Below are 43,412 nucleotides of genomic sequence, written 5' to 3' on the forward strand. Positions count from 1 at the left end.
GCGGGCGTGGAAATGGTCATGCCTGGCGACAACATCAAGATGACGGTGGAGCTGATCGCGCCGATCGCGATGGAAGAAGGCCTGCGCTTCGCCATCCGTGAAGGCGGCAAGACGGTCGGCGCCGGCGTGGTCGCCAAGATCATCAAGTAAGGTACTGGGTATGAGCGGGCCCCTACCGGGGCCCGCAGCTTTGTCGGGACGCAACTGCAGCTCCCGGAAAGAGCGTTAGTGAACTAACCGACAGAGATATCTGAGAGCAAGCAAATGGCAACGAACCAGAACATCCGCATCCGCCTGAAAGCGTTCGATCACCGCCTGATCGACAACTCGGCGCGCGAAATCGTCGAGACGGCCAAGCGCACCGGCGCCACCGTCAAGGGCCCGGTCCCGCTGCCGACCAAGATGGAGCGCTTCACGCTGCTGGTCTCCCCGCACGGCGACAAGGACGCGCGCGACCAGTACGAGATCCGCACGCACAAGCGCCTGATGGACATCCTGAACCCGACGGACAAGACCGTCGATGCGCTGATGAAGCTGGAGTTGCCGGCCGGCGTCGACGTTCAGATCAAGCTGAACTGAGAAAGTGGTTGGCGGTTAGCGGTTGGTGGTTAGTCAGAATCAGGGAGCCACGGCTCTTCGTCTTGAACTAACCGCTAACCGCTAACCGCTAACCGCTAACCGCTTAATTCCGCGAGGTGCTTGCAAAGTCAGTCCACCTGACTATAATTCGCGCCTCTTTTGCGCCGAGGTCTGGCCCTGACGGGGTACCGCTCGAGCGGCATGACCGCCAGCAAGTAAGCCGGCCGGTCGTTCCTCTCGAATTCCTGTCGCCGATTTCACTGCATTGAAGTTTTTGCCGCTCGTGGCCAATCGAAGTCGCGGGCGTGGATCAGGGCGATGCCGGACCGGATCAGCTACGAGCTGGCACGGACGGGATCGCTGTAATTAATGAGGAATCACGATGAGCGCTGCCAAGACCCCGGGTCTGGTCGGTCGTAAGGCGGGTATGACGCGCGTCTTCACGGAAGCGGGCGAGACCGTGCCGGTGACCGTCATCGAAGCCCTGCCGAACCGCGTTACGCAGGTTCGCACGGTCGAAACCGATGGCTATCGCGCGTTGCAGGTCGCCGTGGGCGAACGCAAGGCGTCGCATACCAACAAGCCCCTCGCGGGCCATTACGCCAAAGTCAAAGTCGCCCCGGGCCGCTCCCTGGTCGAGTTTCGCCTCAACGGCGAGGATCTGAAGGACATCGCCGCCGGCGCCGAGCTCAAGGTCGACAACTTCGAAGTGGGCCAGGTCGTCGACGTGACCGGCACCACTATCGGCAAGGGCTTCGCCGGCACCATGAAGCGCCATAACTTCGGCGGTCTGCCGGCCACGCACGGCGTGTCCGTGTCGCACCGCTCGCCGGGCTCCATCGGCCAGCGCCAGACCCCGGGCCGCGTGTTCAAGGGCAAGCGCATGTCCGGCCACATGGGCCAGGTCCGCCGCACCATCGAGAACCTGAGCGTCGTGCGCATCGACGCCGAACGCAACCTGATCCTGATCCGTGGCGCCGTTCCGGGCGCACCGGGTAGCCAGGTGATCGTGCGTCCCTCGGTGAAGGCTGCCGCGCAGCTGCGCCGTAAGCGCATCGCTCCGGCGAAGAAGTAAGAGTAGTCGCCCATGAACCTCAAACTCATCAGCAAAGGCGCTCAGCCGCAGGACGTCCAGGTCTCCGACGCGACGTTCGCCCGCGAGTACAACGAATCCCTGGTGCACCAGATCATCGTCGCCTACATGGCGGCGGGTCGGGCCGGCACCAAAGCCCAGAAGACCAAGGCCGAAGTGCGCGGCGGCGGCATCAAGCCGTGGCGCCAGAAGGGCACCGGTCAGGCGCGTTCCGGCTCCATCCGCAGCCCGATCTGGGTCGGCGGTGGCCGTGCGTTCGCCGCCAAGCCGCGTGACTTCTCGCAGAAGGTCAATCGCAAGATGTATCGCGCCGCGCTGCAGGCCATGTTGTCGCAGCTGGCCCGCACCGAGCGCTTGCAGGTGGTGAACGGCATCGAGCTGGAAGCCCCCAAGACCAAGCTGCTGGTGCAGAAGCTCAAGGACCTGAACCTGGGCGACAACGTCCTGGTGCTGGTGGAGGCGTTCGACGAGAAGCTCGAGCTGGCTTCGCGCAACCTGCCATACGTCGACGTATTGCCGGTGAGCGCGCTGGATCCGCTCAGCCTGGCTCGTCATGACCAAGTGCTCGCGACGGTCGGTGCCGTTCGCCTGCTCGAAGAGAGGCTCGCATGAGTCAGGAAAAGCTGATGAACGTGCTGCTCGGACCGCATGTGTCCGAGAAGAGCGCGCGTATCGCCGAGACGGCGAATCAATTCGTGTTCCGCGTGCGTCGCGATGCGACCAGCACCGACGTGAAGGCCGCGGTCGAACTGATGTTCGAAGTCAAAGTGGCGGACGTGAACGTCGTGAACGTTGCCGGCAAGCAGAAGCGCTTCGGCCAGCGGCTCGGCCGCCGGCAGGATTACAAGAAGGCTTATGTGCGTCTGGCCCCGGGTCAGAGCATCGACCTGACCGGTACCGAGGCGTAACCGCCCGCGGTCAGCACCAGGAAATCAGTCATGGCATTGATCAAGTCCAAACCGACATCGCCGGGCCGGCGCTTCCAGGTCAAGATCTCGCGCGATCACCTGCACAAGGGTGGTCCGGAGGCTTCGCTGGTCGTGCACAAGAACTCGACCGGCGCGCGCAACCACTTCGGCCGCCAGACCGTGCGTCACCAGGGCGGCGGTCACAAGCAGAAGTACCGCGTCATCGACTTCCTGCGTAACAAGGACGGCATCCAGGGCAAGGTCGAGCGGATCGAATACGATCCGAACCGCACCGCGCACCTGGCACTCGTGCTGTACAAGGACGGCGAGCGCCGCTACATCATCGCGCCGAAAGACGTTGCCGCCGGCGACGTGATCATGTCGGGCGCCGAAGCTCCGATCAAAGCAGGCAATGCGATGCAGCTGCGTCACATCCCGATCGGCACCACGATTCATTGCGTCGAGTTGAAGCCCGGCAAGGGCGCGCAGCTGGCCCGCAGTGCCGGCGGCTCGGCCCAGCTGGCCGCTCGCGAAGGCATGTACGCGACGCTGCGCCTGCGCTCCAGCGAGATGCGCAAGGTGCACGTCGATTGCCGCGCGACCATCGGCGAAGTTTCTAACGGCGAACACAACCTGCGCAGCTACGGCAAGGCCGGTGCGATTCGCTGGCGCGGCATCCGCCCGACGGTGCGCGGCGTGGTCATGAACCCGGTCGATCACCCGCACGGTGGTGGTGAAGGCAAGTCCGGCCAGGGTAATCCGCATCCGGTGAGCCCGTGGGGTTGGAACACCAAGGGCAAGAAGACGCGTCGTAACAAGCGCACGGCGGGCATGATCATCCGCCGCCGTAACTGAGCTTAAGAGGATCGAACTGTGCCTCGTTCCGTAAAGAAAGGTCCGTTCGTCGACCTGCACCTGGCGAAGAAGGTGCGCGTCGCCGCCGAGAAGAACGATCGTCGTCCGATCAAGACCTGGTCGCGTCGCTCGATGATCCTGCCGGATTTCGTCGGCTTGACCATCGCCGTGCACAACGGCCGCCAGCACGTCCCCGTGCTCGTGTCCGAGAACATGGTTGGTCACAAGCTGGGTGAGTTCGCTCCGACGCGGACCTTCAAGGGTCACTCGGGCGACAAGAAGACGGAGAAGTAGCATGCAAGTCGCTGCTAAATTGAAGTACGCGCGCATCTCTCCGCAGAAGTGCCGCTTGATCGCCGACATGGTGCGCGGCAAGCCCGTGGGGCTGGCGCTGAACACGCTGCGCTACACGCCCAAGAAGGGCGCGAAGCTGGTGCGCAAGGTGCTCGAGTCGGCGATTGCGAACGCCGAGAACAATCTGAGCGCGGACGTGGATGAGCTGAAGGTGCAGACCATCACCATCGACACCGCCCCGGTGCTGAAGCGTTTCCATGCGCGCGCCAAGGGCCGCGGCAATCGAATCTGGAAGCGCAACAGTCACATCATCGTGACGGTCGGCGACGGCAAGAGCGAGTAATTTCCATGGGCCAAAAAGTCAATCCGGTCGGCTTCCGCCTCGGCATCACCCGTGAGTGGAGCTCCAAGTGGTATGCCTCGAGCAAGAACTTCCCGGCGCACGTGTACACCGACTTCCAGGTGCGCGAGCTGCTGAAGAAGAAGCTCTCCGAGGCGTCCGTCAGCCGCATTCAGATCGAGCGCGCCGCGCGCAAAGTGAACATCACCATTCACACCGCGCGTCCGGGCATCGTGATCGGTAAGAAGGGCGAGGACATCGAGAAGCTGCGTGGCCAGGTCTCGAAGATGATGAAGATGCCGGTCACCGACGTGCGCATCAACATCTCCGAGATTCGCAAGCCCGAGCTCGACGCCATGCTGGTTGCCGAAGGCATCGCGCAGCAGCTGGAGCGCCGTGTGATGTTCCGTCGCGCCATGAAGCGCGCCGTGACCAACACGATGCGCATCGGCGCTCTGGGCATCAAGGTGCGGGTCGCCGGCCGTTTGAACGGCGCGGAAATCGCACGCACCGAACAGTACCGCGAAGGCCGCATTCCGCTGCACACGCTGCGCGCGGACATCGACTATGGCCTGGCCGAAGCCCGCACCAACTACGGCGTCATCGGCGTCAAGGTGTGGATCTTCAAGGGCGAAGTTTTCAATACGCAGGAACAGCCGGCGGAAGCCGCTGACGGTCAGGCCGCAACCGCCTCGGCGGAAGCGACTGCCTGAGGTAAGCCACCATGATGCAACCCAAACGCACCAAGTTCCGCAAGGCGTTCAAGGGCCGCAACGCCGGCCTCGCGCAGAGCGGCAACTACGTCGCCTTCGGTGAGTACGGCCTCAAGGCTACCAGCCGTGCGCGCATGACCGCGCGTGAGCTGGAAGCCGCGCGCCGCGCCATGACCCGCTACGTGAAGCGCGGCGGTCAGGTGTGGATCCGCGTGTTCCCCGACCTGCCGATCACCAAGAAGCCGCTGGAAGTCCGCATGGGCTCCGGCAAGGGCAACGTCGAGTACTACGTCGCCAAGATCAAGCCCGGCAAGGTGCTGTTCGAGATGGAAGGCGTGTCCGAGACCATCGCGCGCGAAGCGTTCCGTCTGGCGGCGTCCAAGCTGTCGGTGGACACGCAGTTCGTGACTCGCCAGGTCCGTTGATCGAGTGAGCAAGCAATGAGCACCGCCAAAGAATTGCGAGCCAAGTCCGCCGCCGACCTGCAGAAAGAGCTGCTGGATCTGCGCCGCGAACAGTTCAACCTCCGCATGGCCCGCGCCACCGGCCAGGCTGCCAAGCCGCACGAGTTCACGCGAGTTCGTCGCGACATCGCGCGTCTGAAGACAGTCGCTGCCGAACAGCGCCGCGCGGCTGCCGCCAAAGGTAGTAAGTAAATCATGAGCACCGAGAAGACTGACAAGAAGGCTGCGCGTCAGCTGACCGGCAAGGTCGTCAGCAACAAGATGCAGAAGACCATCACGGTCGCCGTGGAGCGCTTCGTGCCGCACCCTGTGTACGGCAAGTACCAGCGCCGCACCACGCAGTATCTCGCTCATGACGAGAACAACGAATGCCGTGAAGGCGACCTGGTGGCCATCGAAGAGTGCCGGCCGCTGTCGCGTCACAAGTCCTGGCGCCTGGCGAAGGTCGTGCAGCGCGCCGTGCAGGTCGAACCAGTGGAGTCCGCGTCATGATTCAGATGCGCACGTTGTTGAATGCCGCCGATAACAGCGGCGCCCGCAGCCTGATGTGCATCAAGGTGCTCGGTGGCTCCAAGCGTCGCTACGCGACGGTCGGCGATGTCATCAAGGTCAGCATCCGTGATGCCATTCCGCGCGGCAAAGTGAAGAAGGGCGAGGTCTATGACGCCGTGGTCGTGCGCACCAAGTTCGGTGTGCGCCGTGCCGACGGCTCGTTGATTCGCTTCGACGGCAACGCCGCGGTGTTGCTGACCAACAAGCTGGAGCCAGTGGGCACTCGTATCTTCGGACCCGTCACGCGCGAGCTGCGCACGGCGCAGTTCATGAAGATCATCTCCCTGGCGCCCGAAGTTCTTTGAGAGTTGTGAGTCATGAAAAAGATTCGCAAGGGTGATGAAGTCGTCGTGATCGCGGGCCGTGACAAGGGCCGCCGCGGCACGGTGACCAAGGTGCTCGAGGACCGCGTGGTCGTCGAGGGCGTCAACATGGTCAAGCGGCACACCAAGCCGAACCCGCAGCGCAACGTGCAGGGCGGCATCATCGAGAAGGAAACCTCGATCGATCTGTCCAACGTGATGCTGTGGAACCCGATGACGAAGAAGGGCGACCGCGTGGGCATCCGCACGCTCGCCGATGGCAAGAAAGTGCGCTTCTTCAAGTCCAACAAGGAAACCGTCGACGCGTAAGGCTCGCCACTGTGATGGCGCATTACGGCGTCGGGGCGGATCCGCTTAGGTAAACGAAGATGGCAAAGGCAAGACTCGAACAGTATTACCGCGACACCATCGTGTCCCAGCTCAAGGAGAGCCTGGGGCTCGCCAACGTCATGGAAGTGCCGAAGATCACCAAGATCACGGTCAACATGGGCGTGGGCGAGGCGGTCGCGGACAAGAAGATCATGGACAACGCGGTCGGCGATCTCACCAAGATCACCGGGCAGAAGCCGCTGGTCACCCGCGCGCGCAAGTCGGTCGCGACCTTCAAGGTCCGCGACGGTCTGGCGATCGGCGCCAAAGTGACTCTGCGCGGCGCGCGCATGTATGAGTTCCTGGATCGTCTGGTGAGCATCGCAATGCCTCGTATCCGCGACTTCCGCGGCGTGAGCGCGCGCTCTTTCGACGGCCAGGGCAACTACAACTTCGGCGTCAAGGAACAGATCATCTTCCCGGAAATCGCATACGACCAGATCGATGCGATCCGCGGCATGGACATCACGATCACCACGACCGCCAAGGACGACAAGTCCGGCCGCGCGTTGCTGGAAGCGTTCAATTTTCCGTTCCGCAAGTAACGGCGGGAGCTAGGTTATGGCCAAGACATCGATGGTCAATCGCGAAGACAAGCGTGCAAAGCTGGTCAAGCGTTATGCGGCGAAGCGCGCGAAGCTGAAAGAGATCATTCGCAAGCCGACATCCACGCCGGCGGAGCGCGAAGCTGCTGTCGCTCAGTTGCAGGCTCTGCCGCGCGACTCGAGCAAGAGCCGCCTGCGCAATCGCTGCGCAATCACCGGCCGGCCGCGCGGTTTCTACCGCAAGTTCGGCCTGGGCCGCACCAAGCTGCGCGAAGCGACCATGCGCGGCGAAATTCCGGGCCTCGGCAAGGCCAGCTGGTAAGCAGCTGGTACCTCTGGAGCACGCACACAATGAGCATGACGGATCCGATCGCCGACTTCCTGACCCGCATCCGCAACGGGCAGTCCTCGGGCAAAGCTGAAATCAGCGCGCCAACTTCCAAGGTGAAGGTGGCCATTGCCAAGGTACTGAAGGACGAAGGCTACATCGAAAATTTCACCGCCTCCGACGTCGAGGGCAAGCCGACGCTGGCAGTACAGCTGAAGTACTACCAGGGCCGTCCGGTCATCGACCGCCTCGAGCGCGTCAGCCGTCCCGGCTTGCGCGTGTACAAGGGCAAGGACGAGCTGCCCTCCATCCTGGGCGGACTGGGCGTAGCCATCGTTTCCACTTCCAAGGGCGTGATGACGGATCGCCAGGCGCGTGCCTCCGGGCATGGCGGCGAAGTGATCTGCATCGTTTCCTAATACGGACGTACAGCAATGTCTCGAGTAGCTAAACAGCCGGTTCCGCTGCCGCAGGGCGTGACCGCCACCATCAGCGCCGACGCCATCAGCGTCAAGGGCGCCAAGGGCACCTTGAGCCTGGCGCTCAACGCCAAGCTGGTGAAGATCGTGCAGGACGATTCTTCGCTCAAGGTGGAGAAGGCGAGCAACGACCGCGCCGCCGACATGGTCGCCGGCTCGACCCGCGCGCACCTCGCCAACATCGTGCAGGGCGTGAGCAAGGGCTACGAGCGCAAGCTCGAGCTGGTCGGCGTCGGTTACCGCGCCGCCGCCCAGGGCAAGAACCTCAACCTCACGTTGGGCTTCTCGCACCCGGTGGTCTACACGGCGCCCGAGGGCATCACCATCGAAACCCCCAGCCAGACCGAAATTCTGGTCAAGGGCTTCGACGTGCAGAAGATCGGCCAGGTGTGCGCCGACATCCGCGCGTTCCGTCCGCCGGAGCCCTACAAGGGCAAGGGCGTGCGCTATGCCGGCGAGAAGATCGAACTGAAGGAAGCCAAGAAGAAGTAAACATCGGCCCCCTGGGGGCTGTTGCGTGAGCAACGGCAGTTCTGGGGTGCAGCGGTTACTTTTTAGAGATTTATTTCATGAACAAAAATGCTCAACGACTGCGCCGCGCGATTCGCGCACGCGCCAAGATCCGCGAACTGAAGGTTTTGCGGCTGTCGGTGCATCGCACGTCGCAACACATCTACGCGCAGATCTTCGACACCGAGTCGAAGGTGCTGGCGTGCGCCTCGACCTTGCAGAAGGACGTGCGCGAAGGTTTGAAGGGCACCAGCAATGCGACCGCCGCCGCTGCCGTTGGCAAGGCGATCGCCGAGCGCGCCAAGGCGAAGGGCATCACCAAGGTGGCCTTCGATCGTTCCGGCTTCAAGTTCCACGGCCGTATCAAGGCGCTGGCCGATGCGGCGCGCGAGCACGGACTGGAATTCTAAGAGAGACACAGCATGGCCAGAGTTGAAAAAAACCAGGCGGGCGACGAGTACATCGAGAAGCTCGTTGCGGTGAATCGCGTCGCCAAGGTCGTGAAGGGTGGCCGCCAGTTCGGCTTCACCGCGCTCACGGTGGTCGGCGATGGCCGCGGCAAGGTCGGCTTCGGTTACGGCAAGGCGCGTGAAGTGCCGGTCGCGATCCAGAAGGCGATGCAGGCGGCTCGCAAGAACCTCTCGACCGTGGCGCTGAAGAACGCGACGCTGCACTACGCGGTGGCCGGCAAGCACGGCTCGACCCGCGTGTACATGCAGCCCGCCGCCGACGGTACCGGCTTGATCGCGGGCGGCGGCATGCGCGCCGTGTTCGAGTGCGCCGGTGTTCGCAACGTGCTGGCCAAGAGCCACGGCTCGCGTAACCCGATCAACGTCGTGCGCGCCACGATGAATGCGTTGAACAGCGCGCAGTCGCCCGAAGACATCGCGGCGAAGCGCGGCAAGAGCGTGGAAGAGATCCTCGGGCAGTAAGCCGGGATCATCCTCACGCGAACCTATTTAGGAAGTCGTCATGGCAAGCAACAAGGGCTACAAGGTCACGCTCGTGAAGAGCTACTTCGGCCAGCTCAAGGCTCATCGCGCCACGGTGCGCGGCCTGGGCCTGCGCCGGATTCGTGACACGGTGACCGTTGCGGACACCCCGGAAATTCGCGGCATGCTGCGCGCCTCGGGCCATCTGCTGAAAGTTGAAGAGTTGAAGGGCTGACATCATGCGCCTCAATGAAATCGCGCCCGCTCCGGGCAGCAAGAAGGCCCGCCTGCGTGTGGGTCGTGGTGCTTCCGCCGGCCAGGGCAAGACCTGCGGCCGCGGCGTGAAGGGTCAGCGCGCTCGCAAGGGCGGTTATCACAAGGTCGGCTTCGAAGGCGGCCAGATGCCCATCCAGCGCCGGCTGCCCAAGTTCGGCTTCCGCTCCAAGATCGCGCCGACCGTCGCCGAAGTGCGCCTGTCGGAGCTTGCAAAGGTCAAAGCCGACGTCATTGACCTGGATGCGCTGAAGGCGGCCAACGTCGTCCCGGCGACGGCGGCTCGCGCCCGCATCGTGTCCTCGGGCGGCATCAGCCGCGCCGTGACCGTGAAGGGTGTGCATTTGACCAAGGGTGCCAAGGCGGCTGTCGAAGCGGCTGGCGGCAAGGTCGAAGCCTGACCTGAACCCCAACAGCGACCCGTAACCAGCGACAAGGATCGACCAGGACCCCGTGGCCACCAAATCCGCCACCGATGCGTCTCTGTCCGCCTTCGGCGAGATGACCCGCTTCGCAGAGCTGCGACAGCGGTTGTTCTTCTTGCTGGGCGCGTTGATCGTGTACCGCATCGGCACGTTCATTCCGGCTCCGGGCATCGACCCGGTGGCGCTGGCGCGCTTCTTCGACTCGCAGCAGGGCACCATCCTGGACATGTTCAACATGTTCTCCGGCGGTGCGCTGGAGCGGCTGTCGATCTTCGCCCTGGGCGTGATGCCCTACATCTCGGCCTCCATCATCATCCAGATGATGGCCGTGGTGGTGCCGACGCTGGCAGCCATCAAGAAGGAAGGCGAGTCGGGACGGCGCAAGCTGACTCAATACACGCGCTACGGCACGGTGTTGCTGGCGGCGGTGCAGGGCGCTTCGGCGGCCATCGCGTTCCAGAACCAGGGCGTGGTGATTTCCCCGGGCCCGCAGTTCGTGTTCGTGGCGACCATGACCCTGATCGCCGGCACGATGTTCCTGATGTGGCTGGGCGAGCAGATCACCGAGCGCGGCCTGGGCAACGGTATTTCGATGATCATTCTGGCCGGCATCGTGGCGGGCCTGCCGTCGGCCATCGGCGGCACGCTGGAGCTGGTGCGCACCGGTGAGATCAATGCCGCGCTGGCGCTGATCCTGTTCGCCATGGTGATCGCGGTGACGGCGTTCGTGGTGTTCGTGGAGCGCGGCCAGCGTCGCATCCAGGTGAACTACGCGAAGCGCCAGCAGGGCCGCCGGATGTACGCCGGCCAGAGCACGCACCTGCCGTTCAAGCTGAACATGTCGGGCGTGATCCCGCCGATCTTCGCCTCGAGCCTGCTGCTGTTCCCGGCCACCATTGCCAGCTGGGGTGGGAGCTCGGGCACATTCGGCTGGCTGCAGAACGTCTCGACGGCGCTGACGCCGGGTCAGCCGGCCCACATGATCCTGTACGGCGGTCTGATCATTTTCTTCTGCTTCTTCTACACCGCGCTGGTGTTCAACTCGCGCGAGACGGCGGAGAACCTGAAGAAGTCGGGCGCCTTCATTCCGGGTATCCGCCCCGGTCAGCAGACTGGCGAGTACATCGACAAGGTGCTGACCCGGTTGACGGTGTGGGGCGCGCTGTACGTGACCATCGTCTGCTTGCTGCCGGAGTTCCTGATCTCGCGCTTCAGCGTGCCGTTCTACTTCGGTGGTACGTCGCTGCTGATCATGGTGGTGGTGATCATGGACTTCCAGGCGCAGGTTGCGGCGCACCTGATGTCGCGCCAGTACGAGGGCCTGATGAAGAAGGCCAACCTGCGCGGCTATGGCCGCCCCGGTTCTACGAGTTAAGTCTGTGGCGGGGACAGACTTTAAATCTGTCCCCATTTAGCGCGGCGCCTGACGGGCCGCGGGAGAAGGTCATGAAGGTCCGTGCATCAGTCAAGAAGATCTGCAAGAACTGCAAGGTCGTGCGCCGCCGCCGCGTGGTGTACGTAATCTGCTCCGACGCGCGTCACAAGCAGCGCCAGGGGTGAGGACGGGTGCCTTCGCGGGGACACTTAACGTGTCGCCGCGCCGGCCGAACGACTGTACACGGATGTACGGGCTGGCCGAGGTTCCAGGGACGGCTGCTTGAGATGACAGTTTGTAGCCTTTAAGGCATTGAGATTCTAGGTTTTTTGGTTTAAAGTTCCGCGCTTTTCGTCGCGGGGAGTAGTCCGCAGATGGCTCGCATCGCCGGCATCAACATTCCGATGAACAAGCATGTGTGGGTTGGCCTCACACATATCTACGGCGTCGGTCGCACGCAGGCATTCAAGGCCTGTGAAACCGCTGGCGTCAAGTCCAACACGCTGGTGAAGAACCTCACCGACGCCGAGGTTGCCGCGCTGCGTTCCGCAATCGGCAAGCTCACCGTCGAAGGCGATCTGCGCCGCGAAGTGTCCATGAACATCAAGCGCCTGATGGACCTCGGCTGCTACCGCGGCATCCGTCACCGCCGCGGCTTGCCGCTGCGTGGTCAGCGCACGCGCACCAACGCCCGCACCCGCAAGGGCCCGCGCAAGGCGGCGGTGAAGATGAATGTCGCGGCCGGCAAGTAACGGCTGAACCAGAGGATTTATGGCTGAGCAGAAACAGGGCGCCAAGGGCGGCCGCAAGAAGGTCAAGAAGCATGTGACCGACGCGATCGCCCACGTGCATGCGTCGTTCAACAACACCATCGTCACGATCACCGATCGCCAGGGCAACACCCTGTCGTGGGCGACGAGCGGTGGTTGCGGTTTCCGCGGCTCGCGTAAGAGCACGCCGTTCGCCGCGCAGGTCGCAGCCGAAAAGGCTGGCGTTGCCGCGCAGGAACACGGCGTGAAGATGGTGGAAGTGCGCGTCAAGGGCCCCGGCCCGGGCCGCGAGTCCGCCGTCCGCGCGCTCAATGCCTGCGGTCTGAAGATCACCAACATTTCCGACGTCACGCCGATTCCGCACAACGGCTGCCGTCCGCCCAAGAAGCGGCGCGTCTAACGCTCCGCAAGGAAGTCGCATGGCTCGTTATCTCGGTCCGAAGTGCAAGCTGTCCCGCCGCGAAGGGACGGACTTGTTCCTCAAGAGCGGCGTCAAGTCGCTCGAGTCGAAGTGCAAGCTCGAAGTGCCGCCCGGCGGCATCAAGGGCGAGCGTCGTGGTCGCTTGTCCGACTACGGCCTGCAGCTGCGCGAAAAGCAGAAGCTGCGCCGCATGTATGGCGTCCTTGAAAAGCAGTTCCGCAACTACTACATCAAGGCGACCGGCAAGTCCGGCTCGACGGGTTCCATCCTGCTGCAGCTGCTGGAAGGCCGTCTCGACAACGTGGTGTACCGGATGGGCTTCGCGGCGACGCGTTCCGAGGCCCGCCAGCTGGTCAGCCACAAGGCGATCACGGTCAACGGCGAGGTGGTCAATATCCCGTCGTATCAGTGCAGCGCCGGCGATGTGATCGCGGTTCGAGAGAAGGCTCAGAAGCAACTCAGAATCCAGACCGCCTTGCAGATCAAGGGTCAGGTGGGTTTCCCGGCGTGGGTCGAGGTCGACGAGAAGAAATTTACCGGCACGTTCAAGCAACTGCCCGACCGCGAAGAGATCCTGCCGGAGATCAACGAGAACCTCGTGGTCGAGTTGTATTCGAAGTAATGACTGCGGGGACAGGTGTACGAAGGCCTGTCCCCTGGTTGATCTATAGGGGACGGATGTCAGATCTGTCCCCCACACTTACCTGATAGGTGAATCGTCCATGCAGGCATCCGTTGGCGAATTCCTGAAGCCTCGTGTCGTCAAGGTGACCCCCACGACCGCCAAGCAGGCGAAAGTCGTGATCGAGCCGTTCGAGCGCGGCTTCGGTCACACCCTGGGTAACGCCCTGCGCCGCGTGCTGTTGTCTTCCATGCCGGGCTGCGCGATCACGGAAGCGGAGATCGACGGCGTGCTGCACGAGTACACCAGCATCGAAGGTGTGCAGGAAGACGTGGTCGACATTCTGTTGAACCTGAAGCAGGTCGCGATCCGCCTCAACGCCCGCGAAGAGACCGAGCTGCGCCTGCACAAGAAGGGCCCGGGCCCGGTGACCGCCGGCGACATCCAGCTCGATCACGACGTTGAAGTGCTGAACACCGACCTGGTCATCGCCAATCTGACCAAGGCCGGCGAGTTGAACATGACGCTCAAGGTGGAGCGCGGCCGCGGCTATCGTCCGGCCATCCAGCGCGCGACGTTCGAGGAGTCCAGCGGCCCGATCGGCCGTCTGCAGCTCGATGCGTCGTTCAGCCCGATCCGCCGCGTGACCTACACGGTCGAGAGCGCGCGCGTCGAGCAGCGCACGAACCTGGACAAGCTGATCCTGGACATCGAGACCAACGGCACCATCGACGCGGAAGAAGCCATTCGCCGCGCCGGCTCGATCCTGAAGGACCAGCTGTCGGTGTTCGTGGATCTGCAGGGCCAGGACGAGGGCGCCTCGAAGGCCGCCGAGCAGCAGTTCGATCCGATCCTGCTGCGTCCGGTCGACGAGCTCGAGCTCACGGTCCGCAGCGCGAACTGCTTGAAGGCCGAGAACATCCATTACATCGGCGACCTGGTGCAGCGGACCGAAGTGGAGCTGCTGCGCACGCCGAACCTCGGCAAGAAGTCGCTCACCGAGATCAAGGAAGTCCTGGAGAGCCATGGGCTGTCGCTCGGCATGCGCCTGGACAACTGGCCGCCGGTCAGCCTGAAGCGCGACGACGAGCGCGACGTCATCTGACGAGTATTTGAGATGAATGTCCGGGGCCCGCGTTGCGAGGCCCCGGTTTCTGTTAAGGACCTAGAACAATGCGTCACCAACTTTCTGGCCGGCAGCTCAGCCGCAATGCCCCGCATCGCCAGGCGATGCTGCGTAACATGGCAGCCTCACTGCTGCGTCACGAGACCATTCGCACCACGGTGCCGAAGGCGAAGGAACTGCGCCGGGTGGTCGAGCCCTTGATCACGCTCGGCAAGAACGACAGCGAGGCGAATCGCCGTCGTGCGTTCTCCCTGCTGCGCGACGCCGAAGTGGTCGTGAAGCTGTTCGAGACGCTGGGTCCCCGTTTTAATGCTCGGCCGGGTGGCTACACCCGCATCCTGCGCATGGATCCGCGTCCGGGCGACGCGGCGCCGATGGCGCTGATGCAGTTGCTGGATCAGCCTGCTGCCGCTGAAGAAGCTGCTTCGACGGAAGGCGAAGAGGCCGCTCCGAAGAAGAAGGCCGCCAAGAAGAAGGCCGGCCCGAGGCGTCTGAGCACCAAGAAGTCGACCAAGAGCGAGGCGGAGAAGGCCGAGAAGAAGGCCAAGGCCGAAAGCCGCGCTGCCGCCAAGGCCAAGAAGGTGGAAGCCCAGGCGACCAAGAAGGCTGCCGCCAAGAAGTCCGCTGCGCCCAAGAAGAAGGCTGGAGCGAAGAAGAAGGCTGCTGCCAAGAAGTAATCTCGCGGCGCCGGCGGTCGCGCCGGACGCGATGTCAGATACGAAAGGCCCGCTCTGTCATGGAGCGGGCCTTTTGTTCATGTGTGGCTTGCCCTGTGCGGCCGAGGTCGGGATGGCGCTCGGCGCTCGACCGGGTTGATGAGGTGTGTGGGTTCCTCAGTTCTTCTTGAAGATCGACTTCAGCCCTTCGGCGAGTTGGCGGCCGGCGTCGTCGATGGAGCTGACCGGGTTGCCGAAGTTGCCCGGCGCGATGTTGGTGAAGTTGATGCTGTACTCGCTGACGGTGCGGACCTGGTTGCCGGGGATGATTTCCAGCTGCGCCACCACCAGGGAGGGACTGAATATCGTGCCCATGGCTGTCTTGCCGACGTAGCGGCTGTAGTTGAACGTCGCGGTGCGCGCTTCGCCGGGGCGCAATGTGAACTGCGGATCTGCTGTGGTCTGGCTCACTTGTCCGATGCCGGCGACGTTTGAGTCGCTGCGCCAGTCGACTTTGTATTCATGGCCGAGGTTGTCGAGCATCGTGCCGGAGTTGGTTTTGTAGGCGAGGGCGATGGGCTGATCGGAAATGTTTTTCAGGCGCACGCTGACTCGCACCGAATGATTGTTTTTTAGTTTTTGCGCGGAGGTGAGCTGCGCGACTTCGGCGACGACGGGGCCGGAGGCGAAGCAACGCAGGTTGCCCGCGCATGGATCGGAGAACGCGGCTGCGGGTGACTGTGACACCTCTTGTGCCTGGGCGGCATGGGCGCTGAAGATCGATGCGATCGCCACTGACAGCAACGCGGTGAATGGTGTGGCGGGACGGAAAGTTTGATTGCTCATGAGGATGCTCTCGAATGATTGCGTGTCTGCAGTTGTTGGGAGTGATTCGGCTGATGCGGGCGGTCACTTTTCTTGATCGACGCGCACGCGAGCGATGGCGGTGCCGCTGCGGTTGTCGCGCAGCTCGTATTCCATGACGTGGGTGACGATGGTGCCGCCGGCCGGCCCGGGCTGGACCGACACGATCTTCAATAGCGCGTCGAGTGAAGCATTGTTGTAGACCATCCGATCTCGAATGGCCTGGGACTCGGCGCGTGGCACGCGCCATACCTGGGCGTCGTTGCCGTTCGCAAAGCGCAGCGAGACTTTTTGTCCGAACGCCTTGAATGTCACAACGGAAGAGGGTGCGAGGGCGCGCACGGTGAACTCTTCATACGAAGGGTCGTACTCGCTGAGGTCGGCGTTCATCGTCAGGCGAATGAGGCCGATGTCGCGCACGCCGCTCGCGGCCGCTTCGAGCTCGGCACGCACGGCGACGCGCTTTGTCGCTTTGTCCGGAGCAGCGGCGAACTTGACGCGCGAGTCTTCCTCCACCCAGGTGGCGATGGGTGGGGAGATGCCCGTGAGATCGAAGTAGAGCATCACGACGGCGCTGTCGTCCGGGTTGAGCAACTCGCCGGTGCGATGAGCGAAGCCTTGGGAGACCGGGCGGGAGACCGGGCTCGAGCTCGATGCGATCGATGCCGCAGCGGTGCTCAGGGCGGAGCTGGGCGACGCAGTGGAATTGGTGGAGGAGGCGTCATCGCTGCCGCATCCCGTAATGAGCGCGGCGCAAAGCACCGCGCCGAAGAAACATGTAAATGGCATCAGCATGGCGGTTCTCGCTCGGGCACTCAGAGCGTGGGACGCTTGGAAGTCTTGTTGGCCTCTTCGACCTGCGCCGCGCGCCGCTGCATTTCGGACCGCTCCAATGCCTGCTCGGTCGCTGTCAACAGCTCGTAACCACCGGCTTGATCGACCACGCCGACCTGCATGAACTGGCTCAGGCCCGGGTTCTCACGCAGCGGCTGGATGGTGGCGGCGACGACGACGCCGCAATCCGGAGAGAGGTTGGCGCCGGCATTGGGGTTGGCCGTGCCGTAGCAGCGCTGAAACAGCGGCGAAGTCTCGGTGATGGCGCGGCCGCGAGGGTCATAGGCCCAACGCAGGTTGACCGAACCGTTGTACTGCGGGCGGACATCGGTCGGCGGCCCGTACTTGTCGATCAACGCCTGTTGAATCGAAGCCATCGAGGGCTGGGCGCCTTCCTCGAACCACTCTTCGCGCGCCGCGTTGATGACGCGCTCTTCGCCAGGCAGACCGATGGTGGCGACGTACCACTTCACCTCGCCGGGCAGGACATCGCGAACGACGCGGTTGCTGCCGCGAGCCATGGCGTTGTCCTGCATCTCCTGCAGGATCTGCTTGGAGGTCTTCTCGACCCGCTCGCGGGCGAACTTCGCGTTGAAGCCTTTGCGGACTTGCGCGCCATACAGCTGAACCTGAAAGCCGCGCGACTTGTCTTCGGTCACGACCAGCAAGTCGTGAGTGCACATCACGACGTGAGCCGCTTCGTCATAGGCCATACCGGGGACGACGCCGACGACATCGATGGCTGGCGCGCCGGCGGGGCGCTTCGGCGCTTTGACCTTGGCGGGACATTTGACGGCGCCGCGCGCTTCTTTGGCGACCTGTTCGGCGCTGACCGCGGCTCGGGACTGCGAGGTGGACTTGGCGTCGGTGCGATTCGATGAGGTCGTCGTCGGGCGGGCATCCTTGCCGCCACACCCAGCAAGCAGGCCCACGAGCAGGGTCATGGCGGCGGCTGCAGGCAAGCGTTTCGAGATCATTGTTGGCGCTCTCCACGGATCGGGTACGGAATGCAGGAGCGCCGACGTTGACGGATCAAGGACTTGGATGCGTCGACAGAACGCGGTAGTTAACGCCGCTTAGCGACGGTTAAGATTCGGGGTAACAATCAACAAGCCGATACCCAGTGGGGAGGTCCGTTGGGCCGCACGCGCGCCCGATCTTGTTCCATGAGCGAAGCCGACTCTCGCACCCGCCGCCGCGGCGTCAGGGCATCACGCCACAAGCTGACTCGAGCGCTGACCGCTGCCGGTCTCAAGACGCAGGCGGCGCTGGCGGAGCGCATCGCCGACATCGAGGGCCTCGATTCGGCACCCCGCGACATCGTCAGCCGTGTCTTCCGCGAGCAGCCGGTCGATCTCACGACGCTGGAGCGGATTGCGCGGGCTCTACAGACCGAGGCGTATCAGCTGTACCTCAATGCCGATGAAGCGAGCGACGGTCCAGTTACCCGCCCGGTCGCAGGTACGGCGCAAGAGCCAGCCGCTACCAGTGGCAACGCATCACAAAGCGCCGCGCCTGCAGACCCTCCTTCTCCCGCTCCTGCTGCAAGAACGCCCGTGGTCCTGTCGTGGCGGAGCATGGTGATGCTCATCGTCCTATGCATCGCGCTCGCGTCGCTCATCGGAGCCGGTGCCTGGTACTTGTGGCCGCCCGGAACCCAGGACGAACCCGTTGCCGAGCTCCCGCCGTTGAAGCCGAGGTTCGGGCGCTTCAAGGTCGCGGTCACGCATTTCACTGGCGATGAAAGCGGCGAGCTGGCGGTGCTGGTGCGCGAGCGATTGGATCGCGCCCTCGGTGTGCCCTCGGCAGCGTTGTCAGTCATTGCGAGTGGCGAGGATCGCGCCGAAGTTGCCCGAAGGTTTCGGGTCGATGCCCTGATCGACGGGGAGATCGTCCAGGTCGGCCAATTGGTGGGCGTCCGCGCGTTCGCCTATGTGGATGCCCGCGGCAGGCGCGAGCAGATCTGGGCCGAATCGTTTCCTGTGTCCAGCCTTGCCAGGAAAATGCCCGGAGCAGCGGACAACATCACGGCGGCCGTGCATCAGCTGTTCGGTATGGCCAAAGGCGAGGACCGAGCTCCGCCGCATTTCCCGAAGGCGTCGGTGCAAGATGAATATCTGCGCGGGCGCTGGTTCATGGATCAGGCACCAAGCGAATTGAATCTGCGGCGTGCCTCCGGCAATTTCAGCGCGGCCCTACGCCACGACCCGAATTATGCCGTCGCCCACGCAGCGTTGTGCGAAGTGATCCTCGATGCCGTGTGGATCGACAGTGAACAACGTCAGTTGGCGGACGCCGAGAGATCATGCACTCGCGCTGCGGAGCTCGCACCGGAAGCACCCGAAGTCCTTCGCGCCCAGGCATCGTTCCTGAATAGCTCGGGTCGCGCCGAAGAAGCGATGAACCTGCTGCTTCGTGCGCAGCAGAGCGAGCCGGACGATATGGAAATCACGCTCGCACTCGCCAATGTCCAGTTCGATCTGTACCGCCGCACGGGCGAGCGGCAGTGGGCCGACGCTTCTTTGAAGCATGCGCGTGAAGCCACGCAGCTCACTCCGGAATTCTGGAAGCCATATATGTGGCGGGGCGTGTACGAGTCCGGCGCGGGCACGCTCGATGGCGCAATCGAGGCACTTCAGACGGCCTATCGGCTCGATTCATCGAACGAGTACGTGACCACCAACCTGGGCACGATGTACTTCTGCCGCGGCGATTTCTCGGCGGCCCGCGATCTTTATCTCAAGGCCCGTGAAATGGCGCCAGCTTCGTATGCGGGCACCGAGTTCCTCGGCCTGGTCTATTACTATCTGAAGGATTTCGCGGAGTCGGCGCGCCTGCGTCAGACCGCGTTGGATATGGCGCGCGCCGGCGGCAATGCCGAGATCCACCAGATCTGGGGCGCGCTGGCGGACTCGTATCGGCACGCTGGCCAACGCCGGAAAGCGATCGACGCTTATGTGCAGGCGCTTGATATCGTTGAGCGCGACTTCCTCATGGGTAACGGCACCACCGGTGACAAGGCCGCGCGAGCCTATTACTACTTGATGTTGTCATCGCTCGATCCGCAGCGGCCGCGCGCAGCCGTGCTGGCTTCGCTGGAGCGCGATCTCGAAGAGGCGTATGAGGCGAGCAGCGAGCCAACTGCGCTGCTGCGAGTCACACAAGCCTGGCTGATCGAACAGAACATGGACAAGGCCAGGCGGGCGCTCGCCAAGGCCGTCGAGCGCTGTCCCTGCTATAGCAGCTATCCGGACGTAGAAGTGCTGGCGCGGAACTGAGCGCTCCGTGCATGGCGCCTGCAGGAATCGACTATTGTTCCGGCGGCGCCAGGCCGTTCGTGTACAGCACTTTTCCTTCCGGCGTGACCAACACGGCGTCGATGTCTTCGAGGCGGTTGTATATTTCGATGGCTTTTTCGGGGCCGAGCACGAAGGCTGTTTTCGACAGGCCGTCGGTGCGGGTTGCCGTTGGTCCGATGATGGTCGCGCTTCTGACCTTGCTGGCAGAATGCCCGGTCTTCGGGTCGATGATGTGGTGATAACGCACGCCGTTCTCATCGAAGTAGCGTTCGTAATCGCCCGATGTCGAGAGCGCCGCATCTTCCAGCGGAATGCGCGCAATGACTTCTTCTTTGCGGTCGGGATGGCGTATGCCCACCACCCAGGGCTTGCCGAAGCGATCGCCGATGATGCGGCTGTCGCCGCCGGCGGTGACCAGGGCATGGTCGATGCCTCTTGCCTGAAGCACGGCGATGCCGCGATCCACTGCGTGGCCCTTGCCGATGCCTCCTAGATCCACGCGCACGCCGGGACGCGCGAAGTGCACTGTGCTGTTCTTGCGATCCAGCTCGACGTGCCGGTAGTTGATCCCGGGCAGCGCGTCCGCGATTTGCTTGTCATCGGGCCGCACGTGCTTCCGGAAGTCATACAGATAGCCGACGCTCGCATAGGTGATATCGAACGCCCCGTCGGTGATGCGTGAGTACTCGAGGGAAGTGCTGAGCAGGTCGAACAGCTCGCTGGAGATCTTGATCGGCGCCAGCGCAGCGCGGGCATTGACGATGGAAAGCTCGCTGGTGGGCTTATAAGTGCTCATCGCCTGGTCGACGCGCCGCATCTCGGCGAGCACCGCCTCGATCGCCGCTTCACCCTTCGCTTTGTCGGTGGCCCAGAGCTCCACGACGATGCGCGTGCCCATGATGCCGTCCTCGACACGCTCCATCCATTCGGCGCGCGCCGATTGCATACAGCAGAACAGTGCCAGGGTGGTCAGTAGCAGGTGTTTCATGCCGGCATGGTAGCGCAAATAAAAAGGCGGCCCGAGAGCCGGGCCGCCTTAGTCCTGCGAGAGTCGTCGTTATCGCTTTATTGAAGCCATCAGAACTTGAACCGTGCGGTCACGCCGTACGTGCGCGGCGCGCCGAGGAAGCCGTTGATGGTGCTTTGAGAAGCGCCGGCCGCGGTCGACGAGCCTTGCAGCGTGGCATCGAACATCACCTGGTAATACTCCTCGTCGGTCACGTTCAGCGACCACAGCTCGACCATCCACTTCTCGTCGGCCGCGCCGAAGCCCACGCGCGCATTCACCAGCGTCATCGCATCCTGCATCTTGCGAGGATCGAGGTTCGAGCCAGTGTTGTACTCCGAGGTGTATCTCAAGCCGATGTTGCCTCGGATCAGCAGATTGTTGCCAATCGGCTGTTCGTAGGTCGTCGACAGGCTCGCCGACCATTTAGGCGCGAACGACAGACGATCGTTCTCGCGCTCGGCCCGGAAGAACGCCAGATTGCCCGGCCCACCGAAGTCCTCGATAGTGGTGTCCGCATAGGTGACGCCACCCTGAAAGCTCAGCTGCTCCAGCGGCGTGTACCACACGAAGTCCAGGTCCACGCCCTGCGACACCACCTGCGGCAACGAAGTCACGACGAACTGCAGGCCGGTGAAGGTGTTGAGCTGGAAGTCGGTGTAGTCCTGATAGAACACGGCACCGTTCACCAGCAGGCTGTTGCCGGCCCACTGGGTCTTCACGCCGAGCTCGTAGGAATCGACCGTTTCCTTGTCGAAGCTGGTGTCGACGTCGACCGAGGGACCCACCAGCGTTCCCACGCCCGGCAGCGTCAGGGTCTGGCCCGGCTGCAGGAAGAAGATGCCATTGCGCTCGCGATACAGGTTGAAGCCGCCGGCCTTGTAACCCTTCGCATACGACACGTATGACATCACATCGTCGGTGAAGCGATAGGCGAGCTTGGCGGTGCCGCTCCATTCTTGTTCGTCGATCGATTGCGAAGTATTCACGCCATCGAAGATCGGGTCAGCGTAGGTCACGCTGCAGCCGATGCCGAAGACGGTTTGCGCCAGGGCTGCAGCGGCGGGGCCGGCTGCGCCCAACGCCGCGTTCACCAGGTCCGCGTTCCCACGCAGCAGGGTACAGCCAAGGCCGTTGTGCTGGTTGTCGTACCGCGAGTCGAGATCCTTCGACTCGTCCGTGTAACGCAGGCCCAGCGTCAACTCCAGCGCGTCGGTGAAGTGGATGCTGTTGTTGGTGAACAGCGCCCAGCTCTTCGAATTCTGGTCGAAAACGTCGCGGGTGCCGGTGCCGCCCGGATAGGCGGCCGCCGGCAGCTGGGACAACTGGCCGCCGGTCAGGAAATTGAAGTACTGCTGGAACTGCGTGCCGATGATCAGCTGGTCGCGTGAGTCCAGGTCTTCATCCGCGTAGAACAGGCCCACCAGCCAGCTCAGCTTTTCGCTCTCGCCGGCCAGCCGGAATTCCTGGCTGAGCTGCTTGAACCGGTTGCCGAAGTCGCCGTTCGGCTCGCGATACAGGATGTCCACCGTGGTGAAGTCGGCGTCCTGGCCGTTGATCGTCTCCCAGTCGCGCCACGCGGTGATCGAGGTGAGCGTCGCGCCGCCCAGGCCGGCCAGGTCATAGTTGATTTCCATCGAGGCGCCTTTCTCCTCGACTTCCTGGCTGGTCGAGCGATTGGAATACGCGACGCGGTCGAACGGGTCGGCGGGATTGCGAAACGCGTTGGGACCGCCCAGCGCCGTTAGCACCTGAAGCACGCCGGCAACGGGCGAGAGCGACACCTGCGGAGCCGCGCAGCAGTTCTCGTCGCGATCGGTGTAGTCGGCCGTCAGGCGAATATCCAGCGCTTCGCTCGGCTGGAACAGCAACTGGCCGCGCGCGGTCTTGAACTTGCGATCGTTGTCCTCGTCTTCGGTGCGCGGGCCGGGGCCGCGGACCACATCGAGGAACCCATCTCGCTCGCGCGAGGCGACATACAAACGTCCGGCAATCTTCTCCGAGAACGGACCGGTGATCGACGCCGCGCCATCCATGACGCCGTAATCGCCGGCAGTCACCTCGATGTTCGCGCCGAAGTCGAACGACGGCCGCTTGGTGACCACGTTGATCACGCCGGCCGAGGTGTTCTTGCCGAACAGTGTGCCCTGCGGGCCTTTCAGGACTTCGATGCGCTCCAGCTCGCCCAGGTCGCCGAAGCCGACGCCGTTGCGAGGACGGTATACACCGTCGATGACAACACCCACCGACGACTCGAGGCCGGCGTTGTCGCCCACGGTGCCGACGCCGCGAATACGCGCCGTGGTCACCGATTCGTTCGAAGTCGAAGTCACCAGCAGGCCGGGCGTGAGAATGGTGAGATCCTTGATGTCCTTGATGCCCGTGTCCTGCAGCAGCTGCTCGGATACAGCGGTCACCACAATCGGCACGTCCTGCAGGCTTTGCTCGCGCTTCTGCGCAGTCACGATAATGGTATCGATGGTGCGCGTGTCCTGAGGCTCCGAGTCACCCTGTTGGCCCAATGCGGGCCAGGCCGTCAGAGCCAGTGCACCTACAACCGCTCGGCGCAGAAGCACACTACGATCGTTCATGGATCCCCCTTGTATTAGATCCAGCCGTGATAACTCTTGTCATGGCGGGGCTGATGAGCCCGCCGCTGATATCCAGCACGCAGAGCGTACTGAGTTCCCGGCGCCGGCGAAAGGGACTTTGCATAAAAGCAACGTCCACAATGGCACCAAAATGATTCAAACATGGCCGCTGTGGGCGGAATACTCGGGGAAGGCATCAAGAAGTGCGCACTAGCCGGGAGCATGCGACCGCCTCCGGACCGAACCCGTTGCGCCCTGCAGTACTGAGATGTTGTTCCCTGACAACGAGTCGGGGATGATGTGCGGCTTGGTTCCTCGATCAGCACACGGTTTAAAAGCATGGCCACCGAACAATTTGATGTCGTGGTGATTGGCAGCGGCCCGGCGGGCGAGGGAGCGGCCCTGACGGCGGCCAAGAGCCACCGCAGCGTCGCCATCGTCGAGCGCTATTTCGAAGTCGGCGGCGGCTGTACGCACTGGGGCACTATCCCGAGCAAAGCTCTGCGTCACGCGGTCAAGATCCTGCACGACCTGCGGCGGAATCCATTGCTCGGGGAATTTCGCGCGGCCTCGCAATTGAGCTATCCGCAGTTGCTGGCCTCCGCGACCAAGGTGGTCGAGGCTCAGGTGGCCAGCCGCCGGCGGTTTTATGAACGCAATCGCATTCCGGTGTTCTTCGGCGAGGCGAGCTTCGTGGATGCACACACGATCGAGGTGCAGCCGTCGACCGGCAAGCCGATCCAACTGGCCGGCAAGCACATCGTCATTGCCGCTGGCTCGCGCCCGTACCATCCACCCGAAGTGGACTTCACGCACGAACACATTCGAGACAGCGATTCCATCCTGCGCTACGGCGAGCATCCGTTCTCCGTGACTATTTATGGTGCCGGCGTCATCGGCTGCGAGTACGCATCGATCTTCGTGAACTTAGGCGCGAAAGTCACATTGGTCAATACTCAGGACCGATTGCTGTCGTTTCTCGACGACGAGATTGCCGAGGCGCTGTCGTATCACCTGCGCGAGCAGGGTTGCGTGATTCGTCACAACGAGCAGTTCAAGGCGCTGGAAGCGCGCGAACGCGACGTTGTTCTGCATCTCGAATCGGGACGCAAGATCAAATCGGACCTGCTGCTATGGGCGAACGGCCGCACCGGCAATTCGGACAAGCTGCACCTGGAGCGCATCGGCTTGAAGGCCAACAGCCGCGGTCAGATCGAGGTAAACCAGCATTACCAGACAGCGGTGCCCCACATCTATGCCGTGGGCGATATCGTCGGTCCGCCGGCGCTGGCGAGCGCCGCGTACGTGCAGGGTTCGCATGCCGTACAGCACTCGATCGATCCGAACATCACGCCACACAGCGCCGCGACCATACCCAGCGGCATTTACACGATTCCGGAGATATCCTCGATCGGCCGCAGCGAGCGCGAGCTGCAGGAAGCGAAGGTGCCGTACGAAGTCGGCCACTGCGCTTTCAAGAATCTGGCGCGCGCGCAGATGACGGACGAGCGCGTCGGCATGCTCAAGATCATTTTCCACGCCGAGACCATGGAGGTGCTCGGCGTGCATTGCTTCGGCGACAACGCCTCGGAGATCGTGCACATCGGCCAGACGGTGATGGCCGGCGCCAGCAACGACATCCGTTATTTCACCCAGACCACGTTCAACTATCCGACCATGGCCGAGGCGTATCGCGTCGCGGCCTATAACGGTATCAACCGGCTCACCTGAGCGCCGGGCGGCGTATCGTTAGCTGCTTCTTGGGCGGGGACAGATTTGATATCTGTCCCCGACGCTTGTATATGGCGTATCGCGCGTTGCGCTAACAACTCCAATCGAGGTGGCTATGAGCTTCGTCAAGGAATTCCGGGAATTCGCCGTCAAGGGCAACGTCGTCGACATGGCGGTCGGCATCATCATCGGCGCCGCTTTCGGCAAGATCGTCAGCTCCCTGGTCAGCGACGTGATCACCCCGCCGCTCGGCTATCTCATCGGCGGCGTGGATTTCACGCAGCTGGCGCTCACGTTGCCGGCCGTCAGGGAGGGGGCCGAGCCGGTGACCATCAATTACGGCGTGTTCCTGCAGGCCACGTTCGATTTCATCATCGTGGCGTTGGCCATTTTCATCCTGGTGAAGATGATCAATCGCCTGCGTCGGGCTGAAGAGGCCAAGCCCGCCGCCCCGCCGGCGCCGCCGCGGCAGGAGGTGCTGCTGGAGGAGATTCGGGATTTGCTCAAGCAGCAGCGCTGAGCCTGAGAGAGGCTCATAAGAGAGGCTCAGTGGTTCGCACGGTGCCGAGGGACTTTCCTCCTCCCGGCACCGCGCACCCGCCGGCGCTACGCCATTAGTTCGCGGCGAACGCCGGACGCGTCAAATTCTCGGGCTCGCCCGTCGTGGCGGCGACGTCGTCTTCCACTCGAATGCCGCCGTATGGCTTGAATTGCTCTACCCGCTGCCAGTTGATCTGCTTGCCGAGCGGCGACGTGCGCGCTTGCTCCAGCAGCTGCGGGATGAAGTACAGCCCGGGCTCGATGGTCACCACGAAGCCCGGTTCGAGCGTGCGGGTCAGCCGCAGATAGGGATGACCCGGCGGCGGCGCCTTCTGCTTGCCGTCCGGCGTGACCGTGAAGCCGGCGACATCGTGCACTTGCAGTCCGAGCAAGTGGCCAATGCCGTGTGGGAAGAACACGCTGCTCAAACCGCTGGCTGCTGCATCCTCCGGCGAAGCCGTGATGACATCGAAATCTCGCAAGATCTTCGCAATGCGCCGATGCGCGCTGAGGTGGATCTCCGCATAGTCGACGCCCGCTCTCACTTCCGAGCACAAGCCGAGCTGCTGCTCGTTCATTGCCGCAATCATCGCAGCGAATTCATCATCCTTCTGCGAGTATGTGCGCGTGATGTCTGATGCGTAGCCATGGAACTGAGCGCCCGCATCGATCAGGAATGAACGCCGCTCGGCAGGAACGGTGCGTTCCTGATTCTGGTAGTGGAGGACCGCGGTGTTGGCGTTCAGCGCGACGATATTGGGGTAGGGCAGCTCGTTCTCGGTCTGCCCTGTCGCACGGATGTACGCCATGTTGATTTCATACTCGGACGCGCCGCTTCGAAATGCGGCTTCCGCGGCCTTGTGAGCGCGGGCCGCGATGTGAGAAGCGCGACGCAGGCACTCCAGCTCATATTCCGTCTTGAAGGCGCGCACATAGTGCAGGCGGTGCATCAGCGCTTCGGGATTGCGGCCGGTGAACCCCCAGTCCGTAAACTCTTCCCGCCATTCGCCGATGAAGGCGCAACGCGTGACGCCGGCGATATGTGCTTTGGCTTCGGACGCTTCGCGGATGATTTTGATGTCGAACGCGTCGGTCCAGAAATCGCTCGGCATCTCGGGCGGCTTGTACCAGTAGTCCACCGGCTGCAGAAACACCAACTGCGGCCGCTGGCCGGGGCGATACACGATCCAGCAATCGGCCGCCTCCGCCAGCGGCGTCCACCGCCGAAAATGCGGATTGGCTTTGAACGGGTAGGGCTGGTCGTCCAGGAACTGCATGTGCTGGCTGCCGGCATGGATCGCCAGCGCATCGAAGCCCGTGGCCGCCAGCGCTTCGTCGGTGTGACGGCGCTGAATGTCCAGGTGGGCCGTGTACGATTCTTTCAGCGAGGCTGTGGATGGCGCGTTCATGGTCATTCCGGGTTTCAGTGCGTCGGTGTCACTCGGTCACGTTGACTTCGAGCGCGGCCCATTGAGCGTTGCCCGAATGGTAGCTCGCGACGCAGCGCCCGGTCGCGCCGGGCAACATTTTGCCGAGCGAACCGGTCAGCAGGATCTGTCCGGGCTCCATCGTCCATCCTTGTTCCAGCATCTTGTTCACCAACCATAGCGCCGCGCGCCACTGGTCGCCGAGCGAGTCGCTGCCTTTGCCGGTGAACATCTCCTTGTCGTTGCACACGAGCCGGATGTCGACGTTGTTGGGATCGCGCTGTTGGGGCGAAACGAAGTCGCCGACGATGTAGTTCGCCGCTGCGACATTGGTCGCGATGATGTCGATCGCGTCCAGTGATTGCGGTTGCGCATAGTCGAGATTCGGCAGCTCGATCGCCGGCGCAACGCCGTCAATGTGCGCACGCAATGTTGCGATGTCAGCGAGAGGTTTGTTGATGGCAGTGCCGACGCGCATTGCAATCTCGACTTCGATGTGAAGACCGCGTGATTCGCGCAGGCTCACAGTATCTGTAGACTGCAACGCGCCTTCCTTGAAGAGCACGCCGGCCACTGCATCGTTGGTTTTGAAGCGTGCTTGCGCTGGCGGGGATGTGACGCCTGCTTTGAATCCCGCCGGGCTCGCGCCCCGCAATTTTGCGCGCACGCTGCGCGTCTGCACGCGATACGCCGAGTCTTTTGTCAATGTTTCGTCAATATCGGGCAGCGTGCGCTGCTCTCGCCACGATGTCACTATTTCGTCAACGACTCGTTGCTGTGGCGAGCTGCAACCGCCAAGCACGAGACAGATCAATGACATCGACGCGGCTGCGCGAGCGATGTCGCGAGCAATGTGAGCTCGTAAAATGTCTTCTACTGGCGACGTTGCTTTGCTCATGGTGATGACTGTTTCAAAAGCCATGTGAAACATCTTAGACTCCGGCCGCTGCATGGGGGGTGGCTCAGGCCATCACGGGCCATCCAACTATGTCTGTCCATCAACCTATCATCACATTGGGGTGATCGATCACATGAACACGAAAATGATTCTCGCCGCGCTGGCGCTGTCTCTGTCGCTCGCTGCTTGCGCCAAGAAGGACGAGGCTCCGGTGGAAGCCGCTCAGGAAGCCGCTGCTGAAGCGACCGACGCTGCTGAAGCCGCTGGCGATGCCGCTGCTGAAGCTGGCGAAGCTGCCAGTGACGCTGCTGCCGCCGCTGGCGAAGCTGCTGCCGACGCTGCTACCGACGCCGCCACTGAAACGCCTCCGGCTCAGTAATGAGTCTTGGGGGCGGGTATCCAATCTGTCCCCATCAGCCGCCGGGCGGGTTCTCCGCCCGGTCGCTTAGCCGGGTTGGCCGCATCCTGCCAAGCGGGGATCACCGATATCGCCGGCCGCGCTTTTTCAGTACCGTAACCCTGGATTCGATTTCGCGCCCGCCAGCGCCGCTTGCGGGCATCGTCTTTCGGAGGTGGCAAGGGATCGCCAGCAACCCGTGCCCGTCAGTATTCGCGATGCATTGAATTCTCCCCGCGACCGCCAGTGGATCCAGGCCCAGTACCCGGAGTACCTGGAAGACCTGTCGCAGATGAGCATGAACACCGGCATCTTTCCGGCCACCCGCGAGGTGCAGACGGAGCTGATGGCCCGCTGGTTCGCCGACGACAGCTCCTATCCGCTCATCATTCTCAAGAACGATCAGCCCGCCGGCTTCGCCCTGGTTAGCCGCCCGCCGCGGAACCGCCGCGACCAGGTCGATTTCCGCATGGCCGAATTCTTCATCGCCCTCAAGTCCCGCCGCCTCGGCATCGGTCGCGACGCCGCCCACCTGATCTTCAACCGCTTCGCCGGCAGCTGGGAGATCACCGAGTTCGCCTATAACAAACCCGCCGTGAGCTTCTGGCGCTCGATCCTGACCGAGTACACTGGCGGCAAGTATCAGGAACGCATCTTCAACGGCGAAGTGCGGCAGACCTTCACGTCCACTCACAAGGTTCGCGCTCGCTGAGCGATCTTCGCTGCTGATTCTCCGTTCGTCAGGCGCACAGCGGCGCCCGTGCACGCGCCTGTTCGGCTGGAATTTAACATCCGGCACCCCAGCTGGAGTGCCGGTGTGTTGCCGCCGTGTCGGCGCGGATGGCATCTTTGAGCATCAATCGCGCGCGGTGAGCAACTTGATCTACGCCATTAAAGCAGAGGTTGACGATCCATCCGCGAAGATGTTCGAGTTCCGCGCGCAGAAGACGATGTATGGTGGCAAGAGCATTGCCGCGGGCGATACGATCTTCATCTTTGCGAGCGAGAACGAGGGCGGACAGGGGCTCATCGCAAGCGGCGTGGTGACGTCGGCGAAAGCTGTTGCCAGGAAACCGGGCATCGAGCGGCAAACGCCGCGAGTGAGCATTACGGTCCGGCGTACTGCTGTGGCGAAGCGGCGCTTGGGACGGGCCGAGCTCAAGCTGCATGCCGACTGGAACGACGGGCGGCCCGGGACCGAGCTGAACTTCAAGTTCTATCGGCAGGCAACCAACAAGATCGTGGGCATTTCGGATAAAGCGGCGGCGTTCTTGCGAAAACACTTCTGACGCAAGACCGACAGAGGGCGGTGTCATGCTCACGGGTTCATGCCATTGCGGGGCGATACAGATCCAGGTTCAACGCAAACCCCGCACCCTTACCAGTTGCAACTGCTCCATCTGCCGGCGCCATGGTGGCATCTTCGGCTACTAAGACAAGCGCAAGGTGAAGATCATTGCCCGCAGAGGGGCGCTGGCCAGTTACGTCTGGGGCGACAAGTGTGCCATGTCGCTGGCGTTTCAGCCCAAGCGGAAGTTGTTTGCGTAGCCCGGTGATCGCATGACGGATCGGTTGATATTTCCAATGGCAGCTCATGTCGCGCTTACTGCGCTTCTTTACGTTCTGCTTACCGTGGCGCGCGCGCCGAAGGTGTGGGGCATTGGTCAACGTGCAGACGGTTCCAATCCCTGGGCGGCCATCGAGCCTCGAATCAGCGCGAATCTTTCGAATCAGTTCGAGTGGCCGGTTTTCTTCTACGCGGCATGCCTGCTGCTGATGATGATGAAAGACGTGCAAGCGGGGGGCGCGATTCTGCTTGCCTGGATTTTTGTTCTAGGGCGGCTGGTACATAGCTGCGTGCAGATTTTCACGACCAACATTCGGCTGCGAGGCCTGGTCTTCACCATCAACTTCCTCGCTACACTGGGGCTCTGGGTTCTTGTGCTTCGGGTTTCACCATGAAGGCAAAGCAGATCCTCAGCACCTACGTGCATGTGCTAGACGACGGACGCAGCGTTGCTGTGCCCGTCTCCGACTCGTTCTGGGCGGACTTGGCCAGAGGCAAGCATGCCGAGCTGAATCAAGGTCGGCTCATGACGGCATTCACATTCAGCCAGCCGTGGCCGAATTGGGAGCGCCATCCCGCGGGTGAAGAGCTGGTCCTGCTGCTCACTGGCGAAGCGACGCTCACGTTGCAGCTCGAGGATGGAGAAAAGGACATCGTGCTCGACACGCCCGGTGCATACGTCCTCGTGCCACCCAATACCTGGCATACGGCCAAGACCAAGGTCACCACCACCATGTTGTTTCTCACGCCCGGCGCTGGCACGGATCACCGCCCCGTGAAGGCGGAGTAGCCTGGCATTCGCTGAGAAAGCTCGCTCTGGCGTTTCTGCGGCAACATCAGAGCCCTGGGTTCAAGCCAGCTTGCGCACCGCCGGCTGCTTCTGTTTCTTCTTGTCCAGAATCGGCTTTAAATACTTCCCGGTGTACGAGCCTTTCACCTGAGCGATCTGTTCCGGCGTTCCGGTCGCCACGATGGTACCGCCACCGCCGCCGCCTTCGGGGCCGAGGTCGACGATCCAGTCGGCGGTCTTGATCACATCGAGATTGTGTTCGATGACCACGATGGTGTTGCCCTCGTCGCGCAGACGGTGCAGCACGCCGAGCAGTTGCTCGATGTCGAAGAAGTGCAGACCGGTCGTGGGCTCGTCGAGAATATAGAGCGTGCGGCCGGTCGAGCGCTTCGAGAGCTCCTTGGCGAGCTTCACGCGCTGCGCTTCGCCGCCTGATAGCGTGGTCGCGTTCTGGCCCAGGCGGATATAGGACAAGCCCACATCCATCAGCGTCTGCAGCTTGGGCGCGATCACCGGAGCGTGGCGGAAAAACTCCAGCGCATCCTCGACGGTCATCTCCAGCACTTCGCTGATGTTCTTGCCCTTGTAACGAATCTCCAGTGTTTCGCGGTTGTAACGCGCGCCTTTGCAGACATCGCACGGCACGTACACGTCCGGAAGGAAGTGCATTTCAACCTTGATGACGCCGTCGCCCTGGCACGCCTCGCAGCGACCACCCTTGACGTTGAAGCTGAAACGGCCAGCTTCATAGCCGCGCGAGCGGGCTTCGGGCACGCCGGAGAAGATCTCTCGAATGGGGGTGAACAGCCCAGTGTACGTGGCCGGGTTGGAGCGCGGGGTGCGTCCGATGGGACTTTGATCGATGTCGATGACGCGATCGATCTCATCCAGTCCCTCGACGCCATCGCTCGGCGCCGGATCGGTGGAAGCGTCGTTGAGCTGTCGCGCGACGAATTGATACAGCGTGTCGTTCACCAGAGTCGACTTCCCCGAGCCCGACACGCCGGTTACGCAGGTCATCACGCCCAACGGGATATCGACGGTCACGCCTTTCAGGTTGTTGCCGCGCGCATTGACGATGCGCAGATGACGACCTTCCTGCACCGGCGTGCGCGTGGTAGGAATCGCGATCTCGCGCTTGCCGGAGAGATACTGCCCGGTGATTGAATTCGCATCCGCGGCGATCTCGTCCGGCGTGCCTTGAGCGATGACCAGGCCGCCGTGCACACCCGCGCCGGGGCCGAGATCGACGACGTGATCGGCATGGCGAATCGCATCTTCGTCGTGCTCGACCACCAGCACCGTGTTGCCGAGATCGCGCAGGCGGTTCAGCGTCAGCAGCAGACGATCGTTGTCGCGTTGATGCAAGCCGATGGAAGGCTCGTCGAGAATGTACATACAGCCGACCAGGCCGGAGCCGATCTGGCTGGCGAGGCGAATGCGCTGAGCCTCGCCACCTGACAGCGTGTCCGCGGCGCGATCCAACGTTAGATAGTCGAGGCCAACGTCGCTCAGGAATCGCAACCGTTCCGCGATCTCCTTGACGATCTTGCCGGCGATCTCGCCGCGCCAGCCTTCCAGCTTCAAGTCGCTGCTGAAGCTCAGCGCATCCGCGACAGCCAACTTCGCCAGCTCCGGCAAAGTGCGCTCGGCGACGAATACATGACGCGCGGCGCGATTCAGCCGCGTGCCGCCGCACTCGGGGCACGGCTGATTGCTGAGGTACTTGGACAGTTCCTCGCGCACGGCGATCGACTCGGTCTCGCGATAGCGCCGTTCCAGGTTGGGAATGACACCCTCCCATTTGTGCGAGCGCCGGATCGTGCCGCCGTTGGCATTGACATACCTGAAGTCGATCTTGTCCTCGCCGCTGCCGTACAGCACGACCTTGCGGATCTTGGCCGGCAGATCCTGCCACTGCTCCTCGACGTCGAACTTGTAGTGCTTGGCCAGCGATTGCATCAGCGCGAAGTAATAGGCGTTGCGGCGGTCCCAGCCGCGAATCGCGCCGCCGGCCAGCGACAGGTTCGGATGATGAACCACGCGCCCCGGATCGAAAAACTGTTGCACGCCCAATCCCGAGCAAGTGGGGCAGGCGCCCGCCGGATTGTTGAACGAGAACAACTTGGGCTCGAGGTCCGCGATGCTGTAGCCGCAGACCGTGCAGGCGAACTTGTCGGAGAACACCAGCTCTTCGCGCTTCGGATCGTCCATGAACGAGATGCGCGCGACACCATCGGCCATGCGCAGGGCAGTTTCGAAAGACTCGGCTAGCCGCTGCGCCACGTCGGCGCGTACTTTCAGCCGGTCAACGACAGCATCGATGCTGTGCTTCTTCTTCGGATCGAGCTTCGGCACGGCATCCAGCTCGACGACGTGGCCATCGACGCGCGCGCGTACGAAGCCTTGGCCGCGCAGCTGTTCGAAGACTTGCGCGTGCTCGCCTTTGCGATCATCGATCATCGGTGCGAGCAGCAGCACCGGCGTTCCCTCGGGCAGGCGCATTACCTGATCCACCATCTGGCTCACCGTCTGCGCGGCGAGATCGATGCCGTGATCGGGACAGCGCGGCGTGCCGACACGAGCGAACAGCAGACGCAGGTGATCGTAGATTTCCGTGACGGTGCCGACCGTCGAGCGGGGATTGTGGGAGGTGCTCTTTTGCTCGATGGCGATAGCGGGCGACAGGCCCTCGATGGAGTCGATGTCAGGTTTTTCCATCATCGACAGGAACTGCCGCGCGTAAGCCGACAGCGATTCGACATAGCGCCGCTGACCCTCGGCATAGATGGTGTCAAACGCCAGCGACGACTTGCCCGAGCCCGACAAGCCGGTGAACACGATCAGCTTGTCGCGCGGCAACTCCAGGTCGATGTTGCGCAGGTTATGCGTGCGGGCGCCGCGGATGACGATGGAAGGCATGGGTAACGTACGTGGCGTCGATTGGGGACCGTTCAATATACGGGGCCGAGGAACCTCGGGGCAAAACCTGGTCAGGAAGCGGCAGGGATTGGCGTTGCGGCCCAAGCATGAATCGGCCGCTCGGTGGGGGCGACAAAAGCGGGCTCTTCCCGCATAAATGGTTATCGTATGTACGATATCGCGATTAGAATCCCCGCCTTCACTGATTGCGAGGTTCGCTAGCCATGGCGCGCGGTATCAACAAAGTCATTCTGGTGGGCAATCTGGGTGCGGATCCCGACACACGCTACATGCCCAGCGGCAAGGCCGTCACCAACATCCGCATCGCCACCAGCGAGTCCTGGAAGGACAAGCAGACTGGCGACCAGCAGGAGCGCACCGAATGGCACGCCGTCGTGCTCTACGACAAGTTGGGCGAGATCGCCGCGGAGTACCTGCGCAAGGGCTCGCAGGTGTACATCGAGGGTTCGCTGCGCACCCGTAAATGGCAGGACAAGGAAGGCAAGGATCGCTATACCACCGAGATCATCGCGCAGAACATGCAGATGCTGGGTGGTCGGGGTGGTGGTAGCGGTGGCGGCGGTTATGGCGGCGGGGACGAACAACCGCGTCGTTCTTCGCGCCCGGCGGCCCAGGAAGATCGTTCGGCGCCGCCGGCAGATGATGGTGGCGGATTCGACGACGATATTCCGTTCTGACGCCGACCTTTTCTAATTTGTAAATAAAAGGGCCTGTGATCCTGTCATCACAGGCCCTTCTGCTATTTACGTGTTTAAAAGGTCAGCGCTATACTAGGAGTTACACAATACCTCCTAGATGCGTAAACAAATCAGCCCTTTTGCCGTTCGACAGGTATGCTTTCCCTCGGGTGAACGGCTGCCCATGCTGTGCTCGCGCGCGAGTGGTCTGCCCCTGTTTGAGCCCACTCTCTACGCCCTGACGGAGCTGCGTGCCCGGAACCGTTCCGCCGCCACGATTCAACAGGCGCTGCGCAGCATCATGGTGCTGTACCTCGCCCTTGACCGTCTCGGCATCGATCTCGCTGACAGGCTCGGCCAGGGCAAGCTGCTGGAGGCGGGTGAGATCGAAGAGATAGTGCGCGCCTGCCGGCTGCCCCTCCCGGCGTTCACGTCGGAAGAAGCGGGTCAACCGCTCAGGCGATCCACGGTGGTCTCGCTCGAGAGGGTGCGTATGCGGTCCCCTGCAGTGGAGACTGCTGACGTAGACCCCGGTACGGCTGCGATCCGTCTGCACTACATCCGCGGCTATCTCAAGTGGCGGGTCGATACGCAACTGCTGAAGTTGAGTGGAAGCCAGCGCGGCGCTGCGTACGCGCACCTAAGGTCCACGGCTGATGTCGTGCATCGCGCACTCGAGGAGCGAACGCCTGCCTCACGATCGCGCAACCTGACTGGGCAGCGGCAGGGCATGTCCGAGGAAGCGCTCGCTCGCGTGCTCGAGGTCATCAAGCCGGACTACCCCGACAATCCCTGGAAGGGCGAGCATGCGAGAGAGCGCAACGCGCTCATCGTGCGCTGGTTCATCGATCTCGGCCTGCGCCGCGGCGAGCTCCTCGGCGTGAAAATTCCCAACATCAACTTTCAGGGAAACGAGGTGCTCATCGAACGCCGGGCCGACGATCCTGACGATCCCCGGATAAACCAGCCGAACGCCAAGACCTACGATCGGCTGTTACCGCTCAGCGATGAACTGACGCGGCTTACTCATCGCTACATCACCGGCCATCGCCGCGCCAAAGAGGGATCCCGAAAGCACACGTTCCTGTTTGTCGCTGTAGCTACCGGCGCGCCTCTGACGCTGAGCTCTCTCAACAAAGTGTTCGTTGTCCTGCGGCGCAAGTGCCCTGATCTGCCGGACGATCTGAGCCCGCACGTGCTCCGACACACCTGGAACGATCATTTCTCGGAAATCATGGATCAGCAGGGCGTCTCCGAGGAGACGGAGAAGAAGATGCGCTCTCGCCTAATGGGCTGGTCGGAGACTTCCGGTACGGCTGCGATCTATACGCGGCGTCACGTCCAGCGCAAAGCACGCGAGGTCTCTCTAGCCATGCAAAGGAAACTGAACAAGGAGCCTTCGAATGAGCCTTGATAGGACTCTCGCACTAGGTCGGTCGGCCGCCGGCTGGTTGCTGCCGGCGCTTGTTCGGACGCGCAGCGGTGCGCAGTTCGATCCGAGCCTCGACGTGTGGTCCTATCGTGACACCGTCAACAAGGTCGTGCTTGATTTTTCCTTTTTCAACGCACTCTCCGAAGAGATGCGTCATTCGCTCAAGTACACGCTCGTGTGGTATGCCGAGAACGCCTCGGCTCCTCACGTGCGGAATATGTTTTCGCGGTTCTTGCATCTCGTGGGCTTTCTCTCAGTAGGGCGCGCGACCGCTATCGAGCAGGTGACCAACGTTGATCTCTTGAACTACAAGGGATCGTTGAGCCCAGAGACTGCGTACTACCTGGGATCATTGTCAGGTTTCCTGCGGAAATGGCACGGGTTGGGCGTTCCTGGTGTGACGGATGATGCAGTCGCTGTGTTGGAGGCATTGCGGCTGAAGGGAAACGCAAAGGGCGTGGCCGTGCTGACCATGGATCCACGCATGGGTCCTTTCACCGATCTTGAATTTGAGCAGATCCAATCAGCGCTCAATGAGGCATTCGCTGAGGGCGCGCTATCGGAGGAAGCCTACCTCTTAGCCTGGCTCTTCATGGCTCTCGGACAGCGGTCGTCTCAATTTGCCGCACTCAAGGTCTGCGACGTGACCGGTGTCGGCGTGGACGGAGCAGTCGACTACGCGATCAGAGTTCCCAGGCTGAAGCAGCGCAATGCCGGGCCGCGATTGGAGCTGAAGGAGCGGCCACTCATCCCTCAGATAGGCAAGCCGCTGCTCGAGTACGCGAACCGCGTTCGGCAGCGATTTGAAAGTGTGCTCGCCAATCCCGACGACGCACCGCTGTTTCCCGTGTCTGTGGAGCGTGCTCCGCGAGTGCACGATTGGGCGCCCGGATACGAGTATCACCAGACTGGCTGGAATCTCGGTCGCAATCTAAAGCGCACGCTGGAACTGCTTGAGGTCTACTCAGAGCGCACTGGCGATCTGTTGCACGTGTCACCAATCCGCTTCCGCCGCACCTTCGGCACGCGTGCGGCGCAGGAAGGTCACGGAGAGCTCGTAATCGCGGAGATGCTCGATCATACGGATACCCAGAACGTAGGCGTGTACGTTGCCGCCGTGCCAGAAATCGCAGCTCGCATTGATCGCGCAATCGCCATGCAGCTGGCGCCGCTTGCGCAAGCGTTCAAGGGCGTGCTGATCAAGACCGAATCGGAAGCTACGCGCGGCAATGATCCCTCGAGCCGCATTGTCGATCCACGCATCGACCGCAGCATGCAGCCGATGGGATCGTGTGGTCAGCACTCGTTTTGCAGCTTCAATGCGCCGATTGCCTGTTACACCTGCCAGCACTTCCAGCCATGGGTCGACGGCCCGCATGAGGCCGTGCTGAGCCATCTGCTGGAGAAGCGCGAGCAGCTCCTTGCGACGACCGATCAGCGTATGGCCAGTGTCAACGACTCCACCATTCTCGCCGTGGCGCAGGTCATTCACCTGTGCCGTCAAGCCCAAGGTGCGCCGCCCGAGGTGAAGAATGGCTGATGTCATTCACTTCACGCCGCGCGCCGAGCTCAATGCCGAGGCAAATCTTCGCGACTTCATCGAGGTCTGCAAGCGTCAGCTGACGATCTTCGGCGCGGATCTGAATTTCGATGACAACGTCTGGGACGTGACCGAGGCTATTGGCCTGCGGCGCTCCAGCCGCGTGCGGCTCGTCTTCAGCACGTGGAGCACGGTGAATGACAGCGTCCCGCAAGTGCTGCCTGAGCCCTTCCTGTCGTTTGCCAAGGCGTACACGCGCTATCAGCACGCGTTTCGACCTACGAAGGTCGTGGGCCAACGCATGGCGGCATTGCGCGCGCTCGAAGCCGCACTCTCGGAAAATGGTTCTCTCTCAAATCCCGTCTCTGTCTCCCCGCACACTCTGAACCGAGCTGCCCAGCTCTGCGTCGATAAGTTCACTGCTGCGAACGCGTTCCGCGTGGGCGGTCAGCTCGAGATGCTGTGCAACTTCATGGTAAGAAATCACCTGTTGGCGACGCCCGTGCGTTGGCGCAACTCGATCAAGCGGCCGCGCGACTCCGTTCGGGTTGGAAAGGAGTTCGATGAGCAACGGCACGCCAAGCTACCGTCGCCTGCGGCGCTGTCCGCACTGGCTAACATCTTCCATATCGCGACCGAACCCGCAGACATCCTCGTCGCATCGATCGTGGCGATCCTGTGCTCGGCCCCGGATCGGATCAGTGAGGCCCTGTATCTGGAGATAGATTGCGAGGCCACGCAGTCGATCCCGCCATCGGGTGAGCAGGCATACGGCCTTCGATGGCGACCGGCGAAGGGCGCTGACCCGATGGTGAAGTGGATCATTCCATCGATGGCAGATGTGGTGAAGCAGGCGATTGCCAACATCAAGCGAGTAACTGAGCCTGCCCGCCTCATTGCCAAGTGGTATGAAGCGCACCCGACTGAACTCCTGCTGCCGCGTCATATCGAGTACTTGCGCGGCTCCGAGCGCATCTCCCTGGATCAGGTCGGCGAGATCGTCTTTGCGGATCCGGTCGAGCGTCGGGCGATCCAATCGTGGTGCGCGCGAAACGGCGTAGAGCTGATCACCATGGAGGGCGGTGAGCAGATGGTTCGCTTCGCCGACGTTGAGGCGGCGCTCGTCGCACAGTTGCCGCGCGGCTTTCCGTGGCTGGATGAGGTTCGCAGCCTGAAATACAGCCAAGCGCTTTGCCTCACCCAACGCAATCTCTTCCATGATCGCAAGGCAACCTACCGTGGTGTCGTCGAGATCATGAACCACCAGCATGTCTCGGATCGATTGGGCGCGCGCCCAGGCTTAGGAGTGCGCTCGCTGTTTGAACGGTATGGCTTTGCTGAAGACGACGGCAGTGCTCTTCGCGTCTCGACACACCAGTTCCGGCATTACCTGAACACGCTGGCGCAGGCGGGTGGGCTCAGCCAACTTGACATCGCGAAATGGTCGGGTCGCAAGGATGTTCGACAAAACAGGACGTACGATCATCAATCGGACCGGGACGTGCTCGCGCTCGTGCGAAGCGTCGTCGGCGACGAAAAGAAGGCAGTGGGGCCTTTGGCGAGGGTGCATCCGTCGGCGCTCATACCGCGCGATGAGTTCGCTCGACTCAAGGTGCCGACGGCGCACACAACCGAGTTCGGGTATTGCATCCACGACTTCTCGATGCTGCCGTGTCAAATCCATCGTGACTGCCTTAACTGCAGCGAGCAGGTGTGCATCAAAGGCGATGCGGTGAGAGAGGCCAACATCCGACGGCATCGTGCGGAAACACGGCAGCTGCTCGATGAGGCCAAGGCCGCCAGCGCGAATCAGTATGCCGGGTCGAATCGGTGGGTCGAACACCAGGAGCGCACGCTCACGCGGCTCGAGCAGCTGTGCGCGATTCTTGACGATCCTAACGTCCCTGCCGGGGCCGTTATCCAACCCTCTGGAGTGGTGCCCGCTTCGCGTCTCGAGCAAGCACGCAGCCAACGTGCTTTGAGTGTGTCTGCCAATCCGGCTAGTGCTGGAGATCAGCTCATCGAGCACGCGCGCCTGCCGGCGCCGATAAACGCCAGTGAGGAGGAGCTGCAAGCATGACGCGTACCCGCGCACGCAATCTCGATGATGACGCGATTGCTGAAATGGTTTCGATCCTAGACGGTTGGACCGGTAAGCTGAGTTGGGAACTGCTCATCGATGCGATCGTGCGTCGCACGCATGCCCGTTACACCCGGCAGGCGCTGCACAACCATGAGCGCATCCGGCATGCGTTCAGTCAACGCAAGAAGGCGCTCGCTGAAGCTCGCGGCGAACGTGGGCCAAGCGCCGACTCCCCTGAGTTGCAGGCCGCGCTCGAGCGAATTGCACGGCTCGAAGCCGAGAATCAGCGTCTCGAAGCGGAGAACCAACGGCTGCTCGGGCAGTTTGCGTGCTGGGCTTACAACGCGCACACGCGGGGTCTCGATTTGGCGTTTCTCAGTCGGCCGCTTCCGGCCGTCAATCGAGATCAGACAAGGCGTCAGCTTGTGGCAGTCAAGGAATCGGAGCGCTGAGCGGATACGTCATGGCAAGTGACCGACAGGTTAGGAATAAGGGTATAAGAACGTGCGGACGTTCTCGCTTTGGATGGCAGGTAGCGGCGCGAACGGTCGTCAGGAACGTAGCGGGTTCCTTCCCGAGCGCCCGCGCGTAGCTAGGAAAGTCGTTGATACAGGGCCGGCGCTCACGGGATTCGATCTTGCCGACGTGTGAGATTGGGCGATTCAAGCGCCGTGCGAGTTGTCGCTGCGTCAGATCTGCTCCTCGCCTCGCTTCTCGCAGAGCCGCTCCTAGTTGTGCATGCTCGCTGCCGCGCCGTGTCGGCTGCTCTCCGAGTGGATCGGAAATCGTACCGCGTTGGTTGCTACGGTTCTGGTACCATGATGAGAAGGCGCAGCGGACGAGAGAATGAGCTATTGACCGACCGCCGGGTCGCAAGGCAAGCTGCCGGACTGTCGATGCGAGAGTTATCGGGTCGACTCAAACGGTCGCATAATTTCGTAATGCTCGTTGAGAGCGGTACGCGTGTGCTCAATGTTCTGGAGTTTTTGGATGGTGTCAGGCCGTGCGTGCTGACCGGCTGCCATCATCCGGCGGATTGCAGGCTAACTTGCGCTGCGGTCCAATGAAGTGCACGCGAGTGGCCTATGATTCCGCGCGATAGGGTAGCAGGAATGCAGTTTCCCGGGGGCAAGAACTTTGCATTCACCGTATTCGACGATACCGACGATGCAACCGTGGAAAACATCAGGCCGGTATACGAACTCCTCGTCGACTGTGGCATGCGGACGACGAAATCCGTTTGGGTTTACCCGCCGCGCGGAAGTTATACGAGCAGCTCTCTTGCTGATTCCGACTATCTTCAATTCATTCGCTCGCTCAAGGAGCGCGGCTTCGAGATCGGACTGCACAATATCGGCGACGGATTCTTTTCGCGTGCAGAGATATTGCGCGGCTTCGAGATCTTCCGGGAATTGCTCGGACATGAGCCAGCCATACATGCGAACCATGTGTCCAACCCCGACAACCTCTACTGGTGGGATCGACGTTTCGAGTGGCCGTTCGACTTTCTATATCGGCTTTTGTCCGGTCGAGCCCGCCGTGTAGGCGGGGAAGACAAGAGCAGCGAATCGTTCTGGGGCGATATCGCTAAAACTCACATTCGGTACATGCGCAATCTCACGTTCAATGACGTCAACACGCTCGCTCGCGATCCAAGAATGCCCTACCGGGTGGATCGAAAATCGGAATGCTCCAACCTTTGGTTCAGCTCTTCGGATGGTCAGACGGTCGATGAGTTCACCGATCTGATTGCTGCAAGGAACGTCGACCGGTTGTCCGAGGAGGGAGGCGTCTGCATCGTTTACACTCATTTAGCCAGCGGATTCACGAATGGTTCGACAGTACACTCGGAGTTCGAGCGTCGCTTGCGATACCTGGCCTCCAGAGCCGGTGGCTGGTTCGTTCCTGTTTCTACCGTCCTCGATCATCTCGTCTCGGTCCACGGCGGCGACGCTGATCCCGGCTACGCGTACAGGCTAGTGCGCAATGTCTGGTGGGGAATAGATCGAGTGCGAAAGCGGGTTCGATATCGCAGATGATAGAACTCCTGTCGCCGAGTACTGTCGATGCAACGGCGCGCGTCCTAACAGACCATGGCTTTTCCGTCTTTGGCATTTCGACGACGGCATTGACGAGATCCGTTTGCGACGATGCAGTTAGAGAGAATGGACCGGTGGCCCTCATTGCCCGGGTCGGCGACGAAGTGAGAGGCGTTGCCGTCGCTATAGTCGATGCGCCTCGGTACTGGAAGAAGTTCATGTTTCGCCATCCGCTGTTTGCTTGTCGCGTGCTCGGCAAACGAAACAAGTCCTCGAGGAACGACGCCGAGCGGCTTGCTGCAGGGGTTGATGCGGAGGGAGACGCGGCTGCTTTTGCCGTCAATTGGAACGAGAGTTCACCGCACGTTGCGCGGGTCTCCTTGATAGTAGTTTCGAGCAGCTCACGCGGGTGCGGTCTCGGTGCCGAGATGTACGAGGCGATGTTCGATCACCTACGTGCGCGAGGTGTAGTGACTGTGCTGGCACGGATCGGAGCAGCCAATACAGCAAGTCTGCAACTTCATCGAAAAACCGGATGGACGCTCGGGCGCCGGGGCGCGCGTTGGCAGGCTCTCAAAGAACTGTAAATGAGATTCAGGCAAATTCCGATCGAGCAGGTGGACTGGGCTGCTCTGGACAAGTATGAGGACCGCACTCCGGAGCAGCGCAAGCCGTGGCTGGACTATCTAACTGCCGTTGGAGCCGGTAAGCCTGTCGTGGCGATGCTGGAGGATAGGGGCTCCGAGCTCGGCTGGTTCACTGGCATGCGCAAGACGATCGTCGGCGTGCCGGTGCTCGGGTCACCTCTGAAGGGCTATAACACGACCTACATGGGGCTCAATCTAGTGCCCGGTGTGTCGCGCACGCAAGCGCTCCGCGCTCTGTCTCGATTCGCTATCTTCGATCAAAAGTGTGCGTATCTCGAGCTATCGGACGTCTATTGCGATCCGGAGTGTGCGCGCGGCGCTGGATACGAGGTGGTCTCTTCGGGAGGGTTCGTCACCGATCTTCATCTTCCCGAAGAGGAGCTCTTCAACAGAATGACCAGCGCCTGCCGACGCTGCATCAGAAAGGCGGAAAAAGTGGGTTTGGTCGTCGAGGAAGCGAAGCCGGACGGTTTCGCTGCGGAGTTTCATGCGCAGCTCACCGACGTGTTTGCGCACCAAGGTCTAAAGCCGACTTACAGTGAGGAACGCGTCGCGAAGTTGATTGAGCACGTACATCCTTCCGGTGAACTTCTGCTGCTCCGAGCGCGGACCGATAGCGGGCAAAGTATCGCTACGGGAATATTTTATGGCTTTGGGAAGTATTCCGGTTTTTGGGGAAACGGCAGCATCCGAAGCATGCTCCAACTGCGGCCCAATCAGGCCATTCACTGGTATGCGTTGAGATATTGGAAGGCGCGTGGGGTGCGTTGGCACCACTGGGGCGGCGGCGGTGAGTACAAGGAGGCATATGGTCCAGATGCGCTCAGCTATTGCAGACAGTTCAAGTCTGCCATTCCAGGACTTGCAAAGCTGAGAAAGCCGGCGATCGACACCTACTACGCCATTCGCACTTGGCACACGAGGTTGCGTGGCTGACCTGGTGTCCGGGGTTGAGGGTACACGTCACAGCGCTCAAGAGATGGGGCGAAGAAATTCTATTCTCACGGACTAGACCCAATGGCACTTACTTAAGTTGAAGGGTTCGGAAGATAGCCATGCCGACGTACCTGCCGCCGAGCCTTTTCGCGAGGCACCTTCAACCATTGATACGGTTTCGGCCGTCGCTTTCGAGCCCGCGGCTCGAGTCGACCCGGT

General features: G+C 62.1%; 52 protein-coding genes and 2 pseudogenes. 45 read left to right on the top strand and 9 right to left on the bottom strand.

Features of this window, described 5'->3' with window-relative positions; genetic code table 11:
• The 29 genes and pseudogenes from tuf to rplQ all read left to right on the top strand — a co-directional run.
• Positions 1-150 (top strand): annotated as a pseudogene (tuf, locus tag VGE08_RS01560) (elongation factor Tu); the annotation flags it as partial.
• 114 nt (positions 151-264) lie between these two features.
• On the top strand, positions 265-579 hold the full coding sequence (rpsJ, locus tag VGE08_RS01565) for a 30S ribosomal protein S10 (RefSeq protein WP_129644601.1): 315 nt from the start codon (positions 265-267) through the stop codon (positions 577-579).
• A gap of 382 nt (positions 580-961) precedes the next feature.
• Positions 962-1,654: a 50S ribosomal protein L3 gene (gene rplC / locus VGE08_RS01570; protein ID WP_331066093.1), complete on the top strand. Its 693-nt coding sequence runs from the start codon at positions 962-964 to the stop codon at positions 1,652-1,654.
• Between the two features lie 12 nt (positions 1,655-1,666).
• Positions 1,667-2,284 carry a 50S ribosomal protein L4 gene (gene rplD, locus VGE08_RS01575; protein ID WP_331066094.1) on the top strand — a complete coding sequence of 206 codons (618 nt, stop codon included), beginning with the start codon at positions 1,667-1,669 and terminating at the stop codon, positions 2,282-2,284.
• The gene (gene rplW / locus VGE08_RS01580) at positions 2,281-2,580 is read left to right on the top strand and encodes a 50S ribosomal protein L23 (protein ID WP_331066095.1); all 300 of its coding nucleotides are present in this window, start codon (positions 2,281-2,283) and stop codon (positions 2,578-2,580) included. Before rplD ends, rplW begins: the two co-directional genes overlap by 4 nt.
• Positions 2,581-2,610: 30 nt before the next feature.
• Positions 2,611-3,435, top strand: a complete 825-nt coding sequence (rplB, locus tag VGE08_RS01585) for a 50S ribosomal protein L2 (RefSeq protein WP_331066096.1) — start codon at positions 2,611-2,613, stop codon at positions 3,433-3,435.
• Between the two features lie 18 nt (positions 3,436-3,453).
• A complete protein-coding gene (rpsS, locus tag VGE08_RS01590; protein ID WP_331066097.1) occupies positions 3,454-3,729 on the top strand; it encodes a 30S ribosomal protein S19 in 276 nt (91 codons plus the stop codon).
• A 1-nt stretch (position 3,730) separates the two neighbouring features.
• A complete protein-coding gene (rplV, locus tag VGE08_RS01595) occupies positions 3,731-4,072 on the top strand; it encodes a 50S ribosomal protein L22 (RefSeq protein ID WP_331066098.1) in 342 nt (113 codons plus the stop codon).
• Between the two features lie 5 nt (positions 4,073-4,077).
• Positions 4,078-4,782 (top strand): 30S ribosomal protein S3, encoded by a 705-nt coding sequence (rpsC, locus tag VGE08_RS01600; protein ID WP_331066099.1) that lies wholly within the window; start codon positions 4,078-4,080, stop codon positions 4,780-4,782.
• Between the two features lie 11 nt (positions 4,783-4,793).
• Positions 4,794-5,207: a 50S ribosomal protein L16 gene (gene rplP / locus VGE08_RS01605; protein ID WP_331066100.1), complete on the top strand. Its 414-nt coding sequence runs from the start codon at positions 4,794-4,796 to the stop codon at positions 5,205-5,207.
• Positions 5,208-5,222: 15 nt separating this feature from the next.
• Positions 5,223-5,438 carry a 50S ribosomal protein L29 gene (gene rpmC / locus VGE08_RS01610; protein ID WP_331066101.1) on the top strand — a complete coding sequence of 72 codons (216 nt, stop codon included), beginning with the start codon at positions 5,223-5,225 and terminating at the stop codon, positions 5,436-5,438.
• 3 nt (positions 5,439-5,441) lie between these two features.
• Positions 5,442-5,738 (top strand): 30S ribosomal protein S17, encoded by a 297-nt coding sequence (gene rpsQ / locus VGE08_RS01615; RefSeq protein WP_331066102.1) that lies wholly within the window; start codon positions 5,442-5,444, stop codon positions 5,736-5,738.
• Positions 5,735-6,103, top strand: a complete 369-nt coding sequence (rplN, locus tag VGE08_RS01620; protein ID WP_129775232.1) for a 50S ribosomal protein L14 — start codon at positions 5,735-5,737, stop codon at positions 6,101-6,103. The genes rpsQ and rplN overlap by 4 nt, the downstream gene beginning before the upstream one ends.
• Before the next feature lie 12 nt (positions 6,104-6,115).
• Entirely contained in the window at positions 6,116-6,430 is a 315-nt protein-coding gene (gene rplX / locus VGE08_RS01625) for a 50S ribosomal protein L24 (RefSeq protein ID WP_331066103.1), read from the top strand.
• Between the two features lie 59 nt (positions 6,431-6,489).
• Positions 6,490-7,035, top strand: coding sequence for a 50S ribosomal protein L5 (rplE, locus tag VGE08_RS01630; protein WP_331066104.1), 546 nt, complete (start codon positions 6,490-6,492; stop codon positions 7,033-7,035).
• Between the two features lie 16 nt (positions 7,036-7,051).
• Complete coding sequence (rpsN, locus tag VGE08_RS01635; RefSeq protein WP_116808881.1) at positions 7,052-7,357, top strand: 30S ribosomal protein S14; 306 nt, start codon at positions 7,052-7,054, stop codon at positions 7,355-7,357.
• Between the two features lie 29 nt (positions 7,358-7,386).
• A complete protein-coding gene (rpsH, locus tag VGE08_RS01640) occupies positions 7,387-7,782 on the top strand; it encodes a 30S ribosomal protein S8 (protein ID WP_331066105.1) in 396 nt (131 codons plus the stop codon).
• Between the two features lie 15 nt (positions 7,783-7,797).
• On the top strand, positions 7,798-8,334 hold the full coding sequence (gene rplF, locus VGE08_RS01645) for a 50S ribosomal protein L6 (RefSeq protein ID WP_331066106.1): 537 nt from the start codon (positions 7,798-7,800) through the stop codon (positions 8,332-8,334).
• Positions 8,335-8,411: 77 nt separating this feature from the next.
• Positions 8,412-8,762 (top strand): 50S ribosomal protein L18, encoded by a 351-nt coding sequence (rplR, locus tag VGE08_RS01650; RefSeq protein ID WP_331066107.1) that lies wholly within the window; start codon positions 8,412-8,414, stop codon positions 8,760-8,762.
• 12 nt (positions 8,763-8,774) lie between these two features.
• Complete coding sequence (gene rpsE, locus VGE08_RS01655; protein WP_331066108.1) at positions 8,775-9,284, top strand: 30S ribosomal protein S5; 510 nt, start codon at positions 8,775-8,777, stop codon at positions 9,282-9,284.
• Between the two features lie 40 nt (positions 9,285-9,324).
• Positions 9,325-9,519 (top strand): 50S ribosomal protein L30, encoded by a 195-nt coding sequence (gene rpmD / locus VGE08_RS01660; protein WP_331066109.1) that lies wholly within the window; start codon positions 9,325-9,327, stop codon positions 9,517-9,519.
• A 4-nt stretch (positions 9,520-9,523) separates the two neighbouring features.
• Positions 9,524-9,958, top strand: coding sequence for a 50S ribosomal protein L15 (gene rplO, locus VGE08_RS01665; RefSeq protein WP_331066110.1), 435 nt, complete (start codon positions 9,524-9,526; stop codon positions 9,956-9,958).
• 100 nt (positions 9,959-10,058) lie between these two features.
• Complete coding sequence (gene secY, locus VGE08_RS01670) at positions 10,059-11,357, top strand: preprotein translocase subunit SecY (protein WP_331066139.1); 1,299 nt, start codon at positions 10,059-10,061, stop codon at positions 11,355-11,357.
• Positions 11,358-11,428: 71 nt separating this feature from the next.
• Entirely contained in the window at positions 11,429-11,542 is a 114-nt protein-coding gene (rpmJ, locus tag VGE08_RS01675; RefSeq protein ID WP_116808875.1) for a 50S ribosomal protein L36, read from the top strand.
• 189 nt (positions 11,543-11,731) lie between these two features.
• Complete coding sequence (gene rpsM, locus VGE08_RS01680) at positions 11,732-12,109, top strand: 30S ribosomal protein S13 (protein ID WP_331066111.1); 378 nt, start codon at positions 11,732-11,734, stop codon at positions 12,107-12,109.
• Positions 12,110-12,128: 19 nt separating this feature from the next.
• Positions 12,129-12,527 carry a 30S ribosomal protein S11 gene (gene rpsK / locus VGE08_RS01685; RefSeq protein ID WP_331066112.1) on the top strand — a complete coding sequence of 133 codons (399 nt, stop codon included), beginning with the start codon at positions 12,129-12,131 and terminating at the stop codon, positions 12,525-12,527.
• A gap of 19 nt (positions 12,528-12,546) precedes the next feature.
• Complete coding sequence (gene rpsD, locus VGE08_RS01690; protein ID WP_331066113.1) at positions 12,547-13,170, top strand: 30S ribosomal protein S4; 624 nt, start codon at positions 12,547-12,549, stop codon at positions 13,168-13,170.
• A gap of 100 nt (positions 13,171-13,270) precedes the next feature.
• Positions 13,271-14,275, top strand: a complete 1,005-nt coding sequence (locus tag VGE08_RS01695; RefSeq protein WP_331066114.1) for a DNA-directed RNA polymerase subunit alpha — start codon at positions 13,271-13,273, stop codon at positions 14,273-14,275.
• Positions 14,276-14,343: 68 nt separating this feature from the next.
• Positions 14,344-14,727 (top strand): annotated as a pseudogene (rplQ, locus tag VGE08_RS01700) (50S ribosomal protein L17); the annotation flags it as partial.
• Between the two features lie 402 nt (positions 14,728-15,129).
• Here rplQ and VGE08_RS01705 read toward each other — a convergent pair.
• The 3 genes from VGE08_RS01705 to VGE08_RS01715 all read right to left on the bottom strand — a co-directional run bounded on the left by VGE08_RS01705 (position 15,130) and on the right by VGE08_RS01715 (position 17,627).
• The gene (locus VGE08_RS01705) at positions 15,130-15,798 is read right to left on the bottom strand and encodes a hypothetical protein (protein WP_331066115.1); all 669 of its coding nucleotides are present in this window, start codon (positions 15,796-15,798) and stop codon (positions 15,130-15,132) included.
• A gap of 63 nt (positions 15,799-15,861) precedes the next feature.
• Positions 15,862-16,611: a hypothetical protein gene (locus VGE08_RS01710; RefSeq protein WP_331066116.1), complete on the bottom strand. Its 750-nt coding sequence runs from the start codon at positions 16,609-16,611 to the stop codon at positions 15,862-15,864.
• Positions 16,612-16,631: 20 nt separating this feature from the next.
• On the bottom strand, positions 16,632-17,627 hold the full coding sequence (locus VGE08_RS01715) for a hypothetical protein (protein WP_331066117.1): 996 nt from the start codon (positions 17,625-17,627) through the stop codon (positions 16,632-16,634).
• 189 nt (positions 17,628-17,816) lie between these two features.
• Here VGE08_RS01715 and VGE08_RS01720 point away from each other — a divergent pair, with 189 nt between their 5' ends.
• Complete coding sequence (locus VGE08_RS01720) at positions 17,817-19,928, top strand: hypothetical protein (protein WP_331066118.1); 2,112 nt, start codon at positions 17,817-17,819, stop codon at positions 19,926-19,928.
• Positions 19,929-19,959: 31 nt separating this feature from the next.
• Here VGE08_RS01720 and VGE08_RS01725 read toward each other — a convergent pair whose 3' ends face one another.
• Both VGE08_RS01725 and VGE08_RS01730 read right to left on the bottom strand, forming a co-directional pair.
• Positions 19,960-20,937, bottom strand: coding sequence for an FAD:protein FMN transferase (locus tag VGE08_RS01725; RefSeq protein WP_331066119.1), 978 nt, complete (start codon positions 20,935-20,937; stop codon positions 19,960-19,962).
• A gap of 89 nt (positions 20,938-21,026) precedes the next feature.
• On the bottom strand, positions 21,027-23,546 hold the full coding sequence (locus VGE08_RS01730; protein WP_331066120.1) for a TonB-dependent receptor: 2,520 nt from the start codon (positions 23,544-23,546) through the stop codon (positions 21,027-21,029).
• 339 nt (positions 23,547-23,885) lie between these two features.
• Here VGE08_RS01730 and sthA point away from each other — a divergent pair, with 339 nt between their 5' ends.
• Positions 23,886-25,277 carry a Si-specific NAD(P)(+) transhydrogenase gene (gene sthA / locus VGE08_RS01735; RefSeq protein WP_331066121.1) on the top strand — a complete coding sequence of 464 codons (1,392 nt, stop codon included), beginning with the start codon at positions 23,886-23,888 and terminating at the stop codon, positions 25,275-25,277.
• Between the two features lie 115 nt (positions 25,278-25,392).
• Positions 25,393-25,797: a large-conductance mechanosensitive channel protein MscL gene (gene mscL / locus VGE08_RS01740; RefSeq protein ID WP_331066122.1), complete on the top strand. Its 405-nt coding sequence runs from the start codon at positions 25,393-25,395 to the stop codon at positions 25,795-25,797.
• Positions 25,798-25,891: 94 nt separating this feature from the next.
• Here mscL and pepQ read toward each other — a convergent pair whose 3' ends face one another.
• Both pepQ and VGE08_RS01750 read right to left on the bottom strand, forming a co-directional pair.
• Positions 25,892-27,226: a Xaa-Pro dipeptidase gene (gene pepQ, locus VGE08_RS01745; protein WP_331066123.1), complete on the bottom strand. Its 1,335-nt coding sequence runs from the start codon at positions 27,224-27,226 to the stop codon at positions 25,892-25,894.
• Positions 27,227-27,254: 28 nt separating this feature from the next.
• The gene (locus VGE08_RS01750; protein WP_331066124.1) at positions 27,255-28,142 is read right to left on the bottom strand and encodes a 2-keto-4-pentenoate hydratase; all 888 of its coding nucleotides are present in this window, start codon (positions 28,140-28,142) and stop codon (positions 27,255-27,257) included.
• Positions 28,143-28,275: 133 nt separating this feature from the next.
• Here VGE08_RS01750 and VGE08_RS01755 point away from each other — a divergent pair, with 133 nt between their 5' ends.
• The 5 genes from VGE08_RS01755 to VGE08_RS01775 all read left to right on the top strand — a co-directional run bounded on the left by VGE08_RS01755 (position 28,276) and on the right by VGE08_RS01775 (position 30,896).
• Complete coding sequence (locus tag VGE08_RS01755; RefSeq protein ID WP_331066125.1) at positions 28,276-28,521, top strand: hypothetical protein; 246 nt, start codon at positions 28,276-28,278, stop codon at positions 28,519-28,521.
• A 217-nt stretch (positions 28,522-28,738) separates the two neighbouring features.
• Positions 28,739-29,251, top strand: coding sequence for a GNAT family N-acetyltransferase (locus tag VGE08_RS01760; RefSeq protein ID WP_331066126.1), 513 nt, complete (start codon positions 28,739-28,741; stop codon positions 29,249-29,251).
• 166 nt (positions 29,252-29,417) lie between these two features.
• Positions 29,418-29,828, top strand: a complete 411-nt coding sequence (locus tag VGE08_RS01765; RefSeq protein WP_349258598.1) for a hypothetical protein — start codon at positions 29,418-29,420, stop codon at positions 29,826-29,828.
• Between the two features lie 271 nt (positions 29,829-30,099).
• A complete protein-coding gene (locus tag VGE08_RS01770; protein ID WP_331066128.1) occupies positions 30,100-30,501 on the top strand; it encodes an MAPEG family protein in 402 nt (133 codons plus the stop codon).
• Positions 30,498-30,896: a cupin domain-containing protein gene (locus VGE08_RS01775; protein WP_331066129.1), complete on the top strand. Its 399-nt coding sequence runs from the start codon at positions 30,498-30,500 to the stop codon at positions 30,894-30,896. The genes VGE08_RS01770 and VGE08_RS01775 overlap by 4 nt, the downstream gene beginning before the upstream one ends.
• Positions 30,897-30,956: 60 nt before the next feature.
• Here VGE08_RS01775 and uvrA read toward each other — a convergent pair whose 3' ends face one another.
• Complete coding sequence (uvrA, locus tag VGE08_RS01780; protein WP_331066130.1) at positions 30,957-33,818, bottom strand: excinuclease ABC subunit UvrA; 2,862 nt, start codon at positions 33,816-33,818, stop codon at positions 30,957-30,959.
• A gap of 224 nt (positions 33,819-34,042) precedes the next feature.
• On the opposite strand from uvrA, the gene ssb reads away from it, so the two are divergent.
• The 5 genes from ssb (at position 34,043) to VGE08_RS01805 (ending at position 40,023) form a co-directional block, all read left to right on the top strand.
• Positions 34,043-34,516: a single-stranded DNA-binding protein gene (ssb, locus tag VGE08_RS01785; RefSeq protein ID WP_331066131.1), complete on the top strand. Its 474-nt coding sequence runs from the start codon at positions 34,043-34,045 to the stop codon at positions 34,514-34,516.
• 118 nt (positions 34,517-34,634) lie between these two features.
• Entirely contained in the window at positions 34,635-35,930 is a 1,296-nt protein-coding gene (locus VGE08_RS01790; protein WP_331066132.1) for a site-specific integrase, read from the top strand.
• A complete protein-coding gene (locus tag VGE08_RS01795; RefSeq protein WP_331066133.1) occupies positions 35,920-37,488 on the top strand; it encodes a site-specific integrase in 1,569 nt (522 codons plus the stop codon). Before VGE08_RS01790 ends, VGE08_RS01795 begins: the two co-directional genes overlap by 11 nt.
• Positions 37,481-39,568, top strand: a complete 2,088-nt coding sequence (locus tag VGE08_RS01800) for an integrase (protein ID WP_331066134.1) — start codon at positions 37,481-37,483, stop codon at positions 39,566-39,568. Before VGE08_RS01795 ends, VGE08_RS01800 begins: the two co-directional genes overlap by 8 nt.
• Positions 39,565-40,023: a hypothetical protein gene (locus VGE08_RS01805; RefSeq protein ID WP_331066135.1), complete on the top strand. Its 459-nt coding sequence runs from the start codon at positions 39,565-39,567 to the stop codon at positions 40,021-40,023. Before VGE08_RS01800 ends, VGE08_RS01805 begins: the two co-directional genes overlap by 4 nt.
• Here VGE08_RS01805 and VGE08_RS26250 read toward each other — a convergent pair.
• Positions 40,004-40,447 carry a helix-turn-helix transcriptional regulator gene (locus VGE08_RS26250; RefSeq protein WP_349258597.1) on the bottom strand — a complete coding sequence of 148 codons (444 nt, stop codon included), beginning with the start codon at positions 40,445-40,447 and terminating at the stop codon, positions 40,004-40,006. The genes VGE08_RS01805 and VGE08_RS26250 overlap by 20 nt on opposite strands.
• 236 nt (positions 40,448-40,683) lie before the next feature.
• Between VGE08_RS26250 and VGE08_RS01810 the strand changes: the two genes are divergently transcribed.
• The 3 genes from VGE08_RS01810 to VGE08_RS01820 are packed head-to-tail and all read left to right on the top strand — an operon-like array spanning position 40,684 to position 43,193.
• Entirely contained in the window at positions 40,684-41,610 is a 927-nt protein-coding gene (locus VGE08_RS01810) for a hypothetical protein (protein ID WP_331066136.1), read from the top strand.
• Entirely contained in the window at positions 41,607-42,197 is a 591-nt protein-coding gene (locus VGE08_RS01815) for a GNAT family N-acetyltransferase (RefSeq protein ID WP_331066137.1), read from the top strand. The genes VGE08_RS01810 and VGE08_RS01815 overlap by 4 nt, the downstream gene beginning before the upstream one ends.
• On the top strand, positions 42,198-43,193 hold the full coding sequence (locus tag VGE08_RS01820; protein WP_331066138.1) for a GNAT family N-acetyltransferase: 996 nt from the start codon (positions 42,198-42,200) through the stop codon (positions 43,191-43,193). It begins immediately after the preceding gene.
• Positions 43,194-43,412 lie beyond the last annotated feature (219 nt).

It is taken from the genome of Steroidobacter sp. (assembly GCF_036406195.1).
Classification (GTDB): Bacteria; Pseudomonadota; Gammaproteobacteria; order Steroidobacterales; family Steroidobacteraceae; genus Steroidobacter.

Excerpts from the sequence above, each read along its gene's own strand:
- rpsJ (WP_129644601.1), top strand. The coding sequence starts at position 265 with ATGGCAACGAACCAGAACATCCGCATCCGCCTGAAAGCGTTCGATCAC.
- rplC (WP_331066093.1), top strand. The coding sequence starts at position 962 with ATGAGCGCTGCCAAGACCCCGGGTCTGGTCGGTCGTAAGGCGGGTATG.
- rplD (WP_331066094.1), top strand. The coding sequence starts at position 1,667 with ATGAACCTCAAACTCATCAGCAAAGGCGCTCAGCCGCAGGACGTCCAG.
- rplW (WP_331066095.1), top strand. The coding sequence starts at position 2,281 with ATGAGTCAGGAAAAGCTGATGAACGTGCTGCTCGGACCGCATGTGTCC.
- rplB (WP_331066096.1), top strand. The coding sequence starts at position 2,611 with ATGGCATTGATCAAGTCCAAACCGACATCGCCGGGCCGGCGCTTCCAG.
- rplV (WP_331066098.1), top strand. The coding sequence starts at position 3,731 with ATGCAAGTCGCTGCTAAATTGAAGTACGCGCGCATCTCTCCGCAGAAG.
- rpsC (WP_331066099.1), top strand. The coding sequence starts at position 4,078 with ATGGGCCAAAAAGTCAATCCGGTCGGCTTCCGCCTCGGCATCACCCGT.
- rplP (WP_331066100.1), top strand. The coding sequence starts at position 4,794 with ATGATGCAACCCAAACGCACCAAGTTCCGCAAGGCGTTCAAGGGCCGC.
- rpmC (WP_331066101.1), top strand. The coding sequence starts at position 5,223 with ATGAGCACCGCCAAAGAATTGCGAGCCAAGTCCGCCGCCGACCTGCAG.
- rpsQ (WP_331066102.1), top strand. The coding sequence starts at position 5,442 with ATGAGCACCGAGAAGACTGACAAGAAGGCTGCGCGTCAGCTGACCGGC.
- rplN (WP_129775232.1), top strand. The coding sequence starts at position 5,735 with ATGATTCAGATGCGCACGTTGTTGAATGCCGCCGATAACAGCGGCGCC.
- rplX (WP_331066103.1), top strand. The coding sequence starts at position 6,116 with ATGAAAAAGATTCGCAAGGGTGATGAAGTCGTCGTGATCGCGGGCCGT.
- rplE (WP_331066104.1), top strand. The coding sequence starts at position 6,490 with ATGGCAAAGGCAAGACTCGAACAGTATTACCGCGACACCATCGTGTCC.
- rpsN (WP_116808881.1), top strand. The coding sequence starts at position 7,052 with ATGGCCAAGACATCGATGGTCAATCGCGAAGACAAGCGTGCAAAGCTG.
- rpsH (WP_331066105.1), top strand. The coding sequence starts at position 7,387 with ATGAGCATGACGGATCCGATCGCCGACTTCCTGACCCGCATCCGCAAC.
- rplF (WP_331066106.1), top strand. The coding sequence starts at position 7,798 with ATGTCTCGAGTAGCTAAACAGCCGGTTCCGCTGCCGCAGGGCGTGACC.
- rplR (WP_331066107.1), top strand. The coding sequence starts at position 8,412 with ATGAACAAAAATGCTCAACGACTGCGCCGCGCGATTCGCGCACGCGCC.
- rpsE (WP_331066108.1), top strand. The coding sequence starts at position 8,775 with ATGGCCAGAGTTGAAAAAAACCAGGCGGGCGACGAGTACATCGAGAAG.
- rpmD (WP_331066109.1), top strand. The coding sequence starts at position 9,325 with ATGGCAAGCAACAAGGGCTACAAGGTCACGCTCGTGAAGAGCTACTTC.
- rplO (WP_331066110.1), top strand. The coding sequence starts at position 9,524 with ATGCGCCTCAATGAAATCGCGCCCGCTCCGGGCAGCAAGAAGGCCCGC.
- secY (WP_331066139.1), top strand. The coding sequence starts at position 10,059 with ATGACCCGCTTCGCAGAGCTGCGACAGCGGTTGTTCTTCTTGCTGGGC.
- rpmJ (WP_116808875.1), top strand. The coding sequence starts at position 11,429 with ATGAAGGTCCGTGCATCAGTCAAGAAGATCTGCAAGAACTGCAAGGTC.
- rpsM (WP_331066111.1), top strand. The coding sequence starts at position 11,732 with ATGGCTCGCATCGCCGGCATCAACATTCCGATGAACAAGCATGTGTGG.
- rpsK (WP_331066112.1), top strand. The coding sequence starts at position 12,129 with ATGGCTGAGCAGAAACAGGGCGCCAAGGGCGGCCGCAAGAAGGTCAAG.
- rpsD (WP_331066113.1), top strand. The coding sequence starts at position 12,547 with ATGGCTCGTTATCTCGGTCCGAAGTGCAAGCTGTCCCGCCGCGAAGGG.
- VGE08_RS01695 (WP_331066114.1), top strand. The coding sequence starts at position 13,271 with ATGCAGGCATCCGTTGGCGAATTCCTGAAGCCTCGTGTCGTCAAGGTG.
- VGE08_RS01705 (WP_331066115.1), bottom strand. The coding sequence starts at position 15,798 with ATGAGCAATCAAACTTTCCGTCCCGCCACACCATTCACCGCGTTGCTG.
- VGE08_RS01710 (WP_331066116.1), bottom strand. The coding sequence starts at position 16,611 with ATGCTGATGCCATTTACATGTTTCTTCGGCGCGGTGCTTTGCGCCGCG.
- VGE08_RS01715 (WP_331066117.1), bottom strand. The coding sequence starts at position 17,627 with ATGATCTCGAAACGCTTGCCTGCAGCCGCCGCCATGACCCTGCTCGTG.
- VGE08_RS01720 (WP_331066118.1), top strand. The coding sequence starts at position 17,817 with ATGAGCGAAGCCGACTCTCGCACCCGCCGCCGCGGCGTCAGGGCATCA.
- VGE08_RS01725 (WP_331066119.1), bottom strand. The coding sequence starts at position 20,937 with ATGAAACACCTGCTACTGACCACCCTGGCACTGTTCTGCTGTATGCAA.
- VGE08_RS01730 (WP_331066120.1), bottom strand. The coding sequence starts at position 23,546 with ATGAACGATCGTAGTGTGCTTCTGCGCCGAGCGGTTGTAGGTGCACTG.
- sthA (WP_331066121.1), top strand. The coding sequence starts at position 23,886 with ATGGCCACCGAACAATTTGATGTCGTGGTGATTGGCAGCGGCCCGGCG.
- mscL (WP_331066122.1), top strand. The coding sequence starts at position 25,393 with ATGAGCTTCGTCAAGGAATTCCGGGAATTCGCCGTCAAGGGCAACGTC.
- pepQ (WP_331066123.1), bottom strand. The coding sequence starts at position 27,226 with ATGAACGCGCCATCCACAGCCTCGCTGAAAGAATCGTACACGGCCCAC.
- VGE08_RS01750 (WP_331066124.1), bottom strand. The coding sequence starts at position 28,142 with ATGAGCAAAGCAACGTCGCCAGTAGAAGACATTTTACGAGCTCACATT.
- VGE08_RS01755 (WP_331066125.1), top strand. The coding sequence starts at position 28,276 with ATGAACACGAAAATGATTCTCGCCGCGCTGGCGCTGTCTCTGTCGCTC.
- VGE08_RS01770 (WP_331066128.1), top strand. The coding sequence starts at position 30,100 with ATGACGGATCGGTTGATATTTCCAATGGCAGCTCATGTCGCGCTTACT.
- VGE08_RS01775 (WP_331066129.1), top strand. The coding sequence starts at position 30,498 with ATGAAGGCAAAGCAGATCCTCAGCACCTACGTGCATGTGCTAGACGAC.
- uvrA (WP_331066130.1), bottom strand. The coding sequence starts at position 33,818 with ATGCCTTCCATCGTCATCCGCGGCGCCCGCACGCATAACCTGCGCAAC.
- ssb (WP_331066131.1), top strand. The coding sequence starts at position 34,043 with ATGGCGCGCGGTATCAACAAAGTCATTCTGGTGGGCAATCTGGGTGCG.
- VGE08_RS01790 (WP_331066132.1), top strand. The coding sequence starts at position 34,635 with ATGCGTAAACAAATCAGCCCTTTTGCCGTTCGACAGGTATGCTTTCCC.
- VGE08_RS01795 (WP_331066133.1), top strand. The coding sequence starts at position 35,920 with ATGAGCCTTGATAGGACTCTCGCACTAGGTCGGTCGGCCGCCGGCTGG.
- VGE08_RS01800 (WP_331066134.1), top strand. The coding sequence starts at position 37,481 with ATGGCTGATGTCATTCACTTCACGCCGCGCGCCGAGCTCAATGCCGAG.
- VGE08_RS01805 (WP_331066135.1), top strand. The coding sequence starts at position 39,565 with ATGACGCGTACCCGCGCACGCAATCTCGATGATGACGCGATTGCTGAA.
- VGE08_RS01810 (WP_331066136.1), top strand. The coding sequence starts at position 40,684 with ATGCAGTTTCCCGGGGGCAAGAACTTTGCATTCACCGTATTCGACGAT.
- VGE08_RS01815 (WP_331066137.1), top strand. The coding sequence starts at position 41,607 with ATGATAGAACTCCTGTCGCCGAGTACTGTCGATGCAACGGCGCGCGTC.
- VGE08_RS01820 (WP_331066138.1), top strand. The coding sequence starts at position 42,198 with ATGAGATTCAGGCAAATTCCGATCGAGCAGGTGGACTGGGCTGCTCTG.